At 34.4% G+C, this 57,671-nt stretch carries 50 protein-coding genes and 5 tRNA genes (1 of these 55 running past the window's edge); 16 read left to right on the top strand and 39 right to left on the bottom strand.

The window, feature by feature from the left end; genetic code table 11:
- Nucleotides 1–5,034: hypothetical protein (locus Q0783_RS17610; RefSeq protein ID WP_298897360.1), on the bottom strand; the 5,034-nt coding region annotated here is incomplete at its 3' end.
- Nucleotides 5,035–5,463: 429 nt separating this feature from the next.
- On the opposite strand from Q0783_RS17610, the gene Q0783_RS17615 reads away from it, so the two are divergent.
- Both Q0783_RS17615 and Q0783_RS17620 read left to right on the top strand, forming a co-directional pair.
- Nucleotides 5,464–7,053: a peptide chain release factor 3 gene (locus tag Q0783_RS17615; RefSeq protein WP_298897362.1), complete on the top strand. Its 1,590-nt coding sequence runs from the start codon at nucleotides 5,464–5,466 to the stop codon at nucleotides 7,051–7,053.
- A gap of 145 nt (nucleotides 7,054–7,198) precedes the next feature.
- Nucleotides 7,199–7,426 (top strand): (4Fe-4S)-binding protein, encoded by a 228-nt coding sequence (locus tag Q0783_RS17620; RefSeq protein WP_230936947.1) that lies wholly within the window; start codon nucleotides 7,199–7,201, stop codon nucleotides 7,424–7,426.
- Nucleotides 7,427–7,730: 304 nt separating this feature from the next.
- Here the strand turns inward: Q0783_RS17620 and Q0783_RS17625 are convergent, their stop codons facing one another.
- From Q0783_RS17625 to Q0783_RS17745, 25 genes are all read right to left on the bottom strand, one after another.
- Complete coding sequence (locus tag Q0783_RS17625; RefSeq protein ID WP_230936948.1) at nucleotides 7,731–8,045, bottom strand: DUF3467 domain-containing protein; 315 nt, start codon at nucleotides 8,043–8,045, stop codon at nucleotides 7,731–7,733.
- Nucleotides 8,046–8,179: 134 nt separating this feature from the next.
- Nucleotides 8,180–12,481 (bottom strand): DNA-directed RNA polymerase subunit beta', encoded by a 4,302-nt coding sequence (gene rpoC, locus Q0783_RS17630; RefSeq protein ID WP_298897365.1) that lies wholly within the window; start codon nucleotides 12,479–12,481, stop codon nucleotides 8,180–8,182.
- Between the two features lie 62 nt (nucleotides 12,482–12,543).
- Nucleotides 12,544–16,356: a DNA-directed RNA polymerase subunit beta gene (gene rpoB, locus Q0783_RS17635; protein ID WP_230936950.1), complete on the bottom strand. Its 3,813-nt coding sequence runs from the start codon at nucleotides 16,354–16,356 to the stop codon at nucleotides 12,544–12,546.
- Between the two features lie 125 nt (nucleotides 16,357–16,481).
- On the bottom strand, nucleotides 16,482–16,859 hold the full coding sequence (rplL, locus tag Q0783_RS17640; RefSeq protein ID WP_040251401.1) for a 50S ribosomal protein L7/L12: 378 nt from the start codon (nucleotides 16,857–16,859) through the stop codon (nucleotides 16,482–16,484).
- 59 nt (nucleotides 16,860–16,918) lie between these two features.
- On the bottom strand, nucleotides 16,919–17,440 hold the full coding sequence (gene rplJ / locus Q0783_RS17645) for a 50S ribosomal protein L10 (RefSeq protein WP_230936952.1): 522 nt from the start codon (nucleotides 17,438–17,440) through the stop codon (nucleotides 16,919–16,921).
- Between the two features lie 20 nt (nucleotides 17,441–17,460).
- Nucleotides 17,461–18,147 carry a 50S ribosomal protein L1 gene (gene rplA / locus Q0783_RS17650; RefSeq protein WP_298897372.1) on the bottom strand — a complete coding sequence of 229 codons (687 nt, stop codon included), beginning with the start codon at nucleotides 18,145–18,147 and terminating at the stop codon, nucleotides 17,461–17,463.
- 12 nt (nucleotides 18,148–18,159) lie between these two features.
- Nucleotides 18,160–18,600, bottom strand: coding sequence for a 50S ribosomal protein L11 (gene rplK / locus Q0783_RS17655; protein WP_298897373.1), 441 nt, complete (start codon nucleotides 18,598–18,600; stop codon nucleotides 18,160–18,162).
- Between the two features lie 73 nt (nucleotides 18,601–18,673).
- Complete coding sequence (gene nusG / locus Q0783_RS17660; RefSeq protein ID WP_298761993.1) at nucleotides 18,674–19,231, bottom strand: transcription termination/antitermination protein NusG; 558 nt, start codon at nucleotides 19,229–19,231, stop codon at nucleotides 18,674–18,676.
- 17 nt (nucleotides 19,232–19,248) lie between these two features.
- On the bottom strand, nucleotides 19,249–19,440 hold the full coding sequence (secE, locus tag Q0783_RS17665) for a preprotein translocase subunit SecE (RefSeq protein WP_230936956.1): 192 nt from the start codon (nucleotides 19,438–19,440) through the stop codon (nucleotides 19,249–19,251).
- A 14-nt stretch (nucleotides 19,441–19,454) separates the two neighbouring features.
- Nucleotides 19,455–19,527, bottom strand: a tRNA-Trp gene (locus tag Q0783_RS17670).
- A gap of 63 nt (nucleotides 19,528–19,590) precedes the next feature.
- On the bottom strand, nucleotides 19,591–20,778 hold the full coding sequence (gene tuf, locus Q0783_RS17675; RefSeq protein WP_298897375.1) for an elongation factor Tu: 1,188 nt from the start codon (nucleotides 20,776–20,778) through the stop codon (nucleotides 19,591–19,593).
- A 61-nt stretch (nucleotides 20,779–20,839) separates the two neighbouring features.
- Nucleotides 20,840–20,911, bottom strand: a tRNA-Thr gene (locus tag Q0783_RS17680).
- A gap of 61 nt (nucleotides 20,912–20,972) precedes the next feature.
- Nucleotides 20,973–21,045 (bottom strand) — tRNA-Gly (locus Q0783_RS17685).
- Nucleotides 21,046–21,212: 167 nt separating this feature from the next.
- Nucleotides 21,213–21,294: transfer RNA gene (locus tag Q0783_RS17690), tRNA-Tyr, on the bottom strand.
- Between the two features lie 54 nt (nucleotides 21,295–21,348).
- A tRNA-Thr gene (locus Q0783_RS17695) sits at nucleotides 21,349–21,422 on the bottom strand.
- 101 nt (nucleotides 21,423–21,523) lie between these two features.
- Nucleotides 21,524–21,826 (bottom strand): ribosome-associated translation inhibitor RaiA, encoded by a 303-nt coding sequence (gene raiA, locus Q0783_RS17700; RefSeq protein ID WP_230936958.1) that lies wholly within the window; start codon nucleotides 21,824–21,826, stop codon nucleotides 21,524–21,526.
- A 27-nt stretch (nucleotides 21,827–21,853) separates the two neighbouring features.
- Nucleotides 21,854–22,744 (bottom strand): tyrosine-type recombinase/integrase, encoded by an 891-nt coding sequence (locus Q0783_RS17705; protein ID WP_298897377.1) that lies wholly within the window; start codon nucleotides 22,742–22,744, stop codon nucleotides 21,854–21,856.
- 120 nt (nucleotides 22,745–22,864) lie between these two features.
- Nucleotides 22,865–23,059, bottom strand: coding sequence for a 30S ribosomal protein S21 (rpsU, locus tag Q0783_RS17710; RefSeq protein ID WP_230936960.1), 195 nt, complete (start codon nucleotides 23,057–23,059; stop codon nucleotides 22,865–22,867).
- Between the two features lie 87 nt (nucleotides 23,060–23,146).
- Nucleotides 23,147–24,577: a carboxypeptidase-like regulatory domain-containing protein gene (locus Q0783_RS17715; protein ID WP_298897379.1), complete on the bottom strand. Its 1,431-nt coding sequence runs from the start codon at nucleotides 24,575–24,577 to the stop codon at nucleotides 23,147–23,149.
- A 57-nt stretch (nucleotides 24,578–24,634) separates the two neighbouring features.
- On the bottom strand, nucleotides 24,635–25,801 hold the full coding sequence (locus Q0783_RS17720) for an acyl-CoA dehydrogenase family protein (RefSeq protein WP_298897381.1): 1,167 nt from the start codon (nucleotides 25,799–25,801) through the stop codon (nucleotides 24,635–24,637).
- A 21-nt stretch (nucleotides 25,802–25,822) separates the two neighbouring features.
- Nucleotides 25,823–26,680 carry a helix-hairpin-helix domain-containing protein gene (locus tag Q0783_RS17725; RefSeq protein WP_298897383.1) on the bottom strand — a complete coding sequence of 286 codons (858 nt, stop codon included), beginning with the start codon at nucleotides 26,678–26,680 and terminating at the stop codon, nucleotides 25,823–25,825.
- 35 nt (nucleotides 26,681–26,715) lie between these two features.
- Nucleotides 26,716–28,335 (bottom strand): alanine/glycine:cation symporter family protein, encoded by a 1,620-nt coding sequence (locus Q0783_RS17730; protein ID WP_298761979.1) that lies wholly within the window; start codon nucleotides 28,333–28,335, stop codon nucleotides 26,716–26,718.
- A gap of 97 nt (nucleotides 28,336–28,432) precedes the next feature.
- Complete coding sequence (locus tag Q0783_RS17735; RefSeq protein WP_298897385.1) at nucleotides 28,433–29,464, bottom strand: TrkA family potassium uptake protein; 1,032 nt, start codon at nucleotides 29,462–29,464, stop codon at nucleotides 28,433–28,435.
- A 12-nt stretch (nucleotides 29,465–29,476) separates the two neighbouring features.
- Nucleotides 29,477–29,704 (bottom strand): PspC domain-containing protein, encoded by a 228-nt coding sequence (locus tag Q0783_RS17740; protein WP_230936966.1) that lies wholly within the window; start codon nucleotides 29,702–29,704, stop codon nucleotides 29,477–29,479.
- A gap of 15 nt (nucleotides 29,705–29,719) precedes the next feature.
- Complete coding sequence (locus Q0783_RS17745; RefSeq protein ID WP_298897387.1) at nucleotides 29,720–30,991, bottom strand: DUF2851 family protein; 1,272 nt, start codon at nucleotides 30,989–30,991, stop codon at nucleotides 29,720–29,722.
- A 79-nt stretch (nucleotides 30,992–31,070) separates the two neighbouring features.
- On the opposite strand from Q0783_RS17745, the gene Q0783_RS17750 reads away from it, so the two are divergent.
- Genes Q0783_RS17750 through Q0783_RS17760 form a run of 3 tightly spaced genes read left to right on the top strand, consistent with a single transcriptional unit; the run spans nucleotide 31,071 to nucleotide 33,404 of the window.
- Nucleotides 31,071–32,009, top strand: a complete 939-nt coding sequence (locus Q0783_RS17750; protein WP_298897389.1) for a hypothetical protein — start codon at nucleotides 31,071–31,073, stop codon at nucleotides 32,007–32,009.
- Nucleotides 32,010–32,027: 18 nt separating this feature from the next.
- Nucleotides 32,028–32,531, top strand: coding sequence for a lipocalin family protein (locus Q0783_RS17755; RefSeq protein WP_298897391.1), 504 nt, complete (start codon nucleotides 32,028–32,030; stop codon nucleotides 32,529–32,531).
- Nucleotides 32,532–32,573: 42 nt separating this feature from the next.
- Nucleotides 32,574–33,404, top strand: a complete 831-nt coding sequence (locus Q0783_RS17760; protein ID WP_298897393.1) for a M23 family metallopeptidase — start codon at nucleotides 32,574–32,576, stop codon at nucleotides 33,402–33,404.
- Here Q0783_RS17760 and lipB read toward each other — a convergent pair whose 3' ends face one another.
- Genes lipB through Q0783_RS17775 form a run of 3 tightly spaced genes read right to left on the bottom strand, consistent with a single transcriptional unit; the run spans nucleotide 33,405 to nucleotide 35,096 of the window.
- Nucleotides 33,405–34,103, bottom strand: coding sequence for a lipoyl(octanoyl) transferase LipB (gene lipB / locus Q0783_RS17765; protein WP_298897395.1), 699 nt, complete (start codon nucleotides 34,101–34,103; stop codon nucleotides 33,405–33,407). It abuts the gene before it with no gap.
- A gap of 4 nt (nucleotides 34,104–34,107) precedes the next feature.
- Nucleotides 34,108–34,896: a hypothetical protein gene (locus Q0783_RS17770; protein ID WP_298897397.1), complete on the bottom strand. Its 789-nt coding sequence runs from the start codon at nucleotides 34,894–34,896 to the stop codon at nucleotides 34,108–34,110.
- 41 nt (nucleotides 34,897–34,937) lie between these two features.
- Nucleotides 34,938–35,096, bottom strand: a complete 159-nt coding sequence (locus Q0783_RS17775) for a YqaE/Pmp3 family membrane protein (protein WP_230936973.1) — start codon at nucleotides 35,094–35,096, stop codon at nucleotides 34,938–34,940.
- Nucleotides 35,097–35,219: 123 nt separating this feature from the next.
- Between Q0783_RS17775 and Q0783_RS17780 the strand changes: the two genes are divergently transcribed.
- From Q0783_RS17780 to Q0783_RS17810, 7 genes are all read left to right on the top strand, one after another.
- Nucleotides 35,220–36,278, top strand: coding sequence for a LuxR C-terminal-related transcriptional regulator (locus tag Q0783_RS17780; protein WP_298897399.1), 1,059 nt, complete (start codon nucleotides 35,220–35,222; stop codon nucleotides 36,276–36,278).
- 110 nt (nucleotides 36,279–36,388) lie between these two features.
- Nucleotides 36,389–36,799, top strand: a complete 411-nt coding sequence (locus Q0783_RS17785; RefSeq protein WP_298897401.1) for a DUF1573 domain-containing protein — start codon at nucleotides 36,389–36,391, stop codon at nucleotides 36,797–36,799.
- A gap of 73 nt (nucleotides 36,800–36,872) precedes the next feature.
- Nucleotides 36,873–37,763: a hypothetical protein gene (locus Q0783_RS17790; protein ID WP_298897403.1), complete on the top strand. Its 891-nt coding sequence runs from the start codon at nucleotides 36,873–36,875 to the stop codon at nucleotides 37,761–37,763.
- 103 nt (nucleotides 37,764–37,866) lie between these two features.
- Nucleotides 37,867–39,558, top strand: a complete 1,692-nt coding sequence (gene lysS / locus Q0783_RS17795; protein ID WP_298897405.1) for a lysine--tRNA ligase — start codon at nucleotides 37,867–37,869, stop codon at nucleotides 39,556–39,558.
- Nucleotides 39,559–39,600: 42 nt separating this feature from the next.
- Nucleotides 39,601–40,518: an endonuclease/exonuclease/phosphatase family protein gene (locus Q0783_RS17800; protein ID WP_298897407.1), complete on the top strand. Its 918-nt coding sequence runs from the start codon at nucleotides 39,601–39,603 to the stop codon at nucleotides 40,516–40,518.
- A gap of 123 nt (nucleotides 40,519–40,641) precedes the next feature.
- Nucleotides 40,642–41,901, top strand: a complete 1,260-nt coding sequence (locus Q0783_RS17805; protein WP_298897409.1) for a fibronectin type III domain-containing protein — start codon at nucleotides 40,642–40,644, stop codon at nucleotides 41,899–41,901.
- 167 nt (nucleotides 41,902–42,068) lie between these two features.
- A complete protein-coding gene (locus Q0783_RS17810) occupies nucleotides 42,069–44,555 on the top strand; it encodes a zinc-dependent metalloprotease (protein ID WP_298897411.1) in 2,487 nt (828 codons plus the stop codon).
- Between the two features lie 54 nt (nucleotides 44,556–44,609).
- Here Q0783_RS17810 and Q0783_RS17815 read toward each other — a convergent pair whose 3' ends face one another.
- The 7 genes from Q0783_RS17815 to Q0783_RS17845 form a co-directional block, all read right to left on the bottom strand.
- Nucleotides 44,610–45,434 (bottom strand): alpha/beta fold hydrolase, encoded by an 825-nt coding sequence (locus Q0783_RS17815; protein ID WP_298897413.1) that lies wholly within the window; start codon nucleotides 45,432–45,434, stop codon nucleotides 44,610–44,612.
- The gene (locus tag Q0783_RS17820) at nucleotides 45,394–46,272 is read right to left on the bottom strand and encodes an alpha/beta fold hydrolase (protein WP_298755180.1); all 879 of its coding nucleotides are present in this window, start codon (nucleotides 46,270–46,272) and stop codon (nucleotides 45,394–45,396) included. Before Q0783_RS17820 ends, Q0783_RS17815 begins: the two co-directional genes overlap by 41 nt.
- A 37-nt stretch (nucleotides 46,273–46,309) precedes the next feature.
- Nucleotides 46,310–47,005 carry a CPBP family intramembrane glutamic endopeptidase gene (locus Q0783_RS17825; protein ID WP_298897415.1) on the bottom strand — a complete coding sequence of 232 codons (696 nt, stop codon included), beginning with the start codon at nucleotides 47,003–47,005 and terminating at the stop codon, nucleotides 46,310–46,312.
- A gap of 1 nt (nucleotide 47,006) precedes the next feature.
- Entirely contained in the window at nucleotides 47,007–47,273 is a 267-nt protein-coding gene (locus Q0783_RS17830; protein ID WP_298897418.1) for a hypothetical protein, read from the bottom strand.
- Nucleotides 47,274–47,346: 73 nt separating this feature from the next.
- Entirely contained in the window at nucleotides 47,347–47,829 is a 483-nt protein-coding gene (locus Q0783_RS17835) for a hypothetical protein (RefSeq protein WP_230936985.1), read from the bottom strand.
- 40 nt (nucleotides 47,830–47,869) lie between these two features.
- Nucleotides 47,870–48,337 (bottom strand): hypothetical protein, encoded by a 468-nt coding sequence (locus tag Q0783_RS17840; RefSeq protein ID WP_298897420.1) that lies wholly within the window; start codon nucleotides 48,335–48,337, stop codon nucleotides 47,870–47,872.
- 1 nt (nucleotide 48,338) lies between these two features.
- Complete coding sequence (locus Q0783_RS17845; protein ID WP_230936987.1) at nucleotides 48,339–48,497, bottom strand: hypothetical protein; 159 nt, start codon at nucleotides 48,495–48,497, stop codon at nucleotides 48,339–48,341.
- A gap of 151 nt (nucleotides 48,498–48,648) precedes the next feature.
- On the opposite strand from Q0783_RS17845, the gene Q0783_RS17850 reads away from it, so the two are divergent.
- The 3 genes from Q0783_RS17850 to Q0783_RS17860 all read left to right on the top strand — a co-directional run bounded on the left by Q0783_RS17850 (nucleotide 48,649) and on the right by Q0783_RS17860 (nucleotide 51,157).
- Nucleotides 48,649–50,160 (top strand): hypothetical protein, encoded by a 1,512-nt coding sequence (locus Q0783_RS17850; RefSeq protein WP_298897422.1) that lies wholly within the window; start codon nucleotides 48,649–48,651, stop codon nucleotides 50,158–50,160.
- Between the two features lie 94 nt (nucleotides 50,161–50,254).
- Nucleotides 50,255–50,716, top strand: coding sequence for a DUF4890 domain-containing protein (locus tag Q0783_RS17855; protein WP_298897424.1), 462 nt, complete (start codon nucleotides 50,255–50,257; stop codon nucleotides 50,714–50,716).
- A gap of 111 nt (nucleotides 50,717–50,827) precedes the next feature.
- Nucleotides 50,828–51,157, top strand: coding sequence for a hypothetical protein (locus tag Q0783_RS17860; protein ID WP_298897426.1), 330 nt, complete (start codon nucleotides 50,828–50,830; stop codon nucleotides 51,155–51,157).
- A gap of 51 nt (nucleotides 51,158–51,208) precedes the next feature.
- Here the strand turns inward: Q0783_RS17860 and hemL are convergent, their stop codons facing one another.
- From hemL to Q0783_RS17875, 3 genes are read right to left on the bottom strand one after another with little or no spacing between them, the layout of a single operon-like run.
- Nucleotides 51,209–52,495 (bottom strand): glutamate-1-semialdehyde 2,1-aminomutase, encoded by a 1,287-nt coding sequence (gene hemL, locus Q0783_RS17865; protein ID WP_298897428.1) that lies wholly within the window; start codon nucleotides 52,493–52,495, stop codon nucleotides 51,209–51,211.
- A 1-nt stretch (nucleotide 52,496) separates the two neighbouring features.
- Nucleotides 52,497–53,312, bottom strand: coding sequence for a glucosaminidase domain-containing protein (locus Q0783_RS17870; RefSeq protein ID WP_298897430.1), 816 nt, complete (start codon nucleotides 53,310–53,312; stop codon nucleotides 52,497–52,499).
- Between the two features lie 5 nt (nucleotides 53,313–53,317).
- Nucleotides 53,318–54,208 carry a pyridoxal-phosphate dependent enzyme gene (locus Q0783_RS17875; RefSeq protein ID WP_298897433.1) on the bottom strand — a complete coding sequence of 297 codons (891 nt, stop codon included), beginning with the start codon at nucleotides 54,206–54,208 and terminating at the stop codon, nucleotides 53,318–53,320.
- A gap of 199 nt (nucleotides 54,209–54,407) precedes the next feature.
- Between Q0783_RS17875 and Q0783_RS17880 the strand changes: the two genes are divergently transcribed.
- On the top strand, nucleotides 54,408–57,671 hold the 5' portion of the coding sequence (locus Q0783_RS17880; RefSeq protein ID WP_298897435.1) for a GEVED domain-containing protein. 1,122 nt of this gene lie beyond the right edge of the window; the window shows 3,264 of its 4,386 coding nt (coding positions 1–3,264); its start codon is at nucleotides 54,408–54,410; its stop codon lies off the right edge, out of view.

A 57,671-nucleotide genomic window follows, 5' to 3' on the forward strand; every position in this document is an offset into this window, starting at 1 on the left:
ACTCTGGTATACTGGTGTTGGTAAAGTACCTGTTCCGGTAAAGTCAGCAGCATTCTCAACTACACTAACATCAAATAAGGTCACACCACCTAGGTTACTTACTGTATAGGTGTACGTAATCACATCTCCTACACTCACTACACCATCTGCTCCTAAGTCTAAACTGCTCTCTTTGATGATACTAATCTCAGAACATAAACTAACTGTAGCGTCAGTAGAACTGACATCATTTTGTTGTAACGAATTATTCGAAATATCTTGAGGGATTCCATTAGCATCAACATTATCGCCTAGACTATCATCTCCATCTAAATCCGCCAAAGTATAACCTCCATCACCTTCTAATGCATCTGGACAACCATCTGCATCACTATCTGTATCAATATAATCTGGAATACCATCATCATCTGTATCTGGATCTGTTGTTTGTGGGTCAACAAAATTAGTTGCACAATCAAATAAAAGACTATGATATCTCACAACATCCGTAATTGTATTGTTAGCTACTGTTCCCAATCTAAATGTATAACTTGAAAAATTATTATAATTCGCTGTGATATTTAGGAACGGGTTACTATTCGAAGATCCAGGAAAATTAACACTTCCAGAAGTCGCTACTAAAAAGTTAGGTTCTGATGTAATAGTTAAAGTTGTTGGGTTATCAACTGCATAACTTAAAGGATAAGGTATTCTATTACGCTCAGATAAATCTGGAGTTCCATCCATATCATTATATCCAACAAAAACTTCCGGAAAACTCACTGGAATCGATGTACCTGATTGAACCAACTGAATATTATACTCAATATAACCTTCTTCACCTGGGTTTAAATAAGCAATTCTTGAACCAGGTTTGAAGTATTCTGGATTAGATGAATTATCATCTAAAATATCTACAGTAGCGTTGTTAAAATCTACTAATGTTACTAAAGCATCTGTACCCGCTGTAACATTTGCAAACCTGAATACTTCTCCTTCTAGTAACGTTGCTAGGTTTCCATCACCTGTTTCTTCAGTAGGAATTGCACTAAAATCAAATACTGCTTGACTGCCACAGGCTGGTGGAGCACTTACTGTCTCTCCTCGTTCATCAACATCTAGTAAACCATCATTGTCATCATCATCATCACAACCATCTGGTACTAAATCACCATCTGCATCTGCGTTATCGTCAAAACCATTACATATATCTGCAGCGTTTATAACGCCATCATTGTCACAATCATTAGTTGGAAAATCTGCACAAGCACCTACCACTATAGTCACATCTGCTGTGTCACAAATTGTTGGATCTACATCCAAGCAGATCTGATATGTTACTGTGTATGTTCCAGGAACTGAATCTGCTGGAACATTGATTGTTCCATCGGTATTGATTGTTACTCCTGTTAAGCCTCCATCATTGGTGATATTGATGTTATCTGCGATATTACCATCGGTTGCAGCTACGCCATCGGCTGTATCTATACCATTACCATTATCTGCAAATACACTTGTCGTTGTGCCGCCTGTTACCGGATTGAATTGTGTTCCACTAAAGTCATCGTTCTCTGCGTTGATACTTGGATCTACATCTATAGTTACATCTGCTGTGTCACAAATCGTTGGATCTACATCCAAACAAATCTGGTATGTTACTGTATAACTTCCTGCTGGTGTATTTGCTGGAACGTCTATAGTTCCATCTGTATTGATTGTTACTCCTGTTAAACCACCATCATTGGTGATGCTGATATTATCTGCAATGTTACCATCTGTAGCTGCAACACCATCCGCTGTATCTGGTCCGTTGCCGTTATCATCAAATACACTTGCTGTTGTCCCACCTGATGCAGAATCAATTGGTGTTCCACTGAAATCATCATTCTCTGCATTGATGCTTGGATCTACATCTATAGTTACATCTGCTGTGTCACAAATTGTTGGATCTACATCCAAACAAATCTGGTATGTTACTGTATAACTTCCTGCTGGTGTATTTGCTGGAACGTCTATAGTTCCATCTGTGTTGATTGTTACTCCTGTCAAACCACCATCATTGGTGATGCTGATATTATCTGCGATATTACCATCTGTAGCTGCAACACCATCCGCTGTATCTGGTCCGTTGCCGTTATCATCAAATACACTTGCTGTTGTCCCACCTGATGCAGAATCAATTGGTGTTCCACTGAAATCATCATTCTCTGCATTGATGCTTGGATCTACATCTATAGTTACATCGGCTGTATCACAAATTGTTGGATCTACATCCAAACAAATCTGGTATGTTACTGTATAACTTCCTGCTGGTGTATTTGCTGGAACGTCTATAGTTCCATCTGTGTTGATTGTTACTCCTGTCAAACCACCATCATTGGTGATGCTGATGTTATCTGCGATATTACCATCTGTAGCTGCAACACCATCCGCTGTATCTGGTCCGTTGCCGTTATCATCAAATACACTTGCTGTTGTCCCACCTGCTGCTGAATCAATAGGTGTTCCACTAAAGTCATCGTTCTCTGCGTTGATACTTGGATCTACATCTATAGTCACATCTGCCGTGTCACAAATTGTTGGATCTACATCTAAGCAAATCTCATAAGTTACTGTATACGTGCCTGCTGTACTACCTCCTGGAACATTGATCGTTCCATCGGTATTGATTGTTACTCCTGTTAAGCCTCCATCATTGGTGATATTGATGTTATCTGCGATATTACCATCGGTTGCAGCTACGCCATTAGCTGTATCTGGTCCGTTGCCGTTATCATCAAATACACTTGCTGTTGTACCTCCTGCTGCAGAATCAATAGGTGTTCCACTAAAGTCATCATTCTCTGCATTGATGCTTGGGTCTACATCTATAGTTACATCGGCTGTATCACAAATTGTTGGATCTACATCCAAACAAATCTGGTATGTTACTGTATAACTTCCTGCTGGTGTATTTGCTGGAACGTCTATAGTTCCATCTGTGTTGATTGTTACTCCTGTTAAGCCTCCATCATTGGTGATATTGATGTTATCTGCGATGTTTCCATCGGTTGCAGCTACGCCATCAGCTGTATCTATACCATTACCATTATCTGCAAATACACTTGCTGTTGTACCGCCTGCTGCTGAATCAATAGGTGTTCCACTAAAGTCATCGTTCTCTGCGTTGATACTTGGATCTACATCTATAGTCACATCTGCCGTGTCACAAATCGTTGGATCTACATCTAAGCAAATCTCATAAGTTACTGTATACGTGCCTGCTGTACTACCTCCTGGAACATTGATCGTTCCATCGGTATTGATTGTTACTCCTGTTAAGCCTCCATCATTGGTGATATTGATGTTATCTGCGATATTACCATCGGTTGCAGCTACGCCATTAGCTGTATCTGGTCCGTTGCCGTTATCATCAAATACACTTGCTGTTGTACCTCCTGCTGCTGAATCAATAGGTGTTCCACTAAAGTCATCATTCTCTGCATTGATGCTTGGGTCTACATCTATAGTTACATCGGCTGTATCACAAATTGTTGGATCTACATCCAAACAAATCTGGTATGTTACTGTATAACTTCCTGCTGGTGTATTTGCTGGAACGTCTATAGTTCCATCTGTGTTGATTGTTACTCCTGTTAAGCCTCCATCATTGGTGATATTGATGTTATCTGCGATGTTTCCATCGGTTGCAGCTACGCCATCGGCTGTATCTATACCATTACCATTATCTGCAAATACACTTGCTGTTGTACCGCCTGCTGCTGAATCAATAGGTGTTCCACTAAAGTCATCGTTCTCTGCATTGATGCTTGGATCTACATCTATAGTTACATCGGCTGTATCACAAATTGTTGGATCTACATCTAAGCAAATCTCATAAGTTACTGTATACGTGCCTGCTGTACTACCTCCTGGAACATTGATCGTTCCATCGGTATTGATTGTTACTCCTGTTAAGCCTCCATCATTGGTGATATTGATGTTATCTGCGATATTACCATCGGTTGCAGCTACGCCATCGGCTGTATCTATACCATTACCATTATCTGCAAATACACTTGCTGTTGTACCGCCTGCTGCTGAATCAATAGGTGTTCCACTAAAGTCATCGTTCTCTGCCGTAATAGTAAAGCTACATGAGGCTGGCGCAGTAGTTACATTTGAATTAGTCAATGTACATCCAGCATCGTCAGAAAAGGCAGCTGTTAAATCAATGGCGCCTCCATCTGCAGGTAATTGCACACCAATAAACGTATGAAATGTAGGGTCATCTAAACTACCAACCGCTACAGATGCTGTTCCATCTCCACTTAAATCTAAAGTTCCAGTTGTAGGTGCATTAGCAAAAATAACTGAGACATCAGCAGTAAAGAAATCATCACTGGTATTTAAAGGTGTTCCATTATCATTACAAACTGATTCATTTGATGTACTAATATTTGTTACCTCGCATACAAGGGATAAATTAAGTGCATCGACAAAGTTCCATGTTCTAGCGCAAGTCCCTCCTGAGAAAAATTCAAATAAGAACGTACCACTAGAAGGTGCTACGAAGGTAGCAGTCGGTCTAGTCCAAACATTTTCAGTTGGAGGTGCAGCAAATGTTAAAAACACAACTCCATCAAGTCTAATTTGTAATTCAGGAGTACATGCTGTACTTCCTGGTCTTGTTTCAATTAAATAATCAAAAGAAAAACTATAAGTCTCACCTCCAATTAGAGTAACATTTTGACCAATACCTTCTTCACCACCTCCTAAGGCTCTAAATCCAAAATAACAACCACCACTAGGTGATGCTGTTCTTGGAAAATAAGTACCATCCCAAGATCGCTCTCCTTCTGTTGATCTATCTGGTGTATTAGTTTTAATCCAACCATCTGGTGCTTCATCTCTATCGGCATCAATACCTGTACAGTCTGCTGCTGCTTGATCAAGACCAGGATTTGTTAGAATATTTTGTGAATTACCGTTCCAAGAAAATAAAATGGCCACAAAGATTAAAGCTCTGGACACCATTGAAACGTTTGTAAACGAGAATCGAGTAAAGATTTTCATATTATCTTAAGGTAAAATTATTTATATCTATATAAAATTTTATTATTCTAAACACTAGACTAATAACAACACCTTAAAATTTTAAACAAAAAAACCTAGTCACATACACAAGTATGTAAGAAGGAATATCTTATTTTTTGTAGGTTCAAAATAGTGCTATTAATCTATTATTATTTATGGAAAACCATCTAGAGGGACAATGGAAACCAAAAATAATGATTCTCCTTAAGAATATTTTAACAAGTAATTTCTTTTCGTTCATGGTTTAAAAATTATCGATGAAATACCAATTGCCAATCTACAAAGCTCAAAAAACCTTTGTTTTATTATGAATACTGTATGCTAACGATAGATAAATTATAATAATATCAATGGTTTTTAATCTTAAATAATTTATTAAAATTATATTTGCACCTACTAAAAATGACTATGACTTTTAAAGAGGAAATCAATAGACGACGTACATTTGGAATCATTTCACATCCAGATGCTGGTAAAACAACTTTAACCGAAAAATTACTTCTATTTGGAGGTGCCATTCAGGAAGCAGGTGCTGTAAAAAGTAATAAGATCAAAAAAGGTGCTACTAGTGACTTTATGGAAATAGAACGTCAAAGAGGTATATCGGTAGCCACTTCTGTTTTGGCCTTTGAGTATAATGGTATAAAAATTAATATTCTTGACACACCTGGTCACAAGGATTTTGCTGAAGACACATTTAGAACTCTCACTGCGGTTGATAGTGTTATTGTAGTTATTGATGTTGCAAAAGGTGTTGAGGAACAGACGGAAAAGCTTGTTGAAGTTTGTAGAATGCGTAATATACCAATGATCGTTTTTATTAACAAAATGGATCGTGAAGGTAAGGATGCTTTTGATCTCTTAGATGAAATTGAGCAAAAACTGGGTCTAAAAGTTGTTCCGCTGAGTTTTCCTATTGGAATGGGATATGATTTTAAAGGAATCTACAACATCTGGGAAAAAAACATCAACCTTTTTAGTGGAGATAGTAGAAAAGACATAGAAGAAACGATTGAGGTTAATGATTTAGCATCTTCAGAACTTGATACGCTTGTAGGCGATGTAGCTGCAGAAACTTTAAGAGAAGAAATAGAATTAGTAGATGGTATCTATCCTCAATTTAATAAAGACGACTACCTAAGTGGACAGTTACAGCCTGTCTTTTTTGGCTCGGCTTTAAATAATTTTGGAGTTAGAGAGCTTTTAGATTGTTTCGTTAATATTGCTCCAAAACCAAGACCAAAAAACAGTGAAGAGCGATTGGTACTACCTGATGAAGACAAATTTTCTGGATTTGTATTTAAAATTCATGCAAATATGGATCCAAATCACAGAAACCGACTGGCCTTCATAAAAATTGTTTCTGGTGAATTTAAGCGTAATACACCTTATCTCCATGTGAGACACAATAAAAAATTAAAGTTTTCAAGTCCAAATGCTTTTTTTGCTGAAAAGAAAGAAATTGTTGATGTTTCCTATCCAGGTGATATCGTGGGCCTGCAAGACACAGGTAATTTCAAAATTGGTGACACTTTAACTGAAGGTGAAGTCTTAAATTATAAAGGAATACCCAGCTTTTCACCAGAGCACTTTAGATACATCAATAACGCAGATCCTCTTAAGTCAAAACAACTTTATAAGGGTATAGATCAGCTTATGGATGAGGGAGTCGCGCAGTTATTTACACTAGAACTCAATGGAAGAAAAGTAATTGGTACAGTTGGTGCACTGCAATATGAGGTTATTCAATATAGATTAGAACATGAGTATGGTGCAAAATGTACATATGAAAATTTAAATGTGCACAAAGCTTGTTGGGTAGAAGCTGATGATATTAAAAGTGAAGAATATAAAGAATTTTTAAGAGTAAAACAGCGGTTCTTGGCTAAAGATAAGCATGGGCAATTGGTCTTTTTAGCGGATTCAGCCTTTTCTTTACAGATGACACAGCAAAAATACCCAAATATCATCTTTCATTTTACTTCAGAGTATAATTAAGTTAAAAAAAGTGCTGTTCATCTAAAATTTCAGAATAAATTTGTTTTTTAACGATGTTTTTATACTTTTAATCGATGATTAGGTTACGATAACATTTTAGTTATCTAAATTTAATATAGATTAAAACCCCAAAATTGATCTACTCATGAAAACAAATCCCAATGTTTTCAGTAATAGCGATATTACTGTAACATACAATCCGTGCAAGTGCATTAACGCTGAGCGTTGTGCCAAAGAACTTTCGAATGTATTCCGCCAATCCGTTATTCCTTGGATAGATTTAGATGGCGCATCTACAAAAAAGATTATTAAACAAGTTAAGAAGTGTCCTTCAGGTGCTTTACAGTTTCATTTAAACCAAGAAGTGGCATAAATCAATGATTTTTGTCTTATTGAAGTTGCTATACAATTTTCTAAGAAATAAGTATTTGCGAAGAACAAAGCTTGCTAAAGTAGCTTAACGACCTCTTATTCGGATACTAAGCATTCCGAAATAAACAACCATGCTTAACTACCTACATTATTTCAATAAAAAAGCCTTTGAAACAAAATTTCAAAGGCTTTTTTACAGTTATGCCTGTCCTGTTGGACCAAAATTTAAAGGAATTGGAGGTTGCTCATGGGACATTTCGAGCAACCATAAAAATGTCTTTTATCTGGACTTTATGCTTAAAAACTTAAGCCTGTCCTGTTGGACCAAAATTTAAAGGAATTGGAGGTTGCTCGTAATCTTTAATTTCTCCATGAGCCTTTTCGAAGCGATTTACATTATCTCCGAGAGCCTTTAACAAGCGTTTTGCATGCTGTGGTGTCAAGATAATTCTCGACTTCACCTTGCTTTTAGGAGTTCCTGGCATAATACTTACAAAATCGATTACAAATTCTGAAACCGAATGATTTATGATTGCTAGGTTGGAATAAGTCCCTTCTGCTATTTTTTCATCTAATTCGATGTTTATTCCTGGTTTTTTATTTTTATTTTCTTCTGCCATAACAAAATTGTTTGTATTTCCGTGGTACGGAAAGTTTATGATTATACATATTCTATTAAAAAAGCCTTCAAACAAATTAATGCGTGAAGGCTTTATTTTATAAACTCCTGCCTCCGCAGGATTTAGACCACTAATTAATTATAGTTCATCTCTTCTTTTGCTTTCATCATTTCATTGAATTCTTCTTTAGAACCTACGATGATGTTATCAAATTTTCTAACACCTGTTCCTGCCGGAATTCTATGACCAACGATTACATTTTCTTTCAATCCTTCAAGATCATCTACTTTAGCATTTACAGCTGCTTCGTTAAGAACTTTTGTTGTTTCCTGGAACGATGCTGCAGATATAAATGACTTAGTTTGTAATGAGGCTCTTGTAATACCTTGTAAGATAGGTGTAGCAGTAGCAGGTTGTGCATCACGTGCAGTTACTAATGCTTTATCTTCTCTACGTAATATTGAGTTCTCATCTCTTAACTCTCTTGATGTTAAAATCTGACCAGCTTTTAAATTCTCAGAATCTCCAGCTTCTTCAACCACTTTCATTCCGAAAATCTTATCATTTTCTTCTATGAAATCTGATTTATGAACCAATTGATCCTCTAAGAAAATAGTATCACCAGAATCAATAATTTTCACTTTACGCATCATCTGTCTAACAACAACCTCAAAGTGCTTATCATTAATCTTTACACCTTGTAAACGGTATACTTCTTGAACTTCATTCACTAAGTATTGTTGTACAGCAGCTGGTCCTTTAATATTTAAAATATCGTTAGGTGTAATAGAACCATCAGATAAAGGCATACCAGCTTTTACATAATCATTTTCTTGAACAAGAATCTGATTAGATAATTTCACTAAATATTTCTTGATCTCACCAAGCTTAGATTCAATAATGATTTCACGGTTACCTCTTTTGATTTTTCCAAAAGATACAACACCATCAATTTCACTTACAACGGCAGGATTAGACGGGTTACGTGCTTCGAATAACTCAGTTACACGAGGTAAACCACCTGTGATATCACCAGCTTTAGCAGATTTACGAGGGATTTTAACTAAGATTTTACCAACCTTAATTTTCTCTCCATCATCAATCATAAGGTGAGCTCCTACTGGTAAGTTATAAGAACGTATTGTTTCTCCTTTAGAATCTTCAATATGAAGTGTAGGAATTAATTTCTTGTTTCTAGATTCAGAAATTACCTTCTCTTGGAAACCAGTTTGCTCATCAATTTCTACTTGATAAGTGACACCTTGTTCGATGTTTTCATACTTTACTTTACCAGCAAATTCTGAAATAATTACACCGTTATATGGATCCCATTGACAAATCGTATCACCAGACTTCACTTTATCACCTGGTTTTACATAGATGAATGATCCATAAGGAATATTATTAGTACTTAATGTGATACCTGTTTTGGCGTCAACTAATTTTAATTCAGATGTACGAGATATAACAACATCTACTTCTTTTCCATCATTATCAGTACTCTTAACAATTTTTAAATCTTCGATTTCTGCAATTCCATCGAATTTCACTGTTAATTTATTTTCTTCTGAAATGTTACCTGCAATACCACCTACGTGGAATGTACGTAATGTTAACTGCGTACCAGGCTCACCAATTGATTGTGCAGCAACTACACCAACAGCCTCACCTCTTTGTACCATTTTACCAGTAGCAAGGTTACGACCGTAACACTTAGAACAAATACCTTTTTTAGCTTCACAAGTTAATGCTGAACGCACTTCGATTGAATCTAAAGCAGATGCTCCAATTCGTTTTGCAATGGCATCATCAATATGACCACCAGCTTCAATTAGCAACTCTTCTGTTAATGGATCATAAACATCATTTAAAGATGTACGACCAACAATTCTCGCCTCAAGAGTTTCGATAACTTCTTCATTCTTCTTCAACGGATTAACTTCAATACCTCTTAAGGTTCCACAATCTTCGGTGTAGATAATTACATCTTGAGATACATCAACTAAACGACGTGTTAAGTAACCAGCATCGGCAGTTTTAAGTGCTGTATCGGCAAGACCTTTACGAGCACCGTGAGTTGAGATAAAGTATTCTAAAATTGAAAGACCTTCCTTAAAGTTAGAAAGAATCGGATTTTCAATAATTTCCCCGCCTCCTGCATTCGATTTTTTAGGCTTTGCCATCAATCCACGCATACCTGTCAACTGACGAATCTGTTCTTTAGATCCACGAGCTCCAGAATCAAGCATCATAAACACTGAGTTAAATCCTTGTTGATCCTCACGGATACGTTTCATAGATAACTCTGTTAATTCAGCATTGGTAGAAGTCCAAATATCAATAACTTGGTTATAACGTTCGTTATTTGTAATTAATCCCATGTTATAGTTACCCATAATACCATCAACTAAGCCATTGGCTTTGTCAATCATACCTTGTTTTTCAGCAGGAATAATAATATCTCCTAAACTAAATGATAAACCACCTTGGAATGCGAACTTATATCCTAATGTTTTAATTTCATCTAAGAAAGCAGCAGTTTCTGGTACACTAGTCACTTTTAAGATACCATGAATAATATCTCTTAATGATTTCTTAGTTAATACTTCATTAATATATCCTGCAGCTTCAGGTACTTTTTCATTAAAAAGTACACGACCAACAGTTGTCTCAATGATTTGAGTTGTTAACTCACCTTCGTCGTTAAAATCTTTCGTACGAACTTTAATACCAGCATTAAGGTCAACTTTCTTCTCATTGTAAGCAATAGTTACTTCCTCAGGAGAGTAGAATGTTAATCCTTCACCTTTAACCGTATAATCCTTATCTGTTTTACGATGCTTAGTCATATAGTAAAGACCAAGTACCATATCCTGAGAAGGTACAGTTACAGGAGAACCATTAGCTGGGTTCAAAATATTATGAGACGCTAACATTAATAGTTGCGCTTCTAAAATTGCTTCAGGACCTAATGGTAAATGAACGGCCATTTGGTCACCATCAAAATCGGCATTAAATGCAGTACACACTAATGGGTGTAACTGAATTGCTTTCCCTTCAATTAATTTTGGTTGGAATGCTTGAATACCAAGTCTGTGTAATGTAGGAGCACGGTTTAGTAATACTGGATGTCCTTTAAGAACATTCTCTAAGATATCCCAAACAACAGGCTCTTTTCTATCTATAATTTTCTTTGCAGATTTTACAGTCTTTACGATACCTCTTTCTATCAGTTTTCTAATGATGAATGGCTTATAAAGTTCTGCTGCCATATTTTTAGGCAATCCGCATTCGAATAATTTTAATTCTGGTCCAACAACAATTACCGAACGTGCTGAATAATCTACACGTTTACCAAGTAAGTTCTGACGGAAACGTCCTTGCTTACCTTTTAATGAATCGGATAATGATTTTAATGGTCTGTTAGAATCTGTTTTAACTGCAGAAGCTTTACGTGTATTATCAAATAATGAATCTACCGATTCTTGTAACATACGTTTCTCATTACGTAAGATAACTTCAGGAGCTTTGATTTCAACTAAACGCTTTAAACGGTTGTTACGGATAATAACACGACGATAAAGGTCATTTAAATCAGATGTTGCAAAACGCCCACCATCTAAAGGCACTAAAGGTCTTAATTCTGGTGGAATGATTGGAATAGCCTTCATGATCATCCACTCTGGCTTATTCTCTCTATTGGCATTAGAATCTCTAAACGCTTCGACAACTTGTAAACGTTTTAATGCTTCAGTTTTACGTTGTTTAGAGGTTTCAGTGTTTGCTTTATGACGCAATTCAAATGATAATTCGTTTAAATCGATTCTTGATAATAACTCGATTAAACATTCAGCTCCCATTTTAGCAATAAACTTGTTAGGATCTGTATCATCTAGATGTCTGTTTTCTTGTGGAAGAGCTTCCATGATATTAAGGTACTCTTCTTCAGTAAGGAAATCCATTTTTTGTAATGGTTCTCCTTCGGCATTTTTAGCCTCACCTGGTTGAATTACCACGTATCTTTCGTAGTAGATAATCATATCTAAACGCTTAGATGGTAAACCAAGTAAGTATCCAATTTTATTTGGTAACGAACGGAAGTACCAGATATGAGCGACAGGCACAACAAGGTTGATGTGTCCAACGCGATCACGACGTACTTTCTTTTCTGTTACTTCAACACCACAACGGTCACAAACAATACCTTTGTAACGTATTCTTTTGTATTTACCACAAGCACATTCAAAATCCTTAACAGGACCAAAAATACGCTCACAGAATAAACCATCTCTTTCTGGTTTATGTGTTCGATAATTAATAGTTTCTGGTTTTAAAACCTCACCACGAGATGCTGCTAAAACAGATTCAGGAGATGCTAAACCAATTGAGATTTTATTAAATCTCTGTACTGTATTCTTATCTTGTCTTCTTGCCATAATATTATGTGGTTACCGTTTGGGCAACTCAAGAGTTGCCCTCACTAGCAAAATTTTTCAAATTATTCTTCTAATCTAATATCTAATCCTAATCCTTTCAATTCGTGCATAAGTACGTTGAAAGATTCAGGTAGTCCTGGTTCTGGCATTGGCTCTCCTTTTACGATAGCTTCGTAAGTTTTAGCTCTACCAATAACATCATCAGATTTTACTGTTAAGATTTCACGTAAAGTACTTGATGCTCCATAAGCTTCAAGTGCCCAAACCTCCATCTCACCAAAACGCTGACCACCAAACTGTGCTTTACCACCTAATGGTTGTTGTGTAATTAATGAGTAAGGTCCAATAGAACGTGCGTGCATCTTATCGTCAATCATGTGACCTAGTTTAATCATATAAATCACACCTACTGTTGCTGGTTGATCGAAACGATCTCCTGTTCCACCATCATATAAGTATGTATGACCAAATCTTGGTACACCGGCTTCGTCTGTAAAGCCATTGATCTGATCTAGAGTTGCACCATCAAAAATTGGCGTCGCATATGTACGTCCTAATTTTTGTCCTGCCCAACCTAAAACAGTTTCATAAATCTGTCCGATGTTCATACGCGATGGTACACCTAACGGATTTAATACGATATCAACAGGTGTTCCATCCTCTAAGAACGGCATATCTTCTTGACGAACAATACGAGCAACAATACCTTTGTTACCGTGACGTCCTGCCATTTTATCACCAACTTTTAATTTACGTTTCTTAGCAACATAAACCTTAGCTAATTTGATAATACCTGCTGGTAATTCATCACCTACAGAAATTGTAAACTTCTCACGACGCAATGATCCTTGAAGGTCATTTTCCTTAATCTTATAGTTGTGAATTAAATCTGCAACTAAGGTGTTTAAGTGGTCATCAGTTGTCCAAGTTCCTGAAGTTAAATGCGTATAATCGTCAACAGCATTTAACATCTTAAGTGTATATTTCTTCCCTTTAGGAATAATTTCTTCACCTAAGTCATTATAGATACCTTGAGCAGTTTTACCATTTACAAGAGCGAATAGTTTTTCAACTAAAACAGCTTGTAAATCATCGAACTTCTTATAGTAGATATTTTCTAATGCTTCAATATCTTCTTTATCTTTTGCTCTCTTACGTTTATCTTTGATGGCTCTTGAGAATAATTTCTTCTCAATAACAACACCGTGTAATGAAGGAGATGCTTTTAAAGATGCATCTTTTACATCACCAGCTTTATCACCAAAAATAGCACGTAATAATTTTTCTTCTGGTGTAGGATCAGATTCACCTTTTGGAGTAATCTTACCAATAAGAATATCACCTGGCTTAATCTCTGCACCAATTCTAATCATACCATTTTCATCAAGGTCTTTTGTTGCCTCTTCAGAAACGTTAGGAATATCATTAGTCAATTCTTCGTTACCTAATTTGGTATCTCTAACTTCTAATGAATACTCATCAATATGAATAGATGTAAATATATCGTCACGAACAACTTTTTCTGAGATTACGATTGCATCCTCAAAGTTATAACCTTTCCATGGCATAAAGGCCACTTTCATGTTACGACCTAGAGCTAATTCTCCATTTTCGGTAGCATAACCTTGACAAAGTACCTGTCCTTTTTTAACTTTATCACCTTTCTCAACGATAGGCTTTAAGTTAATAGAAGTTCCTTGGTTTGTTTTTCTAAATTTCACTAGTGGATACGTTTTAGTATCACTATCAAAACTTACCATTGCTTCCTCATCGGTACGTTCGTACTTAATTGTAATTTCATTAGCATCAACATACTCAACAACTCCATTTCCTTCAGCATTAATTAATACTCTAGAATCTGAAGCCACTTGACGCTCAAGACCTGTTCCAACGATAGGCGCTTGAGGGCGTAATAAAGGTACAGCTTGACGCATCATGTTAGACCCCATCAATGCACGGTTGGCATCATCATGCTCTAAGAACGGAATCAACGATGCCGAAATAGATGCAATCTGGTTAGGAGCAACATCAGTATAATGAACGTTAGCAGGATCTATTACTGGGAAATCACCTTCTTGACGTGCAATAATTTTATCTTCAAGAATTTTTCCATTATCATCAACACTAATATTCGCTTGAGCGATTAACATGTCTTCCTCTTCCTCTGCACTTAAATACGTAGGCGCATTCTTGATATCTACAACACCACCATCAGCTTTTCTATAAGGTGTTTCAATGAATCCCATTGAGTTTACCTTAGCGTATACAGATAGAGATGAAATTAATCCAATATTTGGTCCTTCAGGAGTTTCAATTGGACATAATCTTCCGTAGTGAGTATAGTGAACATCTCGAACCTCGAAACCTGCTCTTTCTCTAGATAAACCTCCAGGTCCTAAAGCTGATAAACGACGTTTGTGTGTAATCTCTGCTAATGGATTAGTTTGATCCATAAACTGAGACAACTGGTTTGTTCCGAAGAATGAATTAATAACAGACGATAAGGTCTTAGCATTAATCAAATCAATCGGCGTAAATACTTCGTTGTCACGAACATTCATACGTTCACGAATAGTACGAGCCATACGTGCCAAACCAACACCAAATTGAGAAGATAACTGTTCACCTACAGTACGTACACGACGGTTAGATAAGTGATCAATATCATCAATCTCTGCTTTAGAGTTGATTAACTCAATTAAGTATTTAATGATGGTAATGATATCTTCTTTAGTAAGCACTTGCTTATCCATTCCAATATCCAAACCTAATTTTTTGTTCATTCTGTAACGACCTACTTCACCTAAAGAGTAACGTTGGTCAGAGAAGAATAATTTGTCAATTATACCACGTGCTGTTTCCTCATCTGGCGGCTCAGCATTACGTAATTGACGGTAGATATGTTCAACAGCTTCTTTCTCAGAGTTTGTTGGATCTTTTTGTAATGTATTGTGAATAATTGCGTAATCTCCTTGTTGAGATGTTTCTTTGTGTAACAAAATAGTTTTTACACCAGCTTCAAGGATTTCTTCAATATTATCTTTGTCTATAACTGTATCACGATCTAAAACAATTTCGTTACGTTCGATAGATACAACTTCTCCTGTATCTTCATCAACGAAATCTTCATGCCATGTATTCAATACACGAGCGGCAAGTTTACGATCGATTACTTTTTTAAGTCCAGATTTTGATACTTTAACCTCTTCGGCAAGATCAAAAATCTCAAGAATATCTTTATCACGCTCAAAACCGATAGCTCTAAAAAGCGTAGTAACAGGTAACTTTTTCTTTCTGTCAATGTAAGCATACATTACCTGATTGATATCTGTAGCGAATTCTATCCAAGATCCTTTAAAAGGAATAACTCTTGCTGAGTATAATTTAGTACCATTTGCGTGAAATGATTGACTAAAGAATACACCAGGAGATCTGTGTAATTGAGAAACAACTACACGTTCTGCACCATTGATACAGAAAGTTCCGCTTGGAGTCATGTAAGGGATTGTTCCTAAATATACATCTTGAACAATCGTCTCAAAGTCTTCATGTTCTGGATCTGTACAGTACAGTTTTAAACGCGCTTTTAATGGCACACTGTATGTAAGTCCTCTTTCGATACATTCTTCAATTGTATATCTAGGTGGATCGATAAAATAATCCAAGAACTCTAGTACGAATTGATTACGAGTATCTGTAATTGGAAAGTTTTCCATGAAGGTATTGTACAGTCCTTCATTTCCTCTTTCTTCTGATTTTGTCTCTAACTGGAAAAAATCCTGGAAGGATTTGATTTGAATATCCAAGAAATCTGGATATTCAGTTCTGTTTACTATGGAAGAGAAATTTAATCTTTCAGCTGTATTTGCTAACATCGATGAACGAGATTTTGATTAAAAAAATAACTAGTTTATTTGTGCACCTTTTTTATACACAAAAGGGTTTAGGTCATTCCGAGTGTTTCGGAAGACCTAAACCATAATTTGTAGGTTTGTTAAGCTTACTTAAGCTCAACCTCTGCTCCTGCTTCCTCTAATTGAGATTTTAGAGCTTCAGCTTCGTCTTTAGCAACACCTTCTTTGATAGCACTTGGTGCTTCGTCTACTAAACCTTTAGCTTCTTTTAATCCTAAACCAGTTAATTCTTTAACTAATTTTACAACAGCTAATTTAGAACCACCTGCTGCTTTAAGGATTACGTCGAATTCTGATTTTTCTTCAGCTGCGTCTCCACCTGCTGCTGCTCCACCTGCTGCTACTGCTACTGCTGCTGCTGCTGGTTCGATACCATATTCGTCTTTTAATATTGTAGCTAATTCATTAACTTCTTTTACTGTTAAATTAACTAATTGTTCTGCGAAATCTTTTAAATCTGCCATTTCTATCGTTTTTAATAATTTTAATAAAATATAATTTGTTTAAGTGCGTACTTATTTGATTATCCTTCTTTTTCGGATAATGTTTTGATGATACCTGCTAATGTTCCACCACCTGATTTAAGTGCTGAAATAACATTCTTAGCTGGTGATTGTAATAATGTCACAATCTCTCCAATCAATTCTTCTTTAGACTTGATATCAACTAACATGTCTAATTGATCGTCTCCTAAGTAAATTGCTTCTTCAATAAAAGCTCCTTTAAGCAAAGGCTTTTCAGATTTTTTACGGAAGGCTTTAATTACTTTAGCTGGAGCATTACCAGTTTCAGAATACATTACAGAGGTATTACCTTTTAAAACTGTTGGAAGGTCTCCGAAATCTCTTTCAGAAGCTTCCATAGCTTTAGTTAATAATGTATTTTTTACTACATTTAATTTTACATCTGCTTTGAAACAAGCGCGACGTAAATCTGAAGTGCTACCTGCATTTAATCCAGAGATATCTGTTAAATAGATATTTGTATTATCTGCTAACTGTGCAGTTAACTCTTCAATTACTTGTGATTTTTCTTCTCTTGTCATAATATTAAAGATTTAACTACTTATGCGAATTTTACGTCAATCGCAATACTTGGGCTCATTGTACTAGATATAAATACACTTTTCATGTAAACACCCTTTGCAGCAGTTGGTTTCAGTTTGTTTAAAGTCGTTAACAATTCCATTGCGTTGTCCTTAATTTTATCAGCACTAAATGATGCTTTTCCAATTGGAGCGTGTACAATTCCTGTCTTGTCTACTTTAAAATCGATCTTACCAGCTTTAACTTCAGATACTGCTTTTGCAACATCCATTGTTACTGTTCCTGTTTTTGGATTTGGCATTAAACCTCTTGGACCTAATACTCTACCTAATGGACCTAGTTTACCCATAATAGCTGGCATAGTAACGATAACGTCAACATCTGTCCAACCACCTTTGATTTTTTCTAGGTATTCATCTAATCCTACGTAATCAGCACCTGCAGCTTTAGCTTCCTCTTCTTTATCTGGAGTTACTAATGCTAGTACCTTCATGTCTTTACCTGTTCCGTGAGGAAGAGATACAACCCCTCTTACCATTTGATTAGCTTTACGAGGATCAACTCCAAGTCTAACCGCTAAATCAACAGAGGCATCAAACTTTGTATACGTAATTTCTTTTAATAGTGCTGAAGCTTCTTCAAGAGAATATAATTTATTCTTCTCTACTTTAGCTCTTGCTTCTTTTTGTTTTTTTGTCATTGCCATTTCAAAACGTTTTTAGTTAGGAGCTTCTCCGCCTCTAACAGTGATACCCATTGATCTTGCAGTTCCTGCAACCATCTTCATTGCAGAGTTTACGCTAAATGCATTTAAATCTTGCATTTTGTCTTCTGCGATAGCTTTCACTTGATCCCAAGTTACTTTTGCTACTTTTTTTCTGTTCGGTTCACCAGATCCTTTTTTTACTTTGGCCGCTTCCAATAATTGTACCGCAGCTGGAGGAGTTTTAATAACAAAGTCGAAAGACTTGTCTTTGTAAACAGATATTACAACTGGAAGAACTTTACCAGGTTTATCCTGAGTTCTAGCGTTGAATTGCTTACAAAATTCCATGATATTAACTCCAGCAGCTCCTAAAGCGGGTCCAACCGGTGGCGATGGATTCGCAGCACCTCCCCGAACTTGTAATTTAACTACTTTACCTAATTCTTTTGCCATTTTAAAAATTTTAGTTTTGCATATCTTTCATGTGGAAGCAAAAAAGACATACTATCTATATTTGTAACAATTATTATACTTTTTCAACTTGCATATAACTTAATTCTAATGGTGTTTTTCTTCCGAAAATCTTAACCATAACTTCAAGTTTACGCTTTTCTTCATTTATCTTTTCGATTGTACCATCAAATCCATTGAATGGTCCATCTATAACTTTTACTGTTTCTCCAAGTGTGTAAGGTATAGCAACATTTGCATCGGCATCTACAGCTAATTCATCTACTTTACCTAACATTCTGTTTACCTCAGATTGTCTTAATGGTACTGGATCTCCTCCTTTAGTTTCTCCTAAAAATCCAATTACATTTGTAATAGATTTAATAATATGAGGAATCTCACCACTTAAATTTGCCTGAATCATAATATATCCAGGAAAATAAACACGTTCTTTATTTATTTTCTTTCCGTTACGAATCTGGATAACTTTTTCTGTTGGAACGAGTACTTGATCTACATAATCTTCTAAACCTAATCTAGAAATTTCATTCTCGATATAGGTTTTGATTTTGTTTTCTTGACCACTTACGGCTCTAACAACGTACCACTTTTTATTTGTATTAGTTTCAGACATTCTCTGTGTTGTTTTAGTTATATTAAATCAAAGTAAGCCTTAATTACTTTACTAAAAACAGTATCAACTCCCCAAATAGCTAATGAGAATATGATTGAAAATACAGCCACTAAAACGGTTAAGCTTTGCCCTTCTGCCAATGTTGGCCAAGACACATTATTCTTTAACTCGTCAAAAGATTCTTTTATATAATTTACAATTCCTGCCATTTGTTTTGTATTTGCACGGGTTGAGAGACTCGAACTCCCGACACCTGGTTTTGGAGACCAGTGCTCTACCAACTGAGCTAAACCCGTAAATATAAATCAAGGCGTTCCGACAAATCGGAACACCTTAATTAATATTTATTTAATAAATATTTAGTCTAAAATTTCAGTAACCTGTCCAGCACCTACTGTTCTACCACCTTCACGAATTGCGAAACGTAAACCAACGTTCATTGCAATTGGTTGAATTAATTCAACTTTAATAGTAAGGTTATCTCCAGGCATTACCATTTCAACTCCATCAGGAAGCGCAATGTTTCCAGTAACATCAGTTGTACGTACGTAGAACTGTGGACGGTAGTTATTATGGAATGGAGTGTGACGTCCACCTTCTTCTTTCTTAAGGATATAAACCTCAGCTTTGAAGTTTTTGTGTGGAGTTACAGATCCTGGCTTAGTAATTACCATACCTCTAGAGATTTGAGTTTTCTCAATACCTCTTAATAAGATACCAGCGTTATCTCCAGCTTCTCCTCTATCAAGGATTTGACGGAACATCTCGATACCTGTAATGGTTGAATTTAATTTCTCAGCACCCATACCAATAATCTCAACTGGATCACCCGTATTAGCAACACCAGTTTCGATACGACCTGTAGCAACAGTTCCACGACCAGTAATTGAGAATACATCTTCAATTGGCATTAAGAAAGGCTTGTCCATATCACGCACTGGCTCTTCAATCCAAGCATCAACAGCTTCCATTAATTCCATTACTGTATCTACCCATTTTTGCTCACCGTTAAGTGCACCTAAAGCAGAACCAGCAATTACAGGACCATTATCTCCATCATACTCATAGAAAGATAATAAATCTCTGATTTCCATTTCTACTAATTCTAATAACTCATCATCATCAACCATATCCACTTTATTCATGAATACAACGATACGTGGAATACCTACCTGACGTCCTAAAAGGATGTGCTCACGAGTTTGTGGCATTGGACCATCTGTAGCAGCTACAACTAATATTGCACCATCCATTTGAGCAGCACCAGTAACCATGTTCTTTACGTAATCGGCGTGACCTGGACAGTCAACGTGAGCGTAATGACGATTAGCTGTTGCATATTCAACGTGTGATGTATTAATTGTAATACCTCTTTCTTTCTCCTCTGGAGCGTTATCAATTTGATCGAAATCTTTTGCTTCAGATAAACCTGCATCAGCTAATACTTTAGTAATAGCAGCAGTTAAAGTTGTTTTACCGTGATCTACGTGTCCAATTGTACCTATATTAAGGTGTGGTTTTGAACGATCGAAAGTTGCCTTTGCCATGTTTAATTTATTTAATCTTAATTTATATTAGTGTTCAATTTAATTTTCTTTCTAAAAAAAGAGCCAATGACGAGATTTGAACTCGTGACCTCTTCCTTACCAAGGAAACGCTCTACCCCTGAGCTACACCGGCGTAAAGTGTTTACTTCCTCATTTAAACTAAATGAGATTCCTGCCTTCGCAGGAATTTTTTGAGCGAGAGACCGGGTTCGAACCGGCGACATTCAGCTTGGAAGGCTGACGCTCTACCAACTGAGCTACTCTCGCATTTAATAATTGCTTTATCAATTATAAGGTTTCAATATTTCAAAGTCTATTTTTAGAATCAAGCTTTCTAAAAATAATTTTTATGGATTGGTGAACCAATCCAAAGAACTTTTAAATGTAGTTTCACAAAAGAAAACTTTTGACAACTCCTATTAAAAAATTCTTTGTGGGGAGAGCAGGATTCGAACCTGCGAAGACGTAGTCAGCAGATTTACAGTCTGCCCTCGTTGGCCGCTTGAGTATCTCCCCAATTTTAAAGAACTTTTGCTAAAATTAACACCTGTTATTTTTAGACTTTTTTAGAGCCGATGGAGGGACTCGAACCCACGACCTGCTGATTACAAATCAGCTGCTCTAGCCAGCTGAGCTACATCGGCTTTTCTATAACTTTTTCGCTATAAAAAAAGCCCGCTATTTCTAACGGACTGCAAATGTAAAGATTTATTTATTTATTCAAAACATTTTTTGAAAAATTTTATCAGATATGTGCTCTTAATTTTTCTTTTCGCTTTTTTAACTGTCTTTCTAGAGAGGAAACTGCCATATCTGTTCCTTCTTCAAATGTTTTGCACTGTTTTTTTACAATAAAACTATCGCCTGGTACTCTAACTCGTGCTTCAAAAACTTTATTCTCCTTATCGCTTGTATTTTCAACTTTCAAATACACATCAGATTGTATGACTTTATCATAGAACATATCTAACTTATCCATTCGTTTTTGAATGAAATCAATTAGCTTTCTGTCTGCGGTGAAATTTACAGATTGTGTGTTTACCTTCATAATCGTTCTTTTATTGGTTAGACAATATTATTTTTTACTTCTTGGATGTGTATTAGAATACACTTTCTTTAATTCGGCTATACTATTATGTGTATAGACTTGAGTTGCTGCTAAACTTGAATGACCAAGAAGCTCTTTTACAGCATTTAGGTTTGCACCTTGATTAAGCAAATGAGTCGCAAATGAGTGCCTTAAAATATGCGGACTCCTTTTTACTTTGGTAGATACATTACTAAAGTAATCATTTATAATTCTGTAAACAAGAGTTTCATAAATTTTAACCCCTTTTTTTGTTAAAAACAAATGGGAATTATCTACAATGGTTTCTAAATTATTTCTTAGATGCAAATAGTCTTCAATAGTTTTTACAACAGAATCTATTAGAGGTATCAATCGTTCCTTATTTCGTTTACCTAAAACTTTTAATGTGTTATTGGATAGATCTACGTCAGATATTTTTAATTGAACCAATTCAATACGACGAATACCAGTTGCATAAAATAGTTCTATAACTAATCGGTTTCTTAACCCTTCAAAATCTTTGGCAGAATTTAGCGCCTCTAAAACTTGTTTCATTTCAACTTCTGAAAAAGGAACCTGTACTTTTTTACTTACCTTAAGAGCTTTATGTTTTGCCAATGGATTGACTTCAATACTTTTTGTTTTAATTAGAAATTTATAATAAGTGTTTAGAGAAGATACTTTCCTGTTGATACTTCTATTTGAGATTCCGCTCTCCACTAAATTGACTATCCAATGTCTAATTTGTTGGTAATTAATATATATTATAGAATCTGCATCAAATTCTGAAGTTATAAAAAGCTGAAAATCTTCTAAATCGTTTACATAAGCTTTCAGTGTTAGCTTAGAATAATTTTTCTCTAACAATAAATAATCTGAAAACGCTTTAAAAGCCATATAAATAATATTTACTCTTGAAGTATATAATAAATGTACAACCTTTTATTTGTATTTCATTTGATCGCAAAAAAAATCCTGCTAGTTCTAGCAGGATTTATATAGTATAAAAAACACGAATTATACAGCTTCTTGATCTCTAAGACCTTGAACATACTGTGCTTTTTGTATTTGTGCTCTACGTGCGATTGAAGGTTTGGTAAATTGCTTACGTTCTTGCAACTGGTTTTTAACCGTTGTTTTCACAAACTTACGCTTGTAACGTTTTAACGCTCTATCTATATTTTCTCCTTCTTTAACTGGAATTATTAACATAGTTCTTAACCTCCTCTCTTTTAGAATTTTTAAGGCTGCAAATATAGAAACTAATTTAAAATGTCCAATTAATTTTTTTAAATATTTTTAATTGTCTTTAAACAGCGAAGCACGAGTACTCAAATCTTCAATGAGCTTTTCATCTTCTTCACTTTCTAGAAGAATATTATAGTTTTTCCAAAAGTCTTTATTATATGGCTTTGGAGAGAAGATATCCATATCCCATTTATCATTAAGAGTTGTTTTAATAACTTCTTTATCTAAAATTATTTCGGAGAATAGTATTTCCTGTACAGTATAATAATAGCGTTCTTCTTTATTATAACGTTCCTTCTCTTCGTCACTTACTTTCTCATCAGCTTTAAAACCAACATTCACCAATTTAGGTGTTTCATAATAAATATAGTTGGGATACATTTTATCTTCATATTCAATATAAGTAATCACCAACTTATGATTAACCTGTGTATCGAATAACCGTTTGCTTCTTACCTTTTGAGCATCAGAAGCAGCTATGAGTTCATACTCTATCTTTTTGATCGCGTAATTGTCATAATAAATATATAACCATCCATTAGCAACATAACCCTCATTAAAAATACCTTTAGTACCAAGTCCTACGAAATCTGTACTTTCTGAAATTTTAATTTTATAGATTTTTCGGTCGTTATCTACTAGTATTGTATCCAATTCAAATTGATGTTTATCTAGGATATTTTCTCCAAATAATGCTTTAGCATCATCAGCATTACGCAGAAGATTCAATTTCCCTTGAAATATATTCTGAAGACCATTAACACGATTATCATTCCATTTTATAGCATCTACCAATTGAGAGGTACGCAATTGACTTCGCCTTACATCCTTAGGTTTTAAACGACGACTTCTTGTTGTTTGATTTTTATAGGATACATATGAAAAAATACTATCTACATCTCTCAAGTCGTAACTCTTTCGCATTTGATCTACATTGATCTTCAAATAATCTGAACTTTTAGAACCATAACCAGAATCATAAACGGTTATCGCACTTTCGATAAGCCATTTAAATTCTACTTTGTTACGTTCCTTATGTCTTAAAAATCCTTTTTGAATGTAGGCAGAATCTGGTAAATTATTAGAGAGCTTTTCCATTGCTCTTAGTACTATTTCGTTACCAGTTTTTGGTCGTGTTTCGGCAATAAGGACAATCTCATCTAATGACGCGACATCCTCCTCTAAGTAGACGTCGACTGAATTATCAAATTCATTGACAGGCACTTTGAAACTTTTATAACCAATTGACGAAATAATTAAAGTGTCTTTTTCAAATTCTTGTGGCACTTGAAGTAAAAATTTTCCATCCGAATTACTTACCGTACCTATTGTTGTATTCTTAACATAGATACTAGCACTTTCAATAGGAAGTAAAGTTGTAAAATCTACAATCTTATTTTTAACTTCTGTTTGCGAAGTTGCTGTAATTGTAAAAAACAGTATGCTTAATGCAAGACAATATTTTAAATGTTTAATTCCCATACCATATATTCTATTTATTAACCGAACTGTTTAGTTCATACCTATTTCCGAAGAAAATTAAGTCGCTGGTTTATAGTCCTTATCGTCAATTGTCATCTTCGCTATGATTTCTCTGAGAATCTCCGAAGTACCACCACCTATTGGTCCTAATCTGCTATCACGCAATAACCTTGCCATTGGATATTCTTCCATATAACCATAGCCTCCTAAAAATTGAAGACACTGGTATATCACCTCATCTGCCATTTTAGTTGATCTTAGCTTTGAGATCGTTGCTTCTTTAACTACATATTCACCTTTATCTAAACGACTAGTAACTGCATAATTAAATTCTTTACACATGATCATATCTGCATAACAATCTGCAAAACTATGACGAAGCGCTTGAAACTTGTCAATAGACTTTCCGAAAGCTTGTCTTTCACTCATATATTGTTTTGCATAATCTAAAGCATACTCTGCTCTTGCATGAGCATTAACGCCCATAATTAAGCGCTCTAAAGCAAAGTGTTGCATGATGTATGGAAATCCTTTATTTTCCTCTCCCATTAGATTTGAGGCTGGAATCTTGACGTTATCAAATGCAATTTCACCTGTATCAGATGCACGCCATCCTAATTTATCCAATTTAGTTGCTGAAACGCCAGGCACATCACGATCTATAATAAAAATACTAATTCCTTTATTTCCAAGTTCTGGGTTTGTTTTAGCTGCAACCACTAGATAGTCACTATAAACACCATTAGTAATGAATGTTTTAGAGCCATTTATCACATAACTATCGCCTTCTTTTACTGCTGTAGTTCTCATTCCTGCAACGTCACTACCTCCAAAAGGTTCAGTAATACATAAACAGCCTATTTTGTCTCCGGCAATACTAGGAGCCAGATATTTCTCTTTAATGGCATGATCGCCTTCTTTATTAACATGAGTCATTGCTAAATAAGCGTGTGCCCAAATGGCCGCTGCAAATCCTCCAGAATCAATTTTTTGAAGTTCCTCAAGCAGAATAACAGTGTAAAATAAATCGAGATTCATTCCTCCGTATTCCTCTGGATACGCCAAGCCAAAGAAACCCATCTCGCCAAACTTTTTCCATATGAACCGTTCAATATGTCCAGTTTCTTCCCATTTTTCGATATGAGGAACAACTTCTTTTTGTAAAAAATCTTTTAAACTTTGTCTGAATAATTCATGTTCTTCTGTGAAGTACATACTGCTCATAGTCTGCTTTTTTAGTAATCATTAATCGAATGTCAAATATAACTCAATTATCTCACTTTTTTTAACAGGAAAACCTTTAACTTTTGTTAATTCATCTAAAGATTTAAATCCTTCTCTAAGCGTACGTTGTTCTATGATATTATAGGCAATTTCGTAATCAATGTATTTTATGGTAACCAGCTCTTCTATTGTAGCCGTATTAATATGTATTTTAGTAATAGGTGTTCCTGATTTAACAGTAAACTGGTTTAGTACACGACCAATAACTTCTGAAGACAAACCATATACTTCCTTTAGTTGAACATCTGCCACGAATCCACCTATTCTGCTTCTATAATTTACGATACGTTCAGAAAGTGCCTCACCTATACCATTTACTTTTTTTAATTGTGATGCTGAAGCTGTATTTAAATCTTGTTTTTCAGTAAATGTTTTAGGTTTTGAATTATCTGAAAATGAACTATTGTATTCACGCTTTGGTTTTGGATTTGTAACCCAATCTGGAAACTTAAAATATGGAGAGATCTCTGCTAAAAGAGCATCAGACACTTCAGTCACTTTTTGAAATTCCTTTGCAGAATTAATCCATTTATTTCCTTTTCTAAACTCATGAAGTCTATCAAGTTCTTCAGCAGACATACCAAGCGTATATCCTTTATAATCTGTTATAAAGTTGGGGTTAAATGGAAATATTCTGGGTTGGCTATTTTTTAACTTTAATTGTTTGAGCGAATCCACTTCTGCTCTATATGCATGTACTAGAGATGTATCCTTTTCAAATTCTTCCGAGGAAAAATCAACAACATAAATAATACCTTGAAAAATTAATATGAGTAGTATTAATGCAAAAATCCCACTTCGCTGTTGTTTAGTAAACATGAAGTGGGATTTTATATTTGACATATTGCAATATGTTATTTCGATTTATTCGCTTTTATAGCATCTAAATAACGTGTTAATTGCTTCCTAACCACAGGGAACAAGAAGAATAGACCAATCATATTAGGGAAGATCATAGCAAAGATCATGGCATCTGAGAATTTCCATATTGATCCCATACTTGCCGCCGCTCCAATTACAACGAATAATAAAAACAGTACTTTATAAACTAAATCTGCTGTCTTACCTCTTCCAAATAAAAACTTCCAAGACTGTAAACCATAGTATGACCATGATATCATTGTAGACACAGCGAACAATACTACAGCAATAGTTAAGAATATGTTTGAGTAAGGTATGTATTGAGCAAATGCTTTAGAAGTAATTCCAGCACCTTCAAATGGTTGACCATCAATAAAGACAACACCTGAACCATCTCCACCATATTCAAAGAAACCTCCAAAGTTAAAAATCACGATCACTAGAGCTGTCATTGTACAAATTAAAACTGTATCAATAAACGGCTCTAAAAGTGCCACTAATCCTTCTGAAGCTGAGTATTTTGTTTTCACAGCTGAATGCGCAATTGACGCCGAACCAGCTCCTGCTTCATTAGAGAATGCTGCTCTTTGAAATCCGACTAATAACACCCCAATTATTGAACCAACACCGAATGCTGTTGGGTTAAATGCTTCATTTACAATTAAACCTATGGCATCATCAATTAAACTAAAGTTGCTTAAAATGATATATAGACACGCAGCTACATACATCACAGCCATAAATGGCACTACCTTTTCTGTAACTTGAGCAATACGCTTAATACCTCCAATAATAATGATACCTACTAGAATAGCTAAGACTACACCTACAATAGCACCTGCAGCTGAACTTTCCCAATTAAATAATTCTTTAATTACGATAGTTGCTTGATTAGATTGTGCTGCATTTCCACCACCAAAAGATCCACCAATACAAAACACAGCAAATATAGCTGCTGCTACTTTTCCTAAAGTTTTAAATCCTTTTGATTTTAAACCTTTACTAATGTAATACATTGGACCTCCATATACTGTACCATCTTCATCCACATCTCTATATTGTACACCCAAAGTACATTCAACAAATTTTGTTGACATCCCAAGCAATCCACATATAATCATCCAAAATGTAGCTCCAGGTCCACCTAGCGCAATTGCTAGTGCAACACCTGCAATATTCCCGTTACCTACTGTACCAGAAACTGCGGTTGCTAGTGCTTGGAAATGACTCACCTCCCCTTCTTTACTTTCATCTCTAATTGTTTCTATAGCATCTCCACCTGGTGTAGGATCACCATACATTGAGTCTGAAGTTGCATGATCTATATCATCGTATTTACCTCTAACAACATTAATCGCTTTTCCGAAAAAACGAACGTTAGGAAAACCAAAATAAATCGTAAAAAATAGTGCACTACCTACTAATAAAACCAATACAAATGGAATGGTAATAGTATCACTTTGATAAACAGGAAAGAAAATTGCATCAAAAAAGCCATCTGCTACAGGCTGAAATGCCTCGTCAATTTTTTGATCAAGTCCTTTTTCGTCATCTTGAGCATATGTTAATAATGGTAAAATAACGGCGAAAATTGAAAGAAGATATTTCTTCATACTTGAAGTATTTTAAATTAGTTAGTTTTTATTAAGGCCACAAGATGCTAAAAAAAATCGACTTTTTAAAGTACACCCTGTTAAAATGAAAATGAGATTAGTCTATACCATAAAGCGAGTTCAACTTTTGTATTTGCTCCGGGCGCCCTAAAACAATAATTTTCGACTTCGGCTCTAATTTCATATCAGCTTCTGGGTTAACAATGTAATCTCCCGAACTATCTTTATAACCTATTACTGTACAACCTGTTTTCTTTCTAAGATCTAAATGTCTTAAAGTCTCTATTTTAGACGTTGTAAATAGCATTTCTACACCGACTTCTTCTATATTGACATTTCCTTTATCAACTATTGACAGATTATCAATAAATTCAATCAAATCTGGCACAACTACTAATGAAGCCATATGGTCTCCACCAATCATATCTGGCAAAATGACATTATTTGCACCTGCCAATTTTAATTTTTGATAGGACGTTTCTTGTGATGCACGACTAATGATATTCATCTCGTGATTAATCTGTCTTGCCGACAATACAACAAATAAATTATCAGCATCATTAGGTAAAGCGGAAATCAGAGTTTCTGCTCGATCAACACCAGCCTGTAATAAAATTTCATCTTCATTAGCATTTCCAAATACAAAAGGAACCATCTCACTCTGAAACTTTTCAAGTACTTCTTTATCTTTTTCTATGACAACAAAAGGCTTTTTATAGGCAAGAAGTTTTTTTGCTGCTTGTTTTCCATTTCTTCCATAACCACAAATAATAATATGATTATTAAAACTATCAATTTTCTTTTGCATCTTTTTTTGTTTTAATTCTTCAAAATTGTTCTTGCTTAAAATATACTCTGTAATTACTGTAATGGCATATCCAAGAATAACAACGCTAGCCATAATTAGAAATATGGTAAAAATCTTAGCATTTTCATCTAGTGGCTGAACCTCTCCAAACCCAACAGTAGTTACTGTAATTACGGTCATATACAATGAATCTACCCAAGAATAATCAGATATAATTCTAAAGCCTAACACACCAATAACTAGCAGCAATAACAACAAAAGAACTGCTGTATATATCTTTCCTTTAAATAACTTTATTAATGGACTTATTGGTCTTATCACGTGCTAATTAGTTTAAAGATCAAATACTGAGGAGCGTTTGGTATAGACAATATCTTTGATTTTAATCCAGAACGCAAAAAACAAATACAATGCAAAACCGAATCCGAGTGTAGCAAACGTCAAATACATAAATGAAGTCCGAACTACTTTTGCTCTAATACCTAAACGATCAGCAATACGCTGACAAACATAATAGCCACGTTTTTGGAAATAGTAGAGTATTTGATAAAATATTTTCACACTGCAATTTAAACTTTATTTACTTAAAAGTGAATTTCCAATAGCACATTTTAAACACTTGTTTTTATTACAATAATTTTGCTTAAGTTGAATGAGCGCTTGAGAGGTCATTGCAGATTTCGAAACCAGTTTTAAGGCATTAAAACCTTCAACAATAGAATTCTTTTCAGAAGCAATCTTATCAATAATTTCAACTATCACATCCTCTTTACTCTCCATTTTTTGCTTTGCATGATAAAATTTTAAAGGCAGTATTGCATTAATTAAAAGCAAATCGACAAAAGACTTGGTTATTATTTTTTTTAATGGTTTCGTTTCTTTACCAAACGTATAGTGTGATTCCCAAAATGATGATGTTGGCACTTCAAAGAGCGCGTAATAATCTGAAAGTTTATCAATAGACATCGCTTTAGAAAAAAGATGATGTTCTTTAAAATACAAATTGGCCAGTTGTGATAATCGAATAGTTGGAAAATTTAAAGGTCGTAATCTAAAAAACTGTAGCGGAATAACACCATGATTTTCTAACTGAAATTTTTGTTTCAAAAAATGATACTCTTTCTGCAATTCTTTATAATAAGAATGATCACAATTACCACTTAGTAGTCTTGATTGTCCAAAAAACAATGCTTCTAGTGACAGTACATTACTTTGGGATTTTCTAATTACCGAAAAATCCATAGAGTTAGCCAAACTAAGAAATGAATCTCCGTTAACTTTAAGTCCGAAAGTTTTCGTCAATAACTTAAACAACACTGACTCCCAGTTATTTTTTGTAGCCTTAAGCAAATGCTCAATATACTCTGATTTATGCTCCAAGCGCTCAAAATATAAACGTTCTAACCAATGAGTCATTACAAAATTTGAAACATCAGCGAAGTCTTTTTCACAATTAATCCATACGTTTTTTGTTGAAAAGAGTGTTTTATAATTATCCAATAAATCTTTATTAATAATTGACTTAAGCTCTAGGGTGGGAATTATCGAATTGTCATGTCTAAAGATTTCGGTGTCATGCTCATAAACCACATGCAATATAACATTGTCATAGGATGGATCTTGTTCATGACCATGAACAAACCAATCACTTGATTTTATATGAATCTCTATATTGCCTGCCCAAAGTTGATTCCCTATACGCAACTGACCATTGAAAAAATCTGGACCGCTATTGGAATTCAATCTTCCACCCGAGATTATTTCCAACGGTTCATGCTGCGTAGTCTTTAAATCAAAAACATCAATTTTTTTATAATTCCATACATAATGAAGAAATGCTTCTTGCATGAATACAAATATATAGAATATTTTCTATATACAATATATTTTTAAAAAAATTGTAATTTTAACAGATATGAAACTAATCATGAAAAACTACTACCTACTCCTTACTGCTATTCTAATCTTCTCTTGCACCACTTCAGAAAATGTAATTCCTGAAATGGAAGAAGACATTTTTGTTACTGCATTTACTAGCAAAGAATTCTTTTCTAATGGTGCTATAAAAGACTCTGTATACTATACCTTAAATAATGACAAAATTGTGGATTACTCAGGTTTTATCTGGTTTAGCGGTAATCATAGAACTGTTAACAAGACTTATAACTATACCGGCAACAACCTGAGTGAAACCATTTATTTTTATGAAGATGAATTACATGAAAAAGACACATTTACATATGATGATTCAGAAAATTTATTAGAGGTTAATAGAACGCATTATCAACAGCCCACTTTATTTAATGACAGGTATGCATATACCCACACTAATGATACAATTTATAGGGCTCGTTACCGAACTTATGACGATGGTCTTACCGAAGATATTATTACTGAAAGTAAATATGTATTTGATGCCAACGATAATCTTATATATTATGATATTTATAGTTATTCTTCATACTTTTTAACAACTATTGAGATGAATTATGATACTAATGACAATATGCTATTAGAGTCAAGGACGTTTAATTACCCTAATGTAGTAACATATACAAATACATTTACTTATGATTATAGTAGTTTAAACACCTTATTTGAAATCAATAAAAACTCGTTTGGTAAAAAAAATTATATCCTCTTTCATTATTTTGACTTAATTGATACCTATTGGAGGATTAACACAAAAAACATTTGTAAAAACAGTATGTCCAGTTACGCTTCAACTTACGAAGACCCCATTATATATACATTTGAATTCAGCAATGAATTAGGAGAAGATGATTATGCGCAAACAAACACTTACAAAACCTTTATATTAGGAGATTTTTATACTGATAATATTATTGAATATGTTTTCAATTAACTTCATTCTTAAAATCAAATGAAGTATTCATCAATTTTATTTTTTACTGTTATGCTATTTGGGTGTTCTAAAGAAAAGAAAGCTCCTTTTGCCATACCAGAAAATGCAGCAGCCTTAATTGCTGGAGATTCTGCAAAAGTATGGAAGCTTGCAAAAAGAACAAACAACAATGTAAGAATGAATATGGGAGATTGCTTTCTGTCTTACAGAGCGACTTACAAAACAGATAGCATTATGTATGATAACAATGGAGCATTTAGAGATTGTGGTGAGACATTAACGACAAATTGGGCACTTTACGAAAGTGATGATGGTTATCCTTATATCAAACTGAAAGGCGAACAACTCAAAAAACTAATGCATCTCGATGTAGATTATAAATTCTTCAAAATCCTAGATCTCAGTGAAACTCAAATGGTTTTAGAATTTAGACACAAACAGTTCTCATCTAAAGAAACTACAATTGTTGATGTCTTTGTTCCTGATAGTGTATCTATAAAGGATAGGGATTTTCACTGGTAGATTCTAAGTGTAACAAAACGAATCCAGCATCATCTATATGATATGAAAATATACTACTCAATCATTCTTCTTACCGTTGTTATAGTTCAGAATAGTTACGGGCAAAAAGCTAAAAACGAACCTTTTTCATACGATGATGAGATAGAATTTTACTGGAAAACAGAAAACGATAGTTTAGTCCTTAAAGCAAAAAACAAGTTACTAATCCCCACTGAAATTATTATAAGAGAGCGAAAGACAAACAATGAAGTGCAATCTATGTTATTAAAAGCAAAAGATAGTATAACTATAGTCTCTCGTGTTCGCAACAAACCAGACACTTTAATAGCGAAACAATTCAATAAGCGCCTAAAAATTGGTTATTATTATGGACATAAATCACTTATAAACCCAGACACAACTTATCAATATCGTTTACCGTTCCAAAAAGGAAAAAAATATGCAGTGAGCCAAGGGTTTAGAGGAAAATCATCCCATAGTAAAACGTCTTCTTTGTACGCCATAGATTTTCAATTGGACATTGGTGAACCTGTTCATGCTGCTCGTGAGGGGTTAGTCGTTCAGGTAATTGATTGGTATACAGAACATGGTGATAGATCATACATAAAAAAAGCAAACAAAATTGTTGTATTGCATAGTGACGGAACTATAGCATCCTACGTGCATTTAGATTATAAAGGCAGCTTTGTAAAGATTGGCGAGTATATCACAAAAGGACAAAAGATTGGCACTTCAGGTTTAACAGGATTTACTCGAGGACCTCACCTCCATTTTGTAGTTAGAAAGGAGAGAGATATTGCTATTCCCATTTATTTTGAAGGTTATAAAAAGAAAGAATTAAAACGCAGAAAACGTTATAAGGTCAAAAACTAACTATATAAACTCAGCTTCAAAAAGCGCTTTAAAATGTTTGAGTAACTTTTCCTTTACTTCATTTTCATTAACAACTGTAGCACCTAGCTCAACGTTAAGCGAAGTCACCGCTTTGCCTCTAATTCCACAAGGAATAATATTATCAAAGTAGCCAAGGTCTGCATTCACATTGAGTGCAAAACCATGCATAGTTACCCAACGACTAGCCCGTACTCCCATAGCGCAAATTTTACGAGCAAATGGTGTTCCTACATCCAACCATACTCCTGTTTCTCCAGGACTACGATCGGTTTTTAATCCGTATTCTGCTAAAGTGAGAATAATCACTTCTTCTAGAAAACGTAGGTATTTGTGAATATCTGTAAAGAAATTATCTAAATCCAAAATAGGGTAACCCACAATTTGACCAGGACCATGGTAAGTAATGTCTCCTCCTCTATTTATTTTGTAAAAGGTCGCTCCTTTTTGGGTTAATTGTTCTTCAGACAAAAGCAAATTGGACATATCACCACTTTTACCTAAAGTATAAACGTGAGGATGCTCAACAAACAGAAAATAATTATCTGTGTCTAATCCAGCGTCCTCACGTCTATTTTTGATTTTAGTATCTAAAATACCTTTAAAGAGTTGCTCTTGATAGTCCCAAGTATCTTTAAAATCTCTAGCTCCTAAATCTTCAAGTTTTATATTTTTATTCAATAGTCTAATCTTCTAAAACCACATCTAAAGTCATCTGTTCAGGTGACTTAATCATTTCAATAAAGTTCATAGTGAGCCTTACCGTTTTTCTATCTTTACTAATCTCGGCATTCTTATTTGTTACAGATTTAACAGGCTTTGGAAAGTTGTAAACTAAAGTATAGCTCATAGCTTCAAACATCTCTTTAGCTTCTCCCATTTCAGATATTTCCTTGTTAAGCGCATTGATATCATCTGATGATTTATCGTAACCTTCTTTTAAACTTCTTGAAAATGTTTTTCCGTCATATGAAAAATCAACATACTCAAACATACCTTCTGAAGCTTTTGCCACTTGACTTTCTCCCATTTTTGAAAACGAAGGATCAGACTTTGAATTTAGTGATTTTGCGTCTTCAATATTTTTAAGTGTTTCTGGTAATTCGTCCAAACTCTTAAAAGAAGATCCTACACCAATATTAAATAGTCCTTCTTCCTCATCCATTTTCATTCGCATAACAATATTCTCTAGCGCTTTAAGTTTATCTTGCTCTTCCTGAGGTAATGAGGCGATACTATCGGCTTTTTCAACCAACATATCCTTGAAGTAAACCACACTATCCATTTTAACTTTTTCCTTCTCTTCACTATTTTGGCCACCTCCCATTTGCTCTTCGAGTGTCTTCATAACTTCTCCCATGTCATAACTGATCATGAACTCTCCAGATCCGTCTTCTTTAAAAGTGATTTCTTCGGTAAAATTGCAACTGGTTAATAAAAATAAACTGGCTAGTACAAATAAATATCGTTTCATGTTTTAAAAATATAATTGAATTAGAAACGCAAAGATACAATTTATCTTTCAGGATTGTTAAGAATAACTAATGCAGCTATAACGCCAGGAACCCAGCCGCAAATCCATAATAGAAAAACAATAAAAATTGATCCACAGCCTTTTCCAATAACAGACAAAGGCGGGAAAATAATAGCGAGAATGACTCTCCAGAAACTCATAATTTAATTTTTTTGATGATTGATGATGTAGTTATTAGGACGTAGGCTTTATCAATTTGTTACAGTTCGGCGATTCCATGTATCTTCATTTTCTATTAATTAAAAAAATACTAGTTTAGTGCTGTGAGAAATTTATATTACATTCTTAGCTTTTTTCTCTTCGGAAATGTTGCCACAGCTCAACATAACTTTAAAGGTTATATTGATAACGACCGCTGGCAAAATGAAGTTTATTTATCTGTGATTGAAGATTACCGAACACTTGAAGGGATTAATGATGAGCAAATCATAACCAAAGTCACAACAGGTCCAGATGGTTTTTTCCAATTTACAGGAAACCAACTCGACACAGCACACAAAATTTATAAGCTTCATGTTGATAATTGTACATCATTCAATCAAGGAAGTAATCATTTTGAAGGTCATTGTTCGGATAGCAACGATATTTTATTTATTGCAAAAAATACCGATACCATAACATTTCCGCTATCATTTGATGCGCAAATGTTTTGCGACATTGTTTCTACTAATCCGCGTACAGCAGCTTTTATAAAAGTAGATTCACTAAAAGAAGTCATGAAGTTTGCTTATTCAGAATTTAGAAGCAAAGCCAGCAGAGACCTCAATAATAAAAAGTGGTTTAAAACACTGCAGGATTTTGGAGAAACCTTAGATGAACCCCTAGCCGAATTGTATATCTATGCGTTTTTATCAGACCGTGGCAATCAGTTTCATAACTATTACCTTGAGGATCTGAAAGCCAATTCATACTATGATGGATTATTAGAGCGACTACAAGATCAATATCCAAATACATCTTATACAAAGCAGTATGAAGCTGAGCTAACTTCAGATAAATTTATTGCTTTTCCATTAAAAGAAAGTTCTGGTTTTAACTGGATCTATGTTGGTATAGCAGTATTAATTATATCACTCTTATTTAATTTTTGGTTTCTTATTTCAGCTAAAAAAAGAAAAGCCAAACAGCACACCCAAGCCAAAGAGCAACTCACAAAGCAAGAACAAAATGTACTTGATCTTTTATTAGATAATAAAACAAATAAAGATATCGCAGATGCACTTTTTGTGAGTGTAAGCACAGTGAAAACACATGTTAACAACGTTTACAAGAAATTAAATGTGAACTCTAGAGACGAACTAAAATCCCTGTTTAACAATTAGTTACAAAATTCAACCTAGGGACTAGTACTCATTTCAACCCTTATTTTTACAAATTTCACATCGATAATTTTGATGTTTGCTTTCATATTAATCATTTAAAAATTTCAATTATGAAACGAACATTAAACATTGCAGTCTTATTAGTATTAACATTTAGTCTTTTTAATGCTGCAGCACCTGTTAATTATGACATTTACAGTACAAAAGTAGCCGTAATCAAATTTAAAACTGAAGTGGTCGACTATGGAACCATTACTCAAAATTCTGATGGCACTAGACTTTTTTCATTTACAAACACAGGTGATGCGCCTTTATTAATTACAAATGTGAAAGCAAGTTGTGGTTGTACAGTACCAAGTTATTCTAAAGCGCCTATTTTACCTGGTGAATCAGGAGAACTAAGTATTAAGTATGATACAAAAAGACTTGGAGCTTTTACCAAAACAATTACTGTAACCTCTAATGCTGAAGGTGGTAACAAGATTCTTAAAATTAAAGGAAATATTATCGCTTCCAAATAACAAATAGCATCTACCCTTTCGACTACAATCAAAAGGGTAGATATTTTTTTCTCATTAATCTTAAACCATCAACATGATAAAAAACATTACTATTATAATAATCACACTAGTTATTACAGCTCAAATACATGCGCAACCTCTTAATCAAGAAATTGCTCAAGATGGAGAAACTCCTTTTCTACTTGGTAAGATTGATAAAACTGGATTAACCTCTGGCACCTACAACACATGGTTTTCAAAAAACTATAAAGACTACACTATAGATGAATTGATAATTTCAGAATTAAAACAAAAACTAAAAGATTATAACATTACGTTGTTTATGGGAACTTGGTGTGGTGATAGTAAGCAGGAAGTTCCACGCTTTTATAAAATCTTAGACGCTTGCAATTTCCCTATGGAACAATTAACGGTTATTGCAGTAAGCAGAAAACCTTATATGTACAAACAAAGTCCAAACCATGACGAAGCCGGACTAAATATACATCGCGTACCAACTTTTATTTTTTACAAAAACAGAACAGAAATCAATCGAATTGTAGAACATCCTGTTGAGACTCTAGAAAAAGATATGCTAAATATTGTAACCACAAACACGTATAAATCAAATTATCAAATCGTTACCAGAGTACATGAGATACTAAAAGAAGATGGACTAAACGGATTAAAAAAGAAAAGCAAAAAATTAATCAAGTCATTTAAAGGAAAAGTATCCACTATGTTCGAACTCAATACTTATGGACGTGTTCTTTATACCAATAATAACATAGATGAAGCTATTGAAGTTTTTAAACTAAATACAAAACTGTTTCCTGACAACCCAAGAACCTTCATGAGTTTAGCCAACACATTAGGCGTTAGTGGTGATTCAAAAAAAGCCATAAGCGTTATGGAAAAAGCAATACAATTATTTCCTAACAACTTAGACCTTGTCGAAAATCTTGAAGCTATAAAATCTAAATAATAGAAACAGTTGGGTTTAAGACCATCAGGATTTTAAAACCTGATGGTTTTTTTACGTTAATTCTTGTAAATAATGTAATTTTGCACCTCAAAATAAATTTAGAATGCAACTTTCAGAACAAGAATTGGTAAGACGCGATAAACTCGCAAAATTAAGAGACTTAGGCATTAACCCTTATCCTGCAGATTTATTTCCTGTAGATCAAACATCTAAACAGGTAAAAGATCTATTTGAAGAAGGTAAGAAGGTGATTATTGCTGGTCGATTAATGTCTCGTCGTATTCAAGGAAGTGCAAGTTTTGCAGAACTACAAGATAGCGCTGGCAGAATTCAAGTGTATTTTAATAGAGATGAAATCTGTACTGGAGACGATAAAAGCAAATACAACGATGTGTATAAAAAATTGCTTGATATTGGAGACTTCATTGGTATTGAAGGCGAATTATTTACAACCAAAGTAGGCGAAAAAACAGTAATGGTAAAAGACTTTACGCTATTAAGTAAAGCATTAAAACCTTTACCTCAACCACGTGTAGATAGCGAAGGAAAAGTACACGATGCATTTACTGATGCTGAGCAACGCTATAGACAACGTTATGCAGATTTGGTAGTAAATCCGCATGTGAAAGAAGTTTTTGTAAAGCGCACAAAACTCTTCAATGCGATGCGTGAATTTTTTAATAACTCGGGTTATTTTGAAGTAGAAACACCTATTTTACAACCTATTCCAGGTGGTGCAGCAGCACGACCATTTGTAACACACCACAACAGTTTAGATATTCCATTATATATGCGAATTGCTAACGAGTTGTACTTAAAACGTTTAATCGTTGGTGGTTTTGATGGTGTGTATGAGTTCTCTAAAAACTTCAGAAATGAAGGTATGGATAGAACACATAACCCGGAATTTACGGCTATGGAAATCTATGTATCCTACAAGGATTACAATTGGATGATGGATTTTTGTGAACGCTTATTAGAACATTGTGCTATGGCTGTTAATGGAACGACCAAAGCCACATTTGGAGAACACAATATCGACTTTAAAGCACCTTATGCTCGTGTAACGATGGCTGACTCTATCAAGCATTTTACTGGATTTGACATTACTGGTAAAACAGAAGATGAAATTCGTCAAGCAGCAAAAGATTTAGGCGTTGAAGTTGACGACACTATGGGTAAAGGAAAACTTATTGATGAGATTTTTGGTGAGAAATGTGAAGGTAACTATATCCAGCCAACCTTTATCACAGATTATCCAAAGGAAATGAGTCCATTATGTAAAGAGCATCGCGATAATCCAGATCTAACAGAACGTTTTGAATTGATGGTCTGCGGAAAAGAGATTGCTAATGCCTACTCTGAGTTGAATGATCCAATTGATCAACGTGAACGATTTGAACACCAACTGAAACTTGCTGCGAAAGGTGATGATGAAGCTACAGAATTTATAGACTATGATTTCCTTCGTGCTCTAGAGTATGGAATGCCTCCTACGTCTGGAATGGGAATTGGAATGGATAGATTGATCATGTTCTTAACCAATAACCAATCGATACAAGAAGTATTGTTCTTTCCGCAAATGCGTCCAGAGAAAAAGCAAGTAGAGATGACCGAAGAAGAAAAAGCTGTTTTTAAAGTGCTTAAATCTAATTCGCCAATCGACTTAAACGATCTTAAATCGCAATCTGGATTGAGTAATAAAAAATGGGATAAGACCATCAAAGGCTTAACAGGTAAAAAAGTGGCCAAAGTGGTAAAAAATGATGACGGGCTATTTGTTGAAGTGATCTAACACAATAATTATAAATTGGATGAGTTTAAGAAACCAAACCGTATGACTTTGACTCTAAAACTAAAACAGAATTATAAAGCATATCTACTTATCGGATATGCTTTTTTGTTGATTGTTCATTTCATTTTGAAAGATCATATATTTCCGCTTAGCATTGTTTTTTATGCTTTCCCTGTTCCTATTCTTATACTATCTGGATTGTTTTTAGTGCTATTATTTTTCCGCAGAAAAGTATACCGTTTTAGTATTTTGGCGTTAGTGATTCTATTATCTCTTCATTGGTTGCAGGATTATTACATGTCTTCGAAAATTGAAAACTCTAAAGACACGTCAAAAATTTTATTTTGGAATCTAGCTAAAAGGAAACAATTATCTGTATCTTATCTTTCAAAACAAGTCAATACTTACCAACCAGAAATTTTAGCTTTCGTTGAAGCACCTCATACCACATTAAAAAATCTTGATTCTCTAAAAAAGGCATTACCAAATTACAAATTCATGCCACTTAAAGGTGCGATGTTGGTTGCCGCTAAACATGACATTGAGTTACTTGAATTTAGTATCCTTGAAGATGCTTACAAGATCAATTTATTAGAAATCAATACCAAAGATTCTAAGTTAAAACTCATTATAACCGACCTTACAGCAAATATATTAGTGAACAAAAAGAATCCTTTGGCTTTTGTATCTAATGTTGCAAAAAATAATAATGTAGATCTTGTTGTTGGTGATTTCAACACACCCTATGAAAGCGTGTTTTTTGAAACTTATAAAAATGACTTTACAAGTTTTCATGAGTATACTAATGGGTTTACTGCCACTTGGCCACTCGGCATTCCTTTATTTGAATTAGACCACATATGGCTAGCCAATAGGCATTCGCCACAAAGCCTAATCAAGTATTACAACGACGCTTCAGATCATGCGCTATTGATTTCAGAGTTTATCATTGACCAATAACTCATATAAGCAATTCATAGTTAAGTTGATAGCTAAAAATTATCATCACAACGATTAAATCTTTTTGTTGAGAAAGATTTTTATTACATTCGCAATCAGCTATTAATCAGAAAAACAACCCAAATGTTAAAAAAAATCTGTCTACTTGTATTATTCGCTAGTTTTTTACTAAACTGTAGTAATGACGACGACTTTGTCGCAGCCTGCGAAACCGTTACTAATGTATCATCAACTGTAGTTACTAATAATTCGGCTATTATCACATGGGATACCTCAAGTGTGTCAGCCTTATATACGCTAGAATATGGCGTTACTGGATTTACAATTGGAAGTGGAACTACACAATCTGAAACTGACACCAATGCAGTTTTATCAGGATTAGAGCCAGCCACCACTTACGATGTATACATCCAAACTATATGTACAGCAACAAACGTGAGTATGTATTCTGAAGTGTTCACATTTACAACAGATGCACCTTTTGTTGTACCTGAGTTTCTGCCTACACTTTCAGAACTGAACCTTTATGGAGCTGAGAGTTTAGATGTGTTGAGACCAACGACCTACGGCTTTCAATATGAACTAAGCACGGCATTATTTACAGATTATGCTCATAAGCAACGTTTTATGGTGTTGCCACAAGGTGAAAAACTAACTTATGATGGAGAAGGTCTTCCTCTTTTTCCTGACAATACTGTAATTGTAAAGACATTCTATTATAATAATGATGAACGTGACTTGAGTTTAGGACGCAAAATCATTGAAACTAGAGTTTTAATAAAGATAAATGGATCTTGGGAAACTGGAGATTACAAATGGAACGACGAACAAACGGAAGCATTCTTAGACCCAAATGGAAGCATAGTACCTGTAACATATATTGATGCAGATGGAGATACCAATAATGTTAATTATCAAATCCCATCAGATATCGATTGTTTTACATGCCATAGAATAGGTAACGACAAAACACCAATTGGTCCAAAAATGAGAACACTTAACTTTAATGTGAGTGGTTTAAATCAGTTACAGAGTTTAATCAATAGCGATCTTATTGATGGCCTGACTGACCCATCTTCGGTAAGCGTATTACCAAAATGGGATGATGATGTTAACTATACTTTAGAAGAACGTGCTAGAGCCTATTTTGATGTTAATTGTGCACATTGCCACATCGAAGGTGGTTTATGTGAAGTACAATCTACATTGCGATTAGACTATGAACGAGCTTTCGCCGACTCTAATATTCAAAGTAGACGAAATAGTATCATCAATAGAGTTTCAACCTATAATCAAGGGTTTAGTATGCCATTAAATGGTACAACTATGGTACATGATGAAGGTATTGCTTTAATCTTAGAGTATCTAGACACCTTAGAATAAAAATTAAGTTTTTTAGTGTTAAAACATCAAAAGAGCTACTATCAAGTAGCTCTTTTTGTGTTATTTCTAGGCATTTATAGTTAAAATAGTATTAAAACTAGAACTTACTTTTTTATGCTCATATGAGATTTATTATTTTCGTTAACTAATTTTAAAAATCAACCACTTTGAAACATTTTTCTATTAAACTACTCTTAGTAGTTTCCGTATTCTTTGTTGCTGTTTCGTGTTCATCTACGAAAAAAGCCAGCAAAGCAAAAGCAGCCACAACTGCTGCTAAACCTCCAGCAAAAAAACCAGGAAAGAACGATCCAAAACCTTACAATAAAGTCATCACTAAAGATGCAAAAAGTGATAAAGGATTATTTACTGTTCACACTTTAGATGACAAATATTTTTACGAAATACCAGATTCTCTTTTTGATAGAGAAATGCTAATGGTTACTCGTATTTCTAAAACTGCAAGCGGATTAGGTTTCGGTGGAGGAAAACAAAACGAGCAAGTTTTACGTTGGCAGAGAAAAGGAAAGAAAGTTATCTTGCGCGTTGTATCTTATAATGTTGTAGCTGATGATTCACTTCCTGTTAGTGAAGCTGTTGTGAATTCAAACTTTGAACCTGTATTGTACACGTTCCCTATCAAAGCTTATAGCAAAGACTCAACGAGTACAGTAATTGATGCGACACCTCTATTCCAAAAAGATGTAAAATCTTTAGGATTGCCTCAATTTAGAAGAACACCTTATAGAGTGACACGTTTAGAAAGTGACAAGTCTTTTATTGAAGGCATTAAAAGTTATCCTAGAAATATTGAAGCTAGACATGTAAAAACTTATGCTGCAGGAAGACCACCATCAAACTTTAGTACGGGAAGTATTTCTATAGAAATTAATAACTCTATGATCTTGTTACCAGACAACCCAATGAAGCGTCGTTATTTTGATGAGCGTGTAGGATGGTTTACAAGTAACACTACAGATTATGGATTAGAAGATCAAAAAAGTAAATCTCTTACGTATTTAGATCGTTGGAGATTAGAAGTTAGAGACGAGGACATAGCCAAATTTAATCGAGGTGAATTAGTTGTTCCAAAAAAACAAATTGTATACTATATAGATAGAGCGACTCCAGTAAAATGGAGAAAATACATCAAGCAAGGTATCGAAGACTGGCAAGTTGCTTTTGAAGCTGCCGGATTTAAAGAAGCCATTATTGCTAAAGACCCTCCTTCTGTTGAAGAAGACCCAGAATGGAGCCCAGAAGATGCACGTTACTCTGTTGTACGTTATTTAGCATCTCCTATTCCAAATGCCAATGGTCCTCACGTAAGTGATCCAAGAACTGGTGAGATTTTAGAAAGTGATATTAACTGGTACCATAATGTAATGTCTCTATTACGTGGCTGGTTCTTTGTTCAAACTGCAGCTATCAATCCTGATGCTCAGAGCCCACAATTTAAAGATGAAGTCATGGGACGCTTAATTCGTTTTGTTTCTGCTCACGAGGTTGGACACACATTAGGATTACCTCATAATATGGGAAGTAGCGTTGCTTATCCTGTTGAAAAATTACGTGATGCTGCATTTACTCAAAAATATGGGACTGCACCATCAATTATGGATTATGCACGTTTTAATTATGTAGCACAACCTGGAGATGAAGGTGTGGCTTTAATGCCAAATATTGGTGTATATGATAAATATGCTATTTCTTGGGGATATAGACCTATCTTAGGTAAAACTGCTGAAGAAGAAAAACCAATCCTTAACCAGTGGATTATGGAACATGCTGGAGACCCAATGTATCGTTTTGGTCACCAACAAGCTGGAGACGTTGTTGATCCAAGTTCTCAAACTGAAGATTTAGGTGATGATGCAATGCTAGCAAGTGACTACGGAATTAAAAACCTTAAGCGTATTGTTCCTAATTTAATTAACTGGACTACAGAAGCTGGCGAAGATTATGACGATTTACAAGAAATGTATGGTCATGTTATTTCTCAGTTTAACCGTTACATGGGACACGTCTCTAATAATATAGGTGGTGTGTACGAGCATTATAAAGCTGCAGGTCAAGCAGGAGCTGTTTACACTGCTGTAGATAAAGATCATCAAAAGAAAGCGATGAAATTTATTCAAGATAACTTATTTACAACACCAGATTGGTTAATCAATAAAGATATTTTTGATCGTATCGAGTTTACTGGATCTGTTGAACGTATTCGTGCTATGCAATCTAGAACACTTAATAATATCATGAGTCTAGGAAAAATGCAACGTCTAACTGAAGCTCATACTTACGATAGCAATGCGTATTCATTAACAGAAATGATGAGAGATTTACGTAATGGTGTGTGGAGTGAATTACGATCAGGCAGAAGAATTGATACGTATAGACGTAATTTACAACGTGCTCATATTGATAGACTAGCATTCTTAATGACTGCTCCAAACCAGAGCGGAAGATCGTTTAGTCCGTATGTAAAAGTGACTGGTGTAAATACAAGTCAGTCTGATATTAGAGCTGTGGTAAGAGCGGAACTAAAATCATTACAACGTTCATTACGTTCGGCTCGTGGTGCTGATTCAATGAGTAGAATTCATATTGCAGATGCTTTAGAGCGTATTGATGCGATATTAAATCCTAATGGATAATATAGAATTCAATATATAAAACAAAAAAGCTTCAGAGGGTTCTGGAGCTTTTTTTTATTTCAGTAACTTATCAATAGCATTTTGATAGCTTTCAAACTCCACCAAATCATTATGACTACCACCTTTAATTGTTATAAACGTTGTAAGTTCCTTTGGAGCAACAGCCATCAATTTTTCTGCTGAAGCATAAGGCACAACACTATCATCAGTGCCATGTAAAATAGTAATAGGACAGTTTACATCAACTATAAATTCGTTTGAAGGAAACTTATATTTCAGCAATGTCGATACTGGAAGAATCGGAAATCGGTGTTTTGCTACATCTACAATACTATAATAAGGGGTTTCTAAAATGAGCTGTTTTGGTTTATTTTTTGAAGCTAAATAATTGGAAATCCCTGTTCCTAAAGAACGTCCATATAAGGTAATATCATTTTCAGAATAGTGCTGTAACAAATAGTCATAACAGTATTGTGCATCATCATAAAATGCTTGTTCACTAAGTTTGCCAGTACTCTTTCCGTAGGAGCGGTAATCCATCACCAATACATCATAGTTTTTGGCAACAAAATATTCGGTGATTTTTCCCCATCGACTTAGGTCACCTGCATTTCCGTGGAAATATAAAATGACGCCCTTAGGGTTGTCTGTTTTAAAATGGAGAGCATTAATGCTAACATTAGTTGAAGGTTTCAAAAACAATTCTTCGAAAGGGTAGTCAAAACTATACTGATAATTCTGTTCCAATGTCGTAGGAAGAAACAACAGTTTTTCTTGTAAAAAGTAAAGTGACGTGCCTATCATAACATATAGTACTATTACAACCTTAAACAGGTTTTTAAGCCTTTTTCTTAGTTGGTTTTGAAGAGTGAATGACATTGATACTTGTGGTTTCTAAATCGATGGTTTTGGGCGCTTTATTTATTATATCATCTAACATGACGTGATATGATTCGAAGTTATTGAGATCTTTGTGTCCGCCTCCTATTACTGTATGCAACTTGGTAAGCTTTGGATTTACCTTAGACAGCTTCAAGCTTGTTTTGAACGGAATCAATTTATCATGTGTTCCATGAATAATATGAATTGGACATTGCACGTATTTAAGCCATTTATAAGTTGGTAATGGGTATTTTATCAATAATGATAATGGCATAAATGGAGCGTAACGCGCTGTGACTTTGGTTAAACTATAATATGGCGCATCTAGAATTAGCATCTTAGGATGATTCATCGACGCTAATTTTGCCGCAAAACCTGAACCCAAGGATCTTCCATAGAGAATTATACGATCCTCGGTGGTTTGTTCTTTAAGCTTGTTATAGACCAATTGCAAATCACGTTTGATGGCTTTTTGTGAACGCCTCCCTGTGCTCTTTCCAAAACCGCGATAATCAACCATTAACACATTATAGCCATGCCTCGTAAAGTCTACAGCAAACTTTCCCCAGCCTTTAATACTTTTAGAATTACCCTTGAGATATAATACAACACCTTTACTCTCTCCTTTAGGAAAAAATCGAAGTCCATTAATAATGGCACCATCACGTGTTTCTAGGTTATACTCTTTAGTATCCTGATTTTCATAATCAAACTGAAAATCGGCTGGTAGTTTTTCTGGTTTAAACAACATATAATCCTGCAAATAATATAAAGCTATACTAATCGCAATATAAATAGCAAGAACAGTTATAAGAATAGACAACCAATATGGCATATGAGCGGTTTTGTTGTAACAAGATAGCAAAAAATTGCTAGTGTATATATTTCAGAAATACATCGGCAAATGGGTCTTGATTAACTACAGTGTAATAAAACAATGCACCAAGCCAACCATGAAACAAACCAAGCACATATAAGTTTTTAGATTTAAGATAGACATAGCCATAAAACAAGGCTAAAACAAAGGTCCCGATCATTAACCAAACAGAGGGATAATGTACTACAGAAAATAATACTGCAGTCATTAAAATAACGGTAAATTTCTTAAGCTTAATAGATTTTAGAGTACTTAGATTTCCTGCCACTAAGCCAATAGTTAGAAATTGCTGTACAGTTCCCCAAATGGGATACGTGATCAATAATGGTAATATATGCCAAGTCGGGTTTAAAGTGCCTTGTATATAACCTATCGCTAAAAAAGCTATTATTGAGACAATCCCAAAAGGCAGTACTAGTTTTAGTACATTTTTGAAGTTATCTCGTCTAAAGCCCCAATCTTTTAAGACGAACTTATCTTTTTTAAAGCGATAGCTTACATAAATAGACCACGATAAAATAGCAACAACTACAAATGGTAATCGCCAATTGAGATAATCCATAAAAATAAATTTCCCAATACCAGTTAAGGCTACAGCAATAATTTCAAGAAGTCTAACCTTATCTGAAATAGGTCGTGTTAAACTAAAGTTTGAAAAGTCTGTTAAATATTTGGTGAGTCTTGTTTTCATGTTAATAGCGATAAGGATAAAACAGTAAACTAAGAGCAACTAAGGTTAAAAGCATTAACCAAAACACTATATGCCTATACTTAGTCATCATCTTTTTTGAAATAAAGTAATAGAGTACAGCGAATATAAAACCGAGAATAATAAATAAGGGAATCGAAACCACAAAGATTAGAGATATACCACCTCCACCTACTGGCACAAACGGTCTCATCATAAGGGTTAAAAACCCGAAGAATACTAAAGTTACGATTTTGTAAGAGTCTTTCATTTTTTAAGGCTTCATATTTAAAACCTTTCAGACATTACACCTGAAAGGTTTAGGGTAACTAACCAACCCATCATCAAAACAAAAAAATCATATATACGATAATCCCTTCGGCGATTCCTGTAATGATGCTCATTCCTAAAATATCTTTGATTTTACTTCTTAAAAAGAATACAGTACTTAAGATGGCCATAATAGCTGCTAACAATATTTCTAACGCTTTAATTTCTGAAAGCAAATAAGTAACACCTGTAAATGCTGCTGTAATTCCTGCGGTAATAAGGCAGAATTTGATAATTTCATCTTTGGTGTAATTGCCCTCTTTAAAGCCTTTTCTCAAGTCTCTGAGAATAGATAAAATAAATAGTAATGGTACTACAGATAGAAATGGAGCAAAAATAACTTTGATACCTTTTACAATACTTAAATCGTAGTAAAAGAAAAACGCAATAGCTGTAAAGGCCAATAAACCAGTAACGATAATAGATTGAAATGTAAATAACAATTCTCGTTTGTTGACATTGGTTTTCGGTTTCGGAGGTTGCATAATTGGATTCATAATTTTAAGGTTTTGATGATTTTACTTTTGTTTTAATTACTTAAGCGGTTAGAAAAAATACATGTATAGCTAGTGAGAGAAGGACACCACTTAAAATTCCGTTAACTCTCAAATTGTTGTACAAAATGTAATTAAGTACATAGCTACTTATTGTTGTGGAGTTAATGAGATGTGCAAAAATGAGATGGTCTTCTAATTTTTGACCCGTAGTCCATTCTACTAATTGCATACTCACAACACCTATAATGACACTCACTACGAGAAGTATGGTAGCTGGTTTTTGGTTCTTCAGTTTGTATTCGTCTGTATTTTGCGGTAAAAAATGTTCAATCAATAGAAAACGCACAAAAAATAACATGGGTAACGGAAACAAAATAGATGCAATTATTTTGATAACATCTTTTAAGGTTTTAATCTCGTCATATCCCAAAAACACTAAATAGACAAACACAACTACCGATACTCCAGTAGTGACAATAAATGCGGTATTAACCTGTTTGAGTTTCATTTTAGAAACTTGAAAGATTCGCATTGGTAATCGATCGATTAGCTAATTGTTCGACACAATGATTATAGCTTTCAATAATTTCGTTTTGAATTTGTTTAGAAAACACAACTACTGTAGCAATAACAACTATAAAAAGTGTGGTTTTGATAAACTGTCTCATAATATTTTGTTTTGTTGATTACACTACAAATGTGCGACGGTTTAGCAAGTCTAGAAATACAGTTTTTATAAAAAACTGACGATATAATCCATTCTATATTGAATTTTAATACTATTTTTACTGAAATTAATTAATTATAACCGACGATTAAATGACAGATTTAAATGCTATAGTTTCCACTTTTTCTTCGGAAGATGAGCAACGTTTTATCAATTACTTAGAGAAGAAGAACAAACGAAATGACACGAAGAACATCCAATTGTTTAAACTTTTAGCTCAAGACGAACTTACGTCAAAAGAAATGTGTCAAAGCATTTATACTAGTAATAGCAAAGATGCTTACCATGCCTTAAGAAAACGACTTTATCAATCTCTTATTGATTTTATTGCTAATAATAATCTAGAAGAAGAGAACTCAGTAGATATGCAAATCATTAAATATATTCTTGCTTCCCGAACATTCCTCATTCATAAAAAACCAAAAATTGCCTACCAAATATTAGACAAAGCCGAAACATTAGCTCAAGAACATTATTTGTTTCCCATACTCAATGAAATTTACCACACTAAGATCCAATATGCTTACTTAAATCCTTTGGTCGATATTGATGATTTGATAGTAAAGTTCAGGAACAATCAAAAACAGCATTTCATAGAAGAAGAGCTCAATTTGGTTTATGCAAAAATTAGACAAACCCTAAGTGATATGAATTACAAAGGAAAAATTCTTGATTTTGAAACCATACTTAATGACACATTAGAAGAACACAATATTGATATTTCGAAATCACTATCATTTAAATCTTTATATCAGTTAATGACTATCGTTAGTCTTTCTGCCTTTGTAACCAATGATTATTTAAAGATAGAGCCTTTTTTAATTGACACCTATAAAAGTATTAAACACCACAAGAGTAATAATAAGCAACTGGTGTATCATATTCAAGTGATTTATATGATCGCAAACACATTGTTTAGAAATAAAAAGTTCAAAGAATCATTGATATACCTTGAACTAATGAAAACACTAATGCTTCAGCAGCGAAAAAAGTACTACACCACATTTAAATTAAAATACAACCTACTGATAGCCCTTAATTACAATTATCTAGAAAGACAGGAAGAAGCCATTGCTTTACTAGAATCTGTGAAGCACACAAAACATGCTGATATTGAGTCATTATTAGACATTCATTTAGGTCTGGTCATGTTTTATATTCAAAAATCAGATTTTAAACGTGCAAAAACTATGTTTTCTAAGTTTTATCATACTGACAAATACTACATAGAAAAAGCCGGAAAAGAATGGGTCATAAAAAAGAACCTTTCAGAAATTATTCTTTACATAGAACTTGGAGATTTAGATCTTGTAGAGTCTAGATTGCTAAGTTTCAAACGGTCGTATTTTGATTATTTACAGCAGATTAGCCAAGAAAGAGTAATTATTTTTATAAATTTAATCGAATTTTATTTTAAAAATCCTGAACAAATAAGAACCAGTGAATTTAAAGATAAAGTTGAAAATGCATTCGTTTGGATTGATGAGCAACAAGAAGATATTTTTGTTATGAGTTTTTATGCTTGGTTAAAAAGTAAAATGGAAGCTAAACCGCTTTATGCAACAACATTAGAACTTGTAAAACGAGCACAAACTGTTAATTAGAGGTTAAAATTTTATTATCAATTAAACCATTCTAATTGAAGATGGTCAAAGAAACATCAATTAAAAACGTATAATATTAAAACCAAAACAGATTATGAAGAAATTAATTTTAATCGCATTAGCATTTGTCTCACTACAAGCTGTAGCACAAGGCAAACAGAAAAAAGAACTAAAAAGGGAGAGAGGAGCTAGAGCCGAAATGATGAAAGATATGTCTCCAGAAGAGATCGCTACAATTACTACTAAAAAAATGACACTTGCTTTAGATTTAACCGAAAAACAACAAGCGCAAGTAAAAGAAGTGATGTTGACACAAGCCGAAACAATGAAAGCCAAAAGAAATGAACGTGAAGAAATGAAAAAAGAGAAAGGCGAAAAAAAAATATCTAAAGAAGATCGTGTTAAGATGATGAATCAAAGATTAGATGACCAAATTGCCATGAAAAAGAAAATGAAGTCAATTTTAACTTCTGAGCAATATGAGAAATGGGAAAGTTTACAAGGAAAACACCAAAAACGTGCTAGAAAAAAAATGAAGGACAAGCCAAGACATTAATTCATTTCACAGATATTTATGAGCAAAGCATCGATTTTAACAGTCGATGCTTTTTTTTATCATAAAATTCATTAATTTTAAGCCTGTTGAACTATTTATGATACAAAGACAATGAAAAAATTAATTACACTTTGCATATTTGCCATGGCACTTTTATTTAGTACTCAAGATGTCACAGCCCAAAATACTTTAGAAATTAATGAAGTAGCAAACACAAAAACTAAAGAGCTTAGAAAGAAAATCAAGTTTGAGCAAAACAAAATGGATGATGTATATAAGGCTTATCAAGCCTATGGCATTGCTTATAAAAAGATAAGTGGTAATTTAGAAGGGAATAAAGATCGTCTCGAAAAAATAGAAAAAGTGTTAGATGAAAAACTAAAAACGATATTAACTCCAGAACAATATCACAACTATTTAGAACTCATACGAGGACTCTAACTTAGTTTAAGACAAATAAAAAAGCGACTTCTTCAAGTCGCTTTTTTATTTCTATAATGTTTGGGCTACTTTTTCCACTGCCCTTATTGTTTCATCTAAATCCTCATAACTTAAAGCATCTGTAATAAACCAAGTTTCAAATGCACTAGGCGCTATATAAATTCCTTCATTTAACATACCATGAAAAAAGGCTTTAAAAGTCTCATTATTTCCTTTTGCAGCCGAATCAAAATCAACAACCTCATCTTCTGCAAAATGAATAGAAATCATTGAACCTTTTCTGTTAATTGTATGAACAACTTGATGCTTATTAAGAGCATTGGCACACCCTTCGTGTAAATACTTGGTTTTATCAGCCAATCTTTTAAACAAATCTTGATCACTATTAATTGAAGTGAGCATAGCTAATCCAGCAGCCATAGCCAGAGGGTTTCCACTAAGCGTTCCCGCTTGATACACACTTCCTAAAGGTGCCAAATGGCTCATAATCTCATTACGTGCAGCAAAGGCGCCAACAGGCAAACCACCTCCAACAACTTTACCAAAGCAAACAATATCGGCATCTACATTGTAGAGTTCTTGAACGCCTCCTTTAGCAAGTCTGAAACCTGTCATTACCTCATCAAAGATGAGCAAAATATCGTTTTGATCACAAATAGTTCTTAATGCTTTTAAAAAATTATTTTTAGGAGGAATACATCCCATATTACCAGCTACAGGTTCTATGATAATACAAGCAATTTCTCCTTTATTTGCATCAACTAATGCGTTAACATTATCAATGTCATTATAAGTCGCTAATAACGTATCTTTTGCTGTGCCTTGTGTTACACCTGGACTATTAGGACTTCCAAAAGTTACGGCTCCACTTCCAGCTTGAATTAAAAACGCATCGCTATGTCCATGATAACAACCGGCAAATTTTATAATTTTCTCTTTTCCTGTGTATCCTCTTGCTAATCGCACGGCACTCATACAAGCTTCTGTTCCAGAATTTACAAAACGAATCTTGTCAATGTTTGGAACCATTGACACAGCTAACTCTGCAATTTTCGTTTCAATTTCAGTAGGCATTCCAAAAGAAGTACCTCGCTTTGCTTTAGCAATAACAGCATCTACAACAGGTTGGTAAGCATGACCCAATAACATTGGACCCCAAGAATTAATGTAGTCAATATAGCGATTATCATCCTCATCATAGACATATGCCCCTTTTGCTGATTTTGCAAAAATTGGTGTTCCTCCAACAGCTTTAAAAGCTCTTACTGGCGAATTGACACCGCCAGGAATCACCTGTTCTGCATCTTTAAATAACGCACTACTACGTTGATATAACATATTATTTTGATTTTATAATAAGAATTTGACCTAGAGAAAGGTCATTGTTTGTCAAACTATTAAGACGCTTAATTTCTTCAACAGAAGTATTATATCGTTTCGATAATGAATATAAAGTATCGCCTTTTACCACTTTATGACTTACAGACAAATCTGATTTGGGTGTGTCATTTGGAACTGCAACATTATTTAAAACCATGTCATCATATTTATCTAATTGATAGCGCTCAATTAAGCTAATCAATTTCTGAGGATATCGTCTATCTGTTGCATATCCAGCAGCTCTCAGTCCTTTTGCCCATCCTTTATAATCGGTTGATCTTAGCTTAAACAATTTAGAATAACGACCTCTAGTTGTTAAAAATGCTGAATGGTCTTCAAAAGAAGAGAATGCATGTTCATACTTTCTAAAGCATTCTTGAGATTTATCATCATCATGATAGATCTTTTTACCTTTCCAACCATGACATTTAATTCCGAAATGGTTATTAGCTTCTACCGACAATCTCCCTTTACCAGAACCAGATTCTAGTATACCTTGCGCTAATGTGATACTTGCAGGGATTTTAGACTTTCGCATTTCATCCATGGCAATCGCATTATATTTCAAAATATATACCTCGGTAGCACTCAATTTTGAATTTTCTGGTATTTCTACAGCTTTTGGCAATTCTTTTACTTCTGGTGTTGTCTTTGGCACAACAACAACCTGCTCAGTTTTTTGTTTTGACTTGCTTTTTTTTGTGACAATTCTCTTTTTAGAACCACAACTAAAAGCAAATACACTTAAAACTAAAACGAAACCTATTTTTTTCATAGACATTAAACGATTAAAGGCTTTTTTTGTTGTTGTAATTTAGTATTCATTCCTTCAATTCCTTGCAAACCACCAGTATGTATGGCTAGTATTTTTGAATGCTTCGGAAAATAGCCTTTTTTAATTAAATCGTAAATACCAAACATCATTTTCCCTGTATAAATTGGGTCTAATGGAATGCTATAAGAATGTTTAAATTCGTTAATAAATGTTATTAACTCTTCAGTTACTTTAGCATATCCACCAAAATGATAATTGGTAATTAACTCCCAATTTTCATGTAATGCAAATTTAGTAATTTCTTCTTGTAAAAAGTCACCTTTTAATGCAGGAAAACCAAGAATTTTTTGATGTGGTAATGCTGAATTTATTAATCCGGAAATAGTTCCTCCAGTACCTACAGAGCAACAGACAAAATCATAACATTCGTCTGATTCAGTCAATATCTCTTCACAACCTTTTATAGCCAATGCATTTGTACCTCCCTCAGGAATCAAGTAAAAATCACCAAATTCATTTTTTAATGTAGCTATAAAATTTTTATCTGCTTTACTCCTAAAATCTTCTCTTGTCACAAACTTTAATATCATTCCGCAGTCTCTAGCAAAAGTTAACGTTGGGTTTGTATCAACTTTATGTATCAACTCTTCGCCTCTAATAACTCCAATAGTATTAAAACCAAATTCTTTTCCCGCCGAAGCTACAGCAGCGATATGGTTTGAAAATGCACCTCCAAAAGTTAATAGCACTTTTTTTTTCAATCGCTTTGCTTCAAGAAGATTGTATTTTAATTTTCGATATTTATTGCCAGAAATATAAGGATGAATCAAATATTCAGGTTTTATACACACCTGATTATCAATACTTAAATTCCTTTTGTCTTCAAATTTTAACATTTAGTCGAATATAATAACTGTATTTATACAAACAAAGTTTAAAAAACTATATTTATATTAGAATACCTAGGCTTAATTAAAATATAAATCAAAGAATTAAGCAGTATTGCTAAACATATCCCCATATTCATCAGTTCATACCCTAACAGAAAATCATGAATTTCATGAGTTTATTTGTTGTGTATAAAATTGAATATGTATGATTAGAAAATTACTCTTAGCCTCAGTATTTACTATATTTTTGAACTCAGGATTGAATGCACAGGTCACAATCTTCTCAGAAGATTTTGAGACAGCAACTGGATCAGAAAATGAAGCCAGTCCGTATTTGGGATGGCAAAATGGTTTTTTTCCAACTACCCCTCCAACCAATAACAATTTCTTTTGGGTATTTGACAACACCAGATGCCCTGTAATTTCTGGAAATTATTCTATGGCGGTTAGTACAAATAATCCTGTAACTACAGCTCCTTTTCCAGAATATAGAACTAACAGAAATGCAGCTACTTTTGTATACAATACAACTGCCATTGATGCCACAAATTACACTAATTTAACATTAGATTTTAATTGGATTTGCGAGGGAGAAGCAGGTTTTGATTTTGGAACTGTTTTATACTCACTTGACGCTAACACATGGTCTGTGCTACCTGGTACTTATCAAGGTCAAAGTACTGTTCAAAATGTTACTAATTTAGACTTATCTGTAGTTGATGGTCAAATATTCTATCTAGCTTTTGGTTGGGACAATGATGGTTCATTTGGAACATTCCCAGGTTTTATAATAGATGACATAGATGTTAGAGGTAATATTATCCCAGCTTGTACGACCCCTAACCAGCCAACAGCACTAGTTTTAAATCCAACCGGAGACACTATTAATGGCTCATTTACTGCAGCAGTGCCAACTCCTGATAATTATCTCGTGGTTCAAAGTGCATCAGCTGTTCCTCCAACTCCAGTTAATGGAACATCTTACAATATAGGAGACAATATAGGTGCAGGCTACACAGTTGTAGATATTGATACAAATACTAACTTCACTGCAACCGGTTTAAACCCTTCTACCACATATTATATTTATGTGTTCTCATATGATGATAATTGTCTTGGAGGGCCACAATACAATAATACCAACCCTTTAAATGGAAACACAACAACAACTACATCTAGTTATTGTACCCCTAGTACAACAGGTAGTATTATTGTTAAATACATCAATGACGTTGAGTTTATAGGCACTTTAAATGATGTAGCTAATTATGGTAATGGAACCTCAAGTACCTCTAATGGCTATTCAGATTATACTGGATTAACAAATAGCATTCAAGCTCAAGGTGAAGGTGTTAATATTTTTGTTGGTTCGAATACCGGACGAGGACGATATAAAGCATGGGTAGATTGGAATAAAGATGGCGTATTTAATAATGATGCTTCCGAAATAGTTTATGATTCAGGAGGTGTATTAACTACAACCACTACTTTTGGCTTTGTAATTCCCGCGGGACAAGCTATTGGAGATTACAGAATTCGTTTACGATTCAACAATGCTTTTAATGATCGCTTTGGAACAGAATTAGGCTCTTATAACTATACGGCTTGTGAACCTTTTATTAATCATGATTTCCCTGGTCAAAACAATGACTATACAGATTACGGAGAAGCTGAAGATTATCTTTTTACTGTTGTTGAAAATTGCTCTGCTCAAATTACGAGTATAACAAATGGTTCTACATGTGGACCAGGTTCTGTCGATTTGACCGTTACTGGAACATCTGGTGTGACATCATATAATTGGTATGATGCAGAAACCGGTGGTAATCTTGTAGCTACAACCAATTCAGGTACTTGGTCTCCAAATATATCTTCGACTTCTACCTTTTGGGTTACTGCTTCAAATGGTTCTTGTGAATCATTGAAACGCTTAGAAATTATCGGGACACTAAACCCTATTACTGAGCTTACTATTTCTCCAGCAGTTCCAATTATTTGTGGCGAAAATGATGTTATACAAATTTCAGCAACTGGTGATACCGAACTTGCTTACCTGATTGATGAAGATTTTGAAGGCGGTGGACTCGGAGTTTTTACAAACATAAATTATATTGATAACGGAGTGGCAGCAAACGCTTTAAGTGCTTGGCAAAACCAAACCAGTACGTTCGTACCTAGTCAATTAGTTTGGTATCCAGCCATATCTTCTGGATTTGGGACAAATCAGTTTGCAATGTCAACTTCAGATGTAAATCCTGCCACAGGTTTTGTCTATGAATCATTAGAATCACCAACTGTAGATTCATCAACTTTTACAGATTTAACTCTGAATTTTGACATGTACTTTTCGAAGTATTTAACTGGCTTAGATCCAGACTTGATTGAGGTCTACGCATCTACTGATGGTGGAGGCACTTGGACACTTATTCAAGATTATACAGATGATGTAGGTTATGGAACTAGCTTTGTAAATATCAACTTAGATTTATCAGCTTATATAAATGAACCAAATTTAAAAATTTCAATAGATTATATTGCTCAATGGAGTGATGGTGTAGCCGTAGATAATATTCAATTATTTGGTTCAAGACCTCTTAACCCATCATTTACTTGGACTGGCACAGTCGATGCCTATACAGATGCAGCGGCTACGATACCATACACCCCAGGAGCAACTACCGCGTCTGTATATATAAAACCTACAATAGTTCAATTACAACAATCGACCTTTTCATTTACTGCCAATGCAACACTTTCTAATGGCTGTACTATTAGTAAAGACATTTCAATTATTAATAATACCAAAATTTGGAATGGCACCCAAGGCACATCAACTTGGAACGATGCAAACAATTGGTATCCTACTGGAGTTCCAACAAGTGATAACTGTGTCATCGTTGGTGATGTTGGCACACTTCCAGACCCAAGTATATTAGGCCCACCTGTACCGCCTACACCGGCATATGCTAGAAATTTAACTGTTAAAAGTAATGGTAATTTGGAATTAGAACCATCAACATCTTTAACCGTGACTGATTGGATTGATGTCGATGCAAATGGTATTCTAATGGTTAGAAATAGCGCTAACCTAGTTCAGGTTACCAATGTAGCTACTAACAATAACACAGGAAATATAACGATGCAAAGAGAAGTGACTGGATTAAACCCTTCAGATTACGTCTATTGGTCTTCATCAGTAGAAAATTTTGCTGTCGCTGGTGTTTCTCCAGGTACAAATGCTGGATTTAATTTAATATGGGTTCCAACGGTTGGAGGAAATGGCGCAGGAAACTATGGAGAATGGCAAGCCACAACAGAAAACATGGTTGTTGGAAAAGGATATGCCATTAGAGGGCTTTCTGGAACTTCTGTAGTGAATACTGCAGAATTTATTGGTCGACCAAGTAACGGTATTATAAATAGACAAATTTCTAGAGGAACTTACAATGGAGTTAATTACCCTGGAGCT

The sequence above is a fragment of the uncultured Psychroserpens sp. genome, from assembly GCF_947500255.1.
Lineage (GTDB): Bacteria > Bacteroidota > Bacteroidia > Flavobacteriales > Flavobacteriaceae > Psychroserpens.

What these genes read in the sequence shown, in the direction of transcription:
- Q0783_RS17615 (WP_298897362.1), top strand. Translation starts at nt 5,464, where the DNA reads ATGACTTTTAAAGAGGAAATCAATAGACGACGTACATTTGGAATCATT.
- Q0783_RS17620 (WP_230936947.1), top strand. Translation starts at nt 7,199, where the DNA reads ATGAAAACAAATCCCAATGTTTTCAGTAATAGCGATATTACTGTAACA.
- Q0783_RS17625 (WP_230936948.1), bottom strand. Translation starts at nt 8,045, where the DNA reads ATGGCAGAAGAAAATAAAAATAAAAAACCAGGAATAAACATCGAATTA.
- rpoC (WP_298897365.1), bottom strand. Translation starts at nt 12,481, where the DNA reads ATGGCAAGAAGACAAGATAAGAATACAGTACAGAGATTTAATAAAATC.
- rpoB (WP_230936950.1), bottom strand. Translation starts at nt 16,356, where the DNA reads ATGTTAGCAAATACAGCTGAAAGATTAAATTTCTCTTCCATAGTAAAC.
- rplL (WP_040251401.1), bottom strand. Translation starts at nt 16,859, where the DNA reads ATGGCAGATTTAAAAGATTTCGCAGAACAATTAGTTAATTTAACAGTA.
- rplJ (WP_230936952.1), bottom strand. Translation starts at nt 17,440, where the DNA reads ATGACAAGAGAAGAAAAATCACAAGTAATTGAAGAGTTAACTGCACAG.
- rplA (WP_298897372.1), bottom strand. Translation starts at nt 18,147, where the DNA reads ATGGCAATGACAAAAAAACAAAAAGAAGCAAGAGCTAAAGTAGAGAAG.
- rplK (WP_298897373.1), bottom strand. Translation starts at nt 18,600, where the DNA reads ATGGCAAAAGAATTAGGTAAAGTAGTTAAATTACAAGTTCGGGGAGGT.
- nusG (WP_298761993.1), bottom strand. Translation starts at nt 19,231, where the DNA reads ATGTCTGAAACTAATACAAATAAAAAGTGGTACGTTGTTAGAGCCGTA.
- secE (WP_230936956.1), bottom strand. Translation starts at nt 19,440, where the DNA reads ATGGCAGGAATTGTAAATTATATAAAAGAATCTTTTGACGAGTTAAAG.
- tuf (WP_298897375.1), bottom strand. Translation starts at nt 20,778, where the DNA reads ATGGCAAAGGCAACTTTCGATCGTTCAAAACCACACCTTAATATAGGT.
- raiA (WP_230936958.1), bottom strand. Translation starts at nt 21,826, where the DNA reads ATGAAGGTAAACACACAATCTGTAAATTTCACCGCAGACAGAAAGCTA.
- Q0783_RS17705 (WP_298897377.1), bottom strand. Translation starts at nt 22,744, where the DNA reads ATGGCTTTTAAAGCGTTTTCAGATTATTTATTGTTAGAGAAAAATTAT.
- rpsU (WP_230936960.1), bottom strand. Translation starts at nt 23,059, where the DNA reads ATGTTAATAATTCCAGTTAAAGAAGGAGAAAATATAGATAGAGCGTTA.
- Q0783_RS17715 (WP_298897379.1), bottom strand. Translation starts at nt 24,577, where the DNA reads ATGGGAATTAAACATTTAAAATATTGTCTTGCATTAAGCATACTGTTT.
- Q0783_RS17720 (WP_298897381.1), bottom strand. Translation starts at nt 25,801, where the DNA reads ATGAGCAGTATGTACTTCACAGAAGAACATGAATTATTCAGACAAAGT.
- Q0783_RS17725 (WP_298897383.1), bottom strand. Translation starts at nt 26,680, where the DNA reads ATGTTTACTAAACAACAGCGAAGTGGGATTTTTGCATTAATACTACTC.
- Q0783_RS17730 (WP_298761979.1), bottom strand. Translation starts at nt 28,335, where the DNA reads ATGAAGAAATATCTTCTTTCAATTTTCGCCGTTATTTTACCATTATTA.
- Q0783_RS17745 (WP_298897387.1), bottom strand. Translation starts at nt 30,991, where the DNA reads ATGCAAGAAGCATTTCTTCATTATGTATGGAATTATAAAAAAATTGAT.
- Q0783_RS17750 (WP_298897389.1), top strand. Translation starts at nt 31,071, where the DNA reads ATGAAAAACTACTACCTACTCCTTACTGCTATTCTAATCTTCTCTTGC.
- Q0783_RS17755 (WP_298897391.1), top strand. Translation starts at nt 32,028, where the DNA reads ATGAAGTATTCATCAATTTTATTTTTTACTGTTATGCTATTTGGGTGT.
- Q0783_RS17760 (WP_298897393.1), top strand. Translation starts at nt 32,574, where the DNA reads ATGAAAATATACTACTCAATCATTCTTCTTACCGTTGTTATAGTTCAG.
- Q0783_RS17770 (WP_298897397.1), bottom strand. Translation starts at nt 34,896, where the DNA reads ATGAAACGATATTTATTTGTACTAGCCAGTTTATTTTTATTAACCAGT.
- Q0783_RS17775 (WP_230936973.1), bottom strand. Translation starts at nt 35,096, where the DNA reads ATGAGTTTCTGGAGAGTCATTCTCGCTATTATTTTCCCGCCTTTGTCT.
- Q0783_RS17785 (WP_298897401.1), top strand. Translation starts at nt 36,389, where the DNA reads ATGAAACGAACATTAAACATTGCAGTCTTATTAGTATTAACATTTAGT.
- Q0783_RS17790 (WP_298897403.1), top strand. Translation starts at nt 36,873, where the DNA reads ATGATAAAAAACATTACTATTATAATAATCACACTAGTTATTACAGCT.
- lysS (WP_298897405.1), top strand. Translation starts at nt 37,867, where the DNA reads ATGCAACTTTCAGAACAAGAATTGGTAAGACGCGATAAACTCGCAAAA.
- Q0783_RS17800 (WP_298897407.1), top strand. Translation starts at nt 39,601, where the DNA reads ATGACTTTGACTCTAAAACTAAAACAGAATTATAAAGCATATCTACTT.
- Q0783_RS17805 (WP_298897409.1), top strand. Translation starts at nt 40,642, where the DNA reads ATGTTAAAAAAAATCTGTCTACTTGTATTATTCGCTAGTTTTTTACTA.
- Q0783_RS17815 (WP_298897413.1), bottom strand. Translation starts at nt 45,434, where the DNA reads ATGTCATTCACTCTTCAAAACCAACTAAGAAAAAGGCTTAAAAACCTG.
- Q0783_RS17820 (WP_298755180.1), bottom strand. Translation starts at nt 46,272, where the DNA reads ATGCCATATTGGTTGTCTATTCTTATAACTGTTCTTGCTATTTATATT.
- Q0783_RS17825 (WP_298897415.1), bottom strand. Translation starts at nt 47,005, where the DNA reads ATGAAAACAAGACTCACCAAATATTTAACAGACTTTTCAAACTTTAGT.
- Q0783_RS17830 (WP_298897418.1), bottom strand. Translation starts at nt 47,273, where the DNA reads ATGAAAGACTCTTACAAAATCGTAACTTTAGTATTCTTCGGGTTTTTA.
- Q0783_RS17835 (WP_230936985.1), bottom strand. Translation starts at nt 47,829, where the DNA reads ATGAATCCAATTATGCAACCTCCGAAACCGAAAACCAATGTCAACAAA.
- Q0783_RS17840 (WP_298897420.1), bottom strand. Translation starts at nt 48,337, where the DNA reads ATGAAACTCAAACAGGTTAATACCGCATTTATTGTCACTACTGGAGTA.
- Q0783_RS17845 (WP_230936987.1), bottom strand. Translation starts at nt 48,497, where the DNA reads ATGAGACAGTTTATCAAAACCACACTTTTTATAGTTGTTATTGCTACA.
- Q0783_RS17850 (WP_298897422.1), top strand. Translation starts at nt 48,649, where the DNA reads ATGACAGATTTAAATGCTATAGTTTCCACTTTTTCTTCGGAAGATGAG.
- Q0783_RS17855 (WP_298897424.1), top strand. Translation starts at nt 50,255, where the DNA reads ATGAAGAAATTAATTTTAATCGCATTAGCATTTGTCTCACTACAAGCT.
- Q0783_RS17860 (WP_298897426.1), top strand. Translation starts at nt 50,828, where the DNA reads ATGAAAAAATTAATTACACTTTGCATATTTGCCATGGCACTTTTATTT.
- hemL (WP_298897428.1), bottom strand. Translation starts at nt 52,495, where the DNA reads ATGTTATATCAACGTAGTAGTGCGTTATTTAAAGATGCAGAACAGGTG.
- Q0783_RS17870 (WP_298897430.1), bottom strand. Translation starts at nt 53,312, where the DNA reads ATGAAAAAAATAGGTTTCGTTTTAGTTTTAAGTGTATTTGCTTTTAGT.
- Q0783_RS17875 (WP_298897433.1), bottom strand. Translation starts at nt 54,208, where the DNA reads ATGTTAAAATTTGAAGACAAAAGGAATTTAAGTATTGATAATCAGGTG.